Annotated in this window: 54 protein-coding genes, 1 tRNA gene, 1 other RNA gene and 1 other annotated feature (1 of these 57 running past the window's edge); of the genes, 5 read left to right on the top strand and 51 right to left on the bottom strand. The window is 38.6% G+C overall.

The window, feature by feature from the left end; translation table 11 throughout:
• The 20 genes from hpt to metG form a co-directional block, all read right to left on the bottom strand.
• On the bottom strand, nucleotides 1–236 hold the beginning of the coding sequence (hpt, locus tag C231_RS0106240; protein ID WP_018659773.1) for a hypoxanthine phosphoribosyltransferase. Its footprint begins 301 nt before the window's first position; only the first 236 of its 537 coding nucleotides appear in the window; it begins with the start codon at nucleotides 234–236; the stop codon falls past the left edge of the window.
• A 19-nt stretch (nucleotides 237–255) separates the two neighbouring features.
• The gene (tilS, locus tag C231_RS0106235; RefSeq protein WP_018659772.1) at nucleotides 256–1,650 is read right to left on the bottom strand and encodes a tRNA lysidine(34) synthetase TilS; all 1,395 of its coding nucleotides are present in this window, start codon (nucleotides 1,648–1,650) and stop codon (nucleotides 256–258) included.
• Between the two features lie 66 nt (nucleotides 1,651–1,716).
• Complete coding sequence (locus tag C231_RS0106230) at nucleotides 1,717–2,160, bottom strand: S1 domain-containing RNA-binding protein (protein ID WP_018659771.1); 444 nt, start codon at nucleotides 2,158–2,160, stop codon at nucleotides 1,717–1,719.
• Nucleotides 2,161–2,275: 115 nt separating this feature from the next.
• Nucleotides 2,276–2,713 (bottom strand): FtsB family cell division protein, encoded by a 438-nt coding sequence (locus C231_RS08305; RefSeq protein ID WP_018659770.1) that lies wholly within the window; start codon nucleotides 2,711–2,713, stop codon nucleotides 2,276–2,278.
• A gap of 73 nt (nucleotides 2,714–2,786) precedes the next feature.
• Complete coding sequence (locus tag C231_RS0106220; RefSeq protein WP_018659769.1) at nucleotides 2,787–3,050, bottom strand: RNA-binding S4 domain-containing protein; 264 nt, start codon at nucleotides 3,048–3,050, stop codon at nucleotides 2,787–2,789.
• 13 nt (nucleotides 3,051–3,063) lie between these two features.
• Nucleotides 3,064–4,110: an SAM-dependent methyltransferase gene (locus tag C231_RS0106215; protein ID WP_018659768.1), complete on the bottom strand. Its 1,047-nt coding sequence runs from the start codon at nucleotides 4,108–4,110 to the stop codon at nucleotides 3,064–3,066.
• 15 nt (nucleotides 4,111–4,125) lie between these two features.
• Nucleotides 4,126–7,617, bottom strand: coding sequence for a transcription-repair coupling factor (mfd, locus tag C231_RS0106210; protein ID WP_018659767.1), 3,492 nt, complete (start codon nucleotides 7,615–7,617; stop codon nucleotides 4,126–4,128).
• Between the two features lie 27 nt (nucleotides 7,618–7,644).
• Complete coding sequence (gene pth, locus C231_RS0106205) at nucleotides 7,645–8,208, bottom strand: aminoacyl-tRNA hydrolase (protein ID WP_018659766.1); 564 nt, start codon at nucleotides 8,206–8,208, stop codon at nucleotides 7,645–7,647.
• Nucleotides 8,209–8,339: 131 nt separating this feature from the next.
• Nucleotides 8,340–8,810, bottom strand: coding sequence for a hypothetical protein (locus C231_RS0106200; protein ID WP_018659765.1), 471 nt, complete (start codon nucleotides 8,808–8,810; stop codon nucleotides 8,340–8,342).
• Nucleotides 8,811–9,022: 212 nt separating this feature from the next.
• Entirely contained in the window at nucleotides 9,023–10,972 is a 1,950-nt protein-coding gene (locus C231_RS0106195) for an alpha/beta hydrolase family protein (protein WP_018659764.1), read from the bottom strand.
• 141 nt (nucleotides 10,973–11,113) lie between these two features.
• Complete coding sequence (locus C231_RS0106190) at nucleotides 11,114–12,109, bottom strand: ribose-phosphate diphosphokinase (protein ID WP_018659763.1); 996 nt, start codon at nucleotides 12,107–12,109, stop codon at nucleotides 11,114–11,116.
• A 168-nt stretch (nucleotides 12,110–12,277) separates the two neighbouring features.
• Complete coding sequence (gene glmU, locus C231_RS0106185) at nucleotides 12,278–13,654, bottom strand: bifunctional UDP-N-acetylglucosamine diphosphorylase/glucosamine-1-phosphate N-acetyltransferase GlmU (RefSeq protein WP_018659762.1); 1,377 nt, start codon at nucleotides 13,652–13,654, stop codon at nucleotides 12,278–12,280.
• A 32-nt stretch (nucleotides 13,655–13,686) separates the two neighbouring features.
• Complete coding sequence (gene purR / locus C231_RS0106180; protein ID WP_026314388.1) at nucleotides 13,687–14,520, bottom strand: pur operon repressor; 834 nt, start codon at nucleotides 14,518–14,520, stop codon at nucleotides 13,687–13,689.
• A 118-nt stretch (nucleotides 14,521–14,638) separates the two neighbouring features.
• Nucleotides 14,639–15,469 carry a metal ABC transporter permease gene (locus C231_RS0106175; protein ID WP_018659760.1) on the bottom strand — a complete coding sequence of 277 codons (831 nt, stop codon included), beginning with the start codon at nucleotides 15,467–15,469 and terminating at the stop codon, nucleotides 14,639–14,641.
• Entirely contained in the window at nucleotides 15,415–16,122 is a 708-nt protein-coding gene (locus tag C231_RS0106170; protein ID WP_018659759.1) for a metal ABC transporter ATP-binding protein, read from the bottom strand. Before C231_RS0106170 ends, C231_RS0106175 begins: the two co-directional genes overlap by 55 nt.
• 26 nt (nucleotides 16,123–16,148) lie before the next feature.
• Nucleotides 16,149–17,228 carry a metal ABC transporter solute-binding protein, Zn/Mn family gene (locus C231_RS0106165; RefSeq protein WP_018659758.1) on the bottom strand — a complete coding sequence of 360 codons (1,080 nt, stop codon included), beginning with the start codon at nucleotides 17,226–17,228 and terminating at the stop codon, nucleotides 16,149–16,151.
• A gap of 93 nt (nucleotides 17,229–17,321) precedes the next feature.
• Nucleotides 17,322–18,191 (bottom strand): 16S rRNA (adenine(1518)-N(6)/adenine(1519)-N(6))-dimethyltransferase RsmA, encoded by an 870-nt coding sequence (gene rsmA, locus C231_RS0106160; protein ID WP_018659757.1) that lies wholly within the window; start codon nucleotides 18,189–18,191, stop codon nucleotides 17,322–17,324.
• A complete protein-coding gene (gene rnmV / locus C231_RS0106155) occupies nucleotides 18,184–18,753 on the bottom strand; it encodes a ribonuclease M5 (RefSeq protein ID WP_018659756.1) in 570 nt (189 codons plus the stop codon). The genes rsmA and rnmV overlap by 8 nt, the downstream gene beginning before the upstream one ends.
• Nucleotides 18,753–19,529: a TatD family hydrolase gene (locus C231_RS0106150; RefSeq protein ID WP_018659755.1), complete on the bottom strand. Its 777-nt coding sequence runs from the start codon at nucleotides 19,527–19,529 to the stop codon at nucleotides 18,753–18,755. Before C231_RS0106150 ends, rnmV begins: the two co-directional genes overlap by 1 nt.
• A gap of 60 nt (nucleotides 19,530–19,589) precedes the next feature.
• On the bottom strand, nucleotides 19,590–21,644 hold the full coding sequence (gene metG / locus C231_RS0106145; protein ID WP_281164023.1) for a methionine--tRNA ligase: 2,055 nt from the start codon (nucleotides 21,642–21,644) through the stop codon (nucleotides 19,590–19,592).
• Nucleotides 21,645–21,829: 185 nt separating this feature from the next.
• Nucleotides 21,830–22,023 (top strand) — a binding site (T-box leader).
• Between the two features lie 56 nt (nucleotides 22,024–22,079).
• Between metG and tyrS the strand changes: the two genes are divergently transcribed.
• Nucleotides 22,080–23,345 carry a tyrosine--tRNA ligase gene (tyrS, locus tag C231_RS0106140; protein WP_018659753.1) on the top strand — a complete coding sequence of 422 codons (1,266 nt, stop codon included), beginning with the start codon at nucleotides 22,080–22,082 and terminating at the stop codon, nucleotides 23,343–23,345.
• Between the two features lie 308 nt (nucleotides 23,346–23,653).
• Here tyrS and C231_RS0106135 read toward each other — a convergent pair whose 3' ends face one another.
• The 22 genes from C231_RS0106135 to C231_RS0106035 all read right to left on the bottom strand — a co-directional run bounded on the left by C231_RS0106135 (nucleotide 23,654) and on the right by C231_RS0106035 (nucleotide 43,657).
• Nucleotides 23,654–23,863, bottom strand: coding sequence for a hypothetical protein (locus C231_RS0106135; protein WP_018659752.1), 210 nt, complete (start codon nucleotides 23,861–23,863; stop codon nucleotides 23,654–23,656).
• 252 nt (nucleotides 23,864–24,115) lie between these two features.
• Nucleotides 24,116–24,200 (bottom strand) — tRNA-Leu (locus C231_RS0106130).
• Between the two features lie 94 nt (nucleotides 24,201–24,294).
• Nucleotides 24,295–25,641 (bottom strand): branched-chain amino acid transport system II carrier protein, encoded by a 1,347-nt coding sequence (brnQ, locus tag C231_RS0106125; protein ID WP_018659751.1) that lies wholly within the window; start codon nucleotides 25,639–25,641, stop codon nucleotides 24,295–24,297.
• 185 nt (nucleotides 25,642–25,826) lie between these two features.
• The gene (locus tag C231_RS0106120) at nucleotides 25,827–28,001 is read right to left on the bottom strand and encodes a Tex family protein (RefSeq protein ID WP_018659750.1); all 2,175 of its coding nucleotides are present in this window, start codon (nucleotides 27,999–28,001) and stop codon (nucleotides 25,827–25,829) included.
• Nucleotides 28,002–28,158: 157 nt separating this feature from the next.
• A complete protein-coding gene (locus tag C231_RS0106115) occupies nucleotides 28,159–29,919 on the bottom strand; it encodes a DUF1542 domain-containing protein (RefSeq protein WP_018659749.1) in 1,761 nt (586 codons plus the stop codon).
• 69 nt (nucleotides 29,920–29,988) lie between these two features.
• Nucleotides 29,989–30,708, bottom strand: a complete 720-nt coding sequence (locus C231_RS0106110) for a hypothetical protein (RefSeq protein WP_169333940.1) — start codon at nucleotides 30,706–30,708, stop codon at nucleotides 29,989–29,991.
• Nucleotides 30,709–30,768: 60 nt separating this feature from the next.
• Nucleotides 30,769–31,458 (bottom strand): hypothetical protein, encoded by a 690-nt coding sequence (locus tag C231_RS0106105; RefSeq protein ID WP_018659747.1) that lies wholly within the window; start codon nucleotides 31,456–31,458, stop codon nucleotides 30,769–30,771.
• 392 nt (nucleotides 31,459–31,850) lie between these two features.
• Nucleotides 31,851–33,209: a glutathione-disulfide reductase gene (gorA, locus tag C231_RS0106100; protein WP_018659746.1), complete on the bottom strand. Its 1,359-nt coding sequence runs from the start codon at nucleotides 33,207–33,209 to the stop codon at nucleotides 31,851–31,853.
• A gap of 185 nt (nucleotides 33,210–33,394) precedes the next feature.
• Nucleotides 33,395–35,197 carry an oligoendopeptidase F gene (gene pepF / locus C231_RS0106095; protein ID WP_018659745.1) on the bottom strand — a complete coding sequence of 601 codons (1,803 nt, stop codon included), beginning with the start codon at nucleotides 35,195–35,197 and terminating at the stop codon, nucleotides 33,395–33,397.
• A 113-nt stretch (nucleotides 35,198–35,310) separates the two neighbouring features.
• Nucleotides 35,311–35,736 carry a hypothetical protein gene (locus C231_RS0106090; RefSeq protein WP_018659744.1) on the bottom strand — a complete coding sequence of 142 codons (426 nt, stop codon included), beginning with the start codon at nucleotides 35,734–35,736 and terminating at the stop codon, nucleotides 35,311–35,313.
• A gap of 18 nt (nucleotides 35,737–35,754) precedes the next feature.
• Nucleotides 35,755–36,612, bottom strand: a complete 858-nt coding sequence (gene rsmI / locus C231_RS0106085; RefSeq protein ID WP_018659743.1) for a 16S rRNA (cytidine(1402)-2'-O)-methyltransferase — start codon at nucleotides 36,610–36,612, stop codon at nucleotides 35,755–35,757.
• Nucleotides 36,612–36,929, bottom strand: a complete 318-nt coding sequence (locus tag C231_RS0106080; RefSeq protein ID WP_018659742.1) for a GIY-YIG nuclease family protein — start codon at nucleotides 36,927–36,929, stop codon at nucleotides 36,612–36,614. Before C231_RS0106080 ends, rsmI begins: the two co-directional genes overlap by 1 nt.
• On the bottom strand, nucleotides 36,913–37,662 hold the full coding sequence (locus C231_RS0106075; protein ID WP_245533386.1) for a tRNA1(Val) (adenine(37)-N6)-methyltransferase: 750 nt from the start codon (nucleotides 37,660–37,662) through the stop codon (nucleotides 36,913–36,915). The genes C231_RS0106080 and C231_RS0106075 overlap by 17 nt, the downstream gene beginning before the upstream one ends.
• 13 nt (nucleotides 37,663–37,675) lie before the next feature.
• Nucleotides 37,676–38,014 (bottom strand): DNA replication initiation control protein YabA, encoded by a 339-nt coding sequence (locus tag C231_RS0106070; RefSeq protein WP_018659740.1) that lies wholly within the window; start codon nucleotides 38,012–38,014, stop codon nucleotides 37,676–37,678.
• A gap of 22 nt (nucleotides 38,015–38,036) precedes the next feature.
• Nucleotides 38,037–39,020 (bottom strand): DNA polymerase III subunit delta', encoded by a 984-nt coding sequence (holB, locus tag C231_RS0106065; protein ID WP_018659739.1) that lies wholly within the window; start codon nucleotides 39,018–39,020, stop codon nucleotides 38,037–38,039.
• A gap of 20 nt (nucleotides 39,021–39,040) precedes the next feature.
• A complete protein-coding gene (locus C231_RS0106060; protein WP_018659738.1) occupies nucleotides 39,041–39,370 on the bottom strand; it encodes a cyclic-di-AMP receptor in 330 nt (109 codons plus the stop codon).
• Nucleotides 39,371–39,385: 15 nt separating this feature from the next.
• Complete coding sequence (tmk, locus tag C231_RS0106055) at nucleotides 39,386–40,042, bottom strand: dTMP kinase (protein WP_018659737.1); 657 nt, start codon at nucleotides 40,040–40,042, stop codon at nucleotides 39,386–39,388.
• 131 nt (nucleotides 40,043–40,173) lie between these two features.
• Nucleotides 40,174–40,770 carry a recombination mediator RecR gene (gene recR / locus C231_RS0106050; protein WP_018659736.1) on the bottom strand — a complete coding sequence of 199 codons (597 nt, stop codon included), beginning with the start codon at nucleotides 40,768–40,770 and terminating at the stop codon, nucleotides 40,174–40,176.
• Between the two features lie 18 nt (nucleotides 40,771–40,788).
• Complete coding sequence (locus C231_RS0106045; RefSeq protein WP_018659735.1) at nucleotides 40,789–41,112, bottom strand: YbaB/EbfC family nucleoid-associated protein; 324 nt, start codon at nucleotides 41,110–41,112, stop codon at nucleotides 40,789–40,791.
• Nucleotides 41,109–42,893 (bottom strand): DNA polymerase III subunit gamma/tau, encoded by a 1,785-nt coding sequence (gene dnaX, locus C231_RS0106040; RefSeq protein WP_040408074.1) that lies wholly within the window; start codon nucleotides 42,891–42,893, stop codon nucleotides 41,109–41,111. Before dnaX ends, C231_RS0106045 begins: the two co-directional genes overlap by 4 nt.
• Before the next feature lie 80 nt (nucleotides 42,894–42,973).
• Nucleotides 42,974–43,068: signal recognition particle sRNA small type (ffs, locus tag C231_RS08465), an RNA gene on the bottom strand.
• Nucleotides 43,069–43,093: 25 nt separating this feature from the next.
• Nucleotides 43,094–43,657, bottom strand: coding sequence for a GNAT family N-acetyltransferase (locus C231_RS0106035; RefSeq protein ID WP_018659733.1), 564 nt, complete (start codon nucleotides 43,655–43,657; stop codon nucleotides 43,094–43,096).
• A 263-nt stretch (nucleotides 43,658–43,920) separates the two neighbouring features.
• On the opposite strand from C231_RS0106035, the gene C231_RS0106030 reads away from it, so the two are divergent.
• Nucleotides 43,921–45,117 (top strand): coenzyme F420-0:L-glutamate ligase, encoded by a 1,197-nt coding sequence (locus C231_RS0106030; RefSeq protein ID WP_018659732.1) that lies wholly within the window; start codon nucleotides 43,921–43,923, stop codon nucleotides 45,115–45,117.
• A gap of 38 nt (nucleotides 45,118–45,155) precedes the next feature.
• Here C231_RS0106030 and C231_RS07955 read toward each other — a convergent pair whose 3' ends face one another.
• From C231_RS07955 to C231_RS0105990, 8 genes are all read right to left on the bottom strand, one after another.
• Complete coding sequence (locus C231_RS07955; protein WP_169333939.1) at nucleotides 45,156–46,019, bottom strand: CPBP family intramembrane glutamic endopeptidase; 864 nt, start codon at nucleotides 46,017–46,019, stop codon at nucleotides 45,156–45,158.
• Nucleotides 46,020–46,032: 13 nt separating this feature from the next.
• Complete coding sequence (gene tadA, locus C231_RS0106020) at nucleotides 46,033–46,524, bottom strand: tRNA adenosine(34) deaminase TadA (protein ID WP_018659730.1); 492 nt, start codon at nucleotides 46,522–46,524, stop codon at nucleotides 46,033–46,035.
• Nucleotides 46,525–46,572: 48 nt separating this feature from the next.
• Complete coding sequence (locus C231_RS0106015) at nucleotides 46,573–49,062, bottom strand: ATP-dependent Clp protease ATP-binding subunit (protein WP_018659729.1); 2,490 nt, start codon at nucleotides 49,060–49,062, stop codon at nucleotides 46,573–46,575.
• Between the two features lie 12 nt (nucleotides 49,063–49,074).
• Nucleotides 49,075–49,548 carry a CtsR family transcriptional regulator gene (locus tag C231_RS0106010; protein WP_018659728.1) on the bottom strand — a complete coding sequence of 158 codons (474 nt, stop codon included), beginning with the start codon at nucleotides 49,546–49,548 and terminating at the stop codon, nucleotides 49,075–49,077.
• A gap of 175 nt (nucleotides 49,549–49,723) precedes the next feature.
• Nucleotides 49,724–51,103, bottom strand: coding sequence for an L-cystine transporter (locus C231_RS0106005; RefSeq protein ID WP_018659727.1), 1,380 nt, complete (start codon nucleotides 51,101–51,103; stop codon nucleotides 49,724–49,726).
• 86 nt (nucleotides 51,104–51,189) lie between these two features.
• Nucleotides 51,190–52,086, bottom strand: a complete 897-nt coding sequence (locus C231_RS0106000) for a DUF368 domain-containing protein (protein ID WP_018659726.1) — start codon at nucleotides 52,084–52,086, stop codon at nucleotides 51,190–51,192.
• Complete coding sequence (locus tag C231_RS0105995; RefSeq protein WP_026314382.1) at nucleotides 52,086–53,300, bottom strand: cation:proton antiporter; 1,215 nt, start codon at nucleotides 53,298–53,300, stop codon at nucleotides 52,086–52,088. The genes C231_RS0106000 and C231_RS0105995 overlap by 1 nt, the downstream gene beginning before the upstream one ends.
• Before the next feature lie 83 nt (nucleotides 53,301–53,383).
• Nucleotides 53,384–54,112, bottom strand: coding sequence for a gamma-glutamyl-gamma-aminobutyrate hydrolase family protein (locus C231_RS0105990; protein ID WP_018659724.1), 729 nt, complete (start codon nucleotides 54,110–54,112; stop codon nucleotides 53,384–53,386).
• A gap of 132 nt (nucleotides 54,113–54,244) precedes the next feature.
• Here C231_RS0105990 and C231_RS0105985 point away from each other — a divergent pair, with 132 nt between their 5' ends.
• The 3 genes from C231_RS0105985 (at nucleotide 54,245) to ahpF (ending at nucleotide 57,003) form a co-directional block, all read left to right on the top strand.
• A complete protein-coding gene (locus C231_RS0105985; protein ID WP_018659723.1) occupies nucleotides 54,245–54,736 on the top strand; it encodes a nucleoside 2-deoxyribosyltransferase in 492 nt (163 codons plus the stop codon).
• A gap of 162 nt (nucleotides 54,737–54,898) precedes the next feature.
• Nucleotides 54,899–55,468, top strand: a complete 570-nt coding sequence (ahpC, locus tag C231_RS0105980) for an alkyl hydroperoxide reductase subunit C (protein WP_018659722.1) — start codon at nucleotides 54,899–54,901, stop codon at nucleotides 55,466–55,468.
• Nucleotides 55,468–57,003, top strand: coding sequence for an alkyl hydroperoxide reductase subunit F (gene ahpF, locus C231_RS0105975; RefSeq protein WP_018659721.1), 1,536 nt, complete (start codon nucleotides 55,468–55,470; stop codon nucleotides 57,001–57,003). The genes ahpC and ahpF overlap by 1 nt, the downstream gene beginning before the upstream one ends.
• A gap of 65 nt (nucleotides 57,004–57,068) precedes the next feature.
• Here ahpF and C231_RS08660 read toward each other — a convergent pair.
• Nucleotides 57,069–57,671, bottom strand: a 603-nt coding sequence (locus tag C231_RS08660) for a carboxypeptidase-like regulatory domain-containing protein (RefSeq protein WP_040408069.1), incomplete at its 5' end; no start/stop codon positions are given.

Genomic DNA, 57,671 nt, shown 5'->3' with positions numbered 1-57,671 from the left:
ACTTCACCGCTTGAAGTAAAGCCACTTCCATAACTGGAAACATCCATTACATCATATTCAAGTATAATATCCATTGCCATCATTAGATCCGCCATGAAAGGAAGTGCTCCTTTTAAAACACCGACAAGCAGCGGATTTTTGTCACGATAATCTTCGGATAATACTCGACCCAGTTCATGTACTTTATTTTTAATTTCCTCTTCTGAAATTAATACGCGCTGAACGATTTCCTCCATTGCCATTCTCCTTTTACTTTTAGTCGTCTGCATTATTAATATAGACTAATTGCAGTTGTGCTCGGTCACAATTATTTTGTATCATGTTCAAGTCTGCTTTACGAATTCCTACTAACCATATAATTTTATCAGTTTGATCAGAAATTATCCATTTTTTATCACGCAAATGTTTTGGAACTTTATCATCAATCAATATTTTTTTTATTTTCTTCGTTCCTGCCATGCCCTTCACTTGCATCCGGTCGCCCGGTTTTCGATGGCGTGCAACAAGTGGAAAGTGAAGGCCATTTGGAATTGCTATAACTTTTGCTTCAGGTGGGATGACAAATGATCCTTCTTTAAATAGTCCTAATTTTTCATTTGGGCTTAATGTTATCCACTGTCCAATGTCCAGCGATTGTACTCGCGTATGCTGTTCAGAAAATTGCTCTAGAAAAGAAGCACCTTTACAAAAATATAAATCATTATATGTTTTATAAATATAAAGATCACGCGCTAAGTGCAATTCTGAATTGACAGATCCCTTATGAAAATGTTGCCATACCAACTGTGTATAATTATTTTTCAAATGACTAGGATCATTTTCATAACAGCTTTTGAGCACACTTTCAATAAATGTTTGCTGGATAGCTACGGGGTAGGTTTTTAATTTTTGACCCTTAATATGGATATATTCTTCTTTTTCTTCTTTCAATGTCGCCAACTGCGACAATTGGTAATCTCTCAGCGTCAGCAACTGGTGAAGTTCCTGCTTAAAGCGTTCAATATGTTCATTTAATTTTGGATTTTCATCTTTTAATGAGGGCATTACTTTTGTTCGTATCATATTTCGAAAATAAATAGGCTCAAAATTCGTTGCATCTTCAAAATATGTTAAACCATGTTGCGCAGCATAAGCGTAAATTTCTTCTTTTTTAAATGGTAAAAGTGGTCGAACAATCCGATATCCTTGGCGACTGCTCACTTCAGAAATTCCCGTCAACAACTCGATATTCTTTCCACTGAACAAACGCATTAAAATTGTTTCGACTTGATCATCTTGGTGATGTGCCGTCAGTAGTGTATCAAGGTGCTGTGTCATCATTATTTGATCAAAAAAATGATATCTCATCTCTCGTGCCGCATTTTCAATATTTGAATGCGGATGTTCTTCTTTATGCCACTCAAAAATAAATAGTGGCAATTCCAACGCCATAGCCCACTCTTTCACAAATCGCTGCTCCTCATCAGATTCTTGACGCAAATGATGATTAACATGCGCTAAATAAAGTTGTGGCCGATTTTCTAATGGAAGATGAACAAGCAAGTGAGTTAAGACAACAGAGTCTACACCCCCTGACAGTGCAACTAGGACATGTTGATCTTTTGAGAATAATTTTCGTTTCGCTATCCACTGATGAAATCTTTTTTCCATCTTCTTGCTCCTTTAAACAAAAAAGAGGCAAGAAACTCTTGCCTCTACTCATTCACTACATTTACCTTAGCCTCTACGGCCGCCTCTGCCGCCACGTTTGCCTTCGGTATTTCGGCGAAGCGAAATCAGACGATCTTCACTATCTTTCAAAAAGGAACTCATCAGTGCGTCAAAGTCTTTTGTCGCTTTCGGTTGTTCACGAGTAGGACGTGGTGATCTGACAGGTATTTCTTTTTTATATGTTTCTTTAGTATTTTTATGATTTTTAGGTTCATTACCCTCTGCTTTTTTTATTGATAGCGCTATTTTGCCATCTTCTGAGATAGATAATACTTTTACTGCTACTTTTTCGCCAACAGTCAATGCTTCATTTATATTTTCGATAAATTTATTCGAAACTTCACTTATATGGACAAGCCCTGTTTTATTATCTTCCAAATCAATAAAAGCGCCAAAATTTGCTAATCCTGAGATTGTACCTGTGACTGTTTTTCCGACTTCAATTGACATACTAAAAAAATCCCCCTAAAGTATTTGCTATATTATAGCACATACCGAGTAAAAAAGTATCTAGAACGCAAAAAATCTTGACCTTTGTCAAGATTTTTGAAAATGTTTTTTTAAATTATTCTTGTGTATCATCTGCTGCATCATCTTGTTTTTCTTCTTTATTCTGCTGCTCTACTTCAGATTCTTCTGATTTATTTGGCAATTTAAAGACCACTTCATTATCTTTAGTTAGATGATATTCACTGCGCGCCAATTTTGCTACATATTCATCATTTTCAAGGAGAGTAACTTGATATTCTAAATTATCTTTTTCTTCTTTTAATTGTGCAAGCTGCTCTTGGCTTTCTTTGTATTGTTGACGATATTCCACTGTTTTTTGATGATTTTTAACAAGTGGCCAACTCGTAAATAAAAGTGCCAAGCAACCTAAAACCATAATGGCGGTTTTTCTCATATGAATGAAACGAGCACGTTTTTGTTCGCGAATATTTGCCAATGTTTTTTCTTTAGTGTATTGTTCATGAAGTGTGGTAACTTTTGGTGTGTCTTTCATTCATTTTCCCTCCTTGATACACTTATATACTCATTATACCAAGGAATTTGGACGATGCAACCATTTTTTGTAATTAATTGTTTTCCACACTCTTTTCTGAAATGATCCGATAAAGTTCCGCAGCTTCCATTTTCTTTGTTGTCTGTCGTAAATCAGCCACCTGAACTGTCATAATTTTATTTCCAAAATAAATAGTTACATAATCGCCCACTTCAACTGGTGTACTAGCTTTTGCGATTTGATTGTTAATTTCAATGCGACCAGCATCTCCCATCGCTTTAGCGACAGGTCTTCTTTTAACAATTCTTGAAATTTTCAAAAACTTATCCACCCTCATCTTTTTCACCTTCTTATTTTTCTTGACGTTTTCGTTCCTGCCAAATGCGATCCACTTCTTCTGGTGTTCTTGCAACAAGTCCATCAAAAATATGCGGATGGCGGAAACGTACTTTTTGATTAATTTTTTCAAGGACATCTTGAATCGTATAATATTCTTCTTTTTTCAGTGCCATCATACAATGCAACAAAACCATTAAAATATCACCCAACTCTTCGACTTCATTTTCTGGATTATCATCTAAAAGCGCTTTTTCATATTCAGTCACTTCTTGCTTCAAATAACTTAGCAATTTTTTCTGTGATTGCGTCAAAATCCATGCATCCCCATGTTCTGGATGATGAATGTCTTCCATACATTCTAAAAGAGTGGTCATTTCGCGCATATTTTGATCACGTGTAAGGGGTGGCACATATAAGCTTCTTAAATTATTGACATCATCGAAATAATCTAACTCATAGAGTGCAATTTTTTCCACTTTTTCAAGCGAAGTCCCTGCATTATCAACAAAATAAACCATATGATCATCTGGATAGATTTCCATCAATTCCATTTTGACATGACTTGCGATAAAACTATGCGCCACTTGCATAATGACAACATGTTGGCGTGGCGTAATCTTACGATAATCCAATGTAAAAGCATCCACCAATTGAAAACCTTCAACTGAATCAATCTTGATCGCTTGAAATAAATCATCCAAAAAACTCTGTCCGCCGACAATATTCACCTGATTTGGAATCTTATGCAGCAGTATTGCAACCGTTCGTTCAGCTACACATGGATGACCAGGCACTGCATAATAAACATCGCCTTTTTTCAGTTGTTCAAGTAAATACTTGACAATTTTTTCATAGACTTTTTCAAAATCTTCATTCATTTCTTCATAAAAATCATCAAAGAAAGTCATGGGGATATCTTTTCCTTTTAATATTTGCACTGCTGGATGATCGGCAGTGCGCACATATACATGTGGTGCTTCTTTAATTTTTTTTAGTACCTTTAGGCTAAGTTGTGAATAATCTCCTGGACCTAGTCCCATAATATATAATGTATTCATCATGCTCTCCTAGCTTTATTTCCCATTTTTATTTTCATGGAATATTGCTATATTTTTTGTGAATTCTACTAAATATTCTAACCATGCACTGGCTGGCATATGCGATTCAATATGAAAGACTACCGTTAATTTCTCTTTCATGTCCATGGATGTCTTCAATGGAATATCTTTTAATGCTTTAAAAATCATCTCGATAGGTAAGTGTGCGCCCTCTTTTGTGAATTCAACACTTATTTGCTGATTTTTTTGGACGATGCGCTGAACAAGCGCCAATTCACCATAATTTTTTAGTAAACCTACTAAAAGCAATTGACCCACAACTTCAGGATAATCACCAAAACGATCAATCAGCTCATCTTGTAAATCAAAATATTCCTCATCATCGCGAATTGAGCGAATCCTTTGATAAATTTCGATTTTTTGACGGCTATCGCTTATATAATCTTCAGGAAGATAAGCTTCAACTTCTAAGTCAATTTCTAATTCGGAGCGTTTTTCTTTTGGTTTCCCTTGTTTTTTAGCAACTGCTTCCGCAAGCATTTGCGAATATAAATCAAAACCTACTGAATCAATGAAGCCATGTTGCTGCTTGCCTAATAAGTTCCCAGCACCGCGAATGGATAAATCACGCATCGCAATCTTAAAACCACTTCCCAATTCGGTGAAATCTTGGATGGCTTTAAGGCGCTGTTCACTTTCTTCAGTTAATACTCGATCAGGACGATACATCAGATAGGCATAAGCAATACGTGAGTTTCTACCGACACGCCCTCGCAATTGATAAAGTTGTGAGAGTCCAAGACGATCAGCATCTTCAATTAGTAGCGTATTCACATTAGGAATATCAACTCCTGTTTCGATAATAGTCGTCGTTACTAATACGTCATACTCTCCATTAATAAAATCATAAAGAACTTTTTCCAATTGATGCTCTGCCATTTGGCCATGCGCATAAGCAATTCGCGCCTCAGGAATTAACTCCTCTAAAAAGGCGACCCGCGAAGGCATGCTTTGAACACGATTATGTAAATAAAAGACTTGCCCTCCACGCGACATTTCCTTTTGAATGGCATCGCGAATAATCATAGGATCTATCGCCGTAACATAGGTTTGAACGGGATAGCGATTAGCAGGTGGGGTTTCAATTATTGATAAATCGCGAGCTCCCACAATTGACATATGTAAAGTACGCGGAATAGGTGTTGCGGTCAATGTTAGGACATCGACTTGTGCTTTTAATGCTTTCAATTTTTCTTTGTGCTTCACACCAAATCGCTGCTCTTCATCGACAACAACTAAACCTAAATCATGAAATTGAACATCTGACGATAATAGCCGGTGCGTACCAATCACAATATCTATACGCCCTTTTTTTAGATCATGCAATGTTTGTTGAGTTTCTTTCGGCGTTAAAAAGCGACTCAATAGACCGATACGAACTGGAAAGTCAATAAAGCGTTCGACAAAGGAATTATAATGTTGCTGTGCAAGTACAGTTGTTGGCACTAAAAAGGCAACTTGTTTGCCTTCTTGAACCGTACGAAATGCAGCACGCACTGCAACTTCTGTCTTGCCATAGCCGACATCACCCACAAGTAGGCGGTCCATCGGTTGGATTTTTTCTAGATCTTTGTTGACTTCTTCAATTGAACGCAGTTGGTCAGGGGTCTCTACATAAGGAAATGCTTCTTCAAATTCATGATAATAGGCATCTGTCGGAGAAAAGGCATATCCTACTTTTGCTTGTCGCTCCGCATATAAATCAATCAACTCATCCGCAATATCTTCTACTTGTTTCGATACTGATGCTTTTGTCTTTGCCCAGCGCGTTCCCCCTAATTTATGAATCTTAGGTGAGGCACCTTCTGACGACACATATTTTTGGACAAGTTGTAGCTGTGAAACAGGCACATATAACTTATCATGATTCTGATATAAAATCGTAAGATAATCTTGTTTAATTCCGCGCACTTCCATCGTTTGAATTCCTAGATATTTTCCAATGCCATGATGAATATGTACCACATAATCACCTGGATTCAACTCATTATGCGCCTTAATACGTTCCGCATGGTCGATTTGCGGTGATCGCGGAATTTTTCTTTTCATCTGATTAAATAAATCTGCTTCCGTAAGGAGCGCAAACTTTTCATCTAGCCATTCATAACCACTTTGCAATGAAGCAACAACAATTTGAAGCATTTGTGGCACAATTTCTTTCTCTTGAATTGCTACTTGCATAAACCCAATACTCTTTAGCATCTCTTGCAACTCTTGGGCTCTTTGTTTTGAATTTGCAGCAATAATCGTTGTGAACTTCATTTTTTCGAAGTTTTGCAATTCTTCTTTAATCAAAGAGAGCTGACCAAAAAAGCGGTGCATCTGTCGATAATGATAATCATGAATCTGTGTGAACTTCAGTTGGGTTAAGCCCCGTTTCATTGAAGATAGCAACAGACGCGGCATAGCTTTTTGATATAACTTCTTAAAAGAATGTATCATGTGATGATCTATTAAAAATGGCAACTCTGCTTTTACATCATCTTGCCACTGCTTCACTTCTTCTTTTAGAGCATCAACTCTTGTCATCAAATGTGTATACTCATCAAAGATAATAGGTGTATGCATCGGCAGATAATCTAAGATGCTTTCAGATTGATCATAAAATAATTCTGGCAAAGCATACATCATTTTAGTTATAATGCCCGCTTCAATATGCTCCATGAGAGATGTGATTTCTTTTTTGGATTCAATGGTTTCTTTTTCTCGTATGGCATTTAACTGTTCCAATGCATGATGTTTGGCTTTTGGAGTAATAACAAAATCCGTAGCAGGCGACAATTCCATATAATCCACGTCACGAATTGACCGCTGCGTTTGAGGATCGAATTCACGCATCGAATCGATTTCATCTCCAAAAAGTTCAAGACGAATAGGCCATTCATTAATTACTGGATAAATGTCAATAATACCCCCGCGCACGCTGAATTCTCCTGGGCGAGCAACAATTTGTTCACACTGATATCCAATCGTGGTAAGAGTTTCGATAAGTGAAGCACTATCTACTTTATCTTCCAAAGTGATACATTGCCAGCTATTCTGCATAACTGTTGCGGGAATAAGCGGCTTTAAAAAACCCGCAACTGTCGTTACAATAATTCCTGGACGATCTTCTCGTATAAAATGCAAAGCTTCTAAACGTTCTTGCAGCATTTCCGAACTTGAAGTCGCCAGTTGCGTATGAAAAATATCTTCCACCGCATAAAGATAAACCATGTCTTCTGCTAAAATTTCTTGTAACTCATTTCGATAAGCTTGAGCAGTGGTCAAATCTGCAACGACCCACACCATTTTACCCTTTAATTCTTTTTGAATTCCAGCAAGCAAAAGAGACCGAGCAGTTCGTTCTAACCCTGTAATAAGTTGCGAACTTTCTAAATCGGTCTGAAGTGGTTTTAGAATATTCTTTGTGGCTAACAGCTGACCAAAATAATCAGCAAGCGGCATATTATTTTGCCTCCTTTAATTCATCCATTAATTATAACGTGTCATCACATCTTCAATCGTATCGCCTTCAATCCAATCTTGACAAGCCTGTGCCGCTTCTTTTATGGCATCTTCGATCAGTGGAAACTGCGCTTTGCCAAAAGGGCTCAAAACGTGTTGCGTAACAGATTGTGCTGGAAAAGGGCGCCCGATGCCCACTTTCAAACGAATAAAATGATTCGTTTTTAAGTGATCAATAATATTTCGTAACCCATTATGACCACCATGTCCACCTTGTTTGCGTATGCGAATTTTTCCAACAGGTAGGTCCATATCATCATGAATGACAAAGATATTTTCTGGATTTAATTTATAAAAGTTGCACCACTGCTTGACAGACTCCCCTGACAAATTCATAAATGTTGTCGGCTCAATAAAGAGAATTGTCTCATTTTGCCACTGCATCGTACCATACATGGAGTGAAATTTGGCTCCTTGAATTTTCGCTTCGGGGTAGCGACGTGTCAATTCGTCTATTACCATAAATCCAACATTATGTTTAGTTTTATCATATTTTCTGCCAGGATTTCCTAAACCGATGATTAATTTCATCTTAATCGACTCCTAATTATTGTTTCTACTTCATTAGTATAGCATAGAAAATATAGCATATATAAACACAAAAAAGCTTAGGCAAAATAGACCCCACTCATGGTTCCATTTTGCCTAAGCACTTTTATATATTATTCAGCTTCTGGTGCTTGCTCAACTTTCTCGGTGGTAACATGTTCATAACGTCCGAATTTTTCAACGTCATCGACTTTATCACCTTCAGCACCTAGATCATCTTTGCTTACACCCACAACATATTTGTTAGTTGCGCCATCAGATGGTGCATCAACTTCGAAAGCAAACTCAGGTTCTGCTACTTTTTGTAGGATCTTTCCTTCATCATCTAAAAGATAGACTGAAAATTCACCGTCTGAGAGAACTTGACCTGTAATTTTCACTTTTTCAGGTCCACCAAAAATATAACCATCTGGTGTCCATTTGCCTCCCACTAATGTAAGGCCAGTATCTGGCGTTACTTTTTCAGCATTTTCAGCTTGATCCATTAATTTGTCTGTTGCGTCATCTTTTTTGTCATTCTTTCCACAAGCGGATAATGCAAAGATTGATACTGCAGCCAATGTCATGATCTTTTTATAATTCATAATTCCCCTCCTCATGGCAATAATAAATTAAGTAAAACTTAATCTTCGTTTCCAATCATAGCACAGTTTTTTTGTTAAAACAATTCATATAATCGTTTGATAATATCCTATCTAGTAGGCAAATAAAAAGAAGGAGCAAATATGTCTTATCGATTATTTTCTAATGTTATCTATCGATTGAGACACTTAGCTCCTGCTTTTTCATGACTATTTTATTGGTGATCTTTGAACCACTGTACAATCGCTTGCAAGCGTTCTTGTCTTAGATTTGGAATACCTTCACGTGAAAGGCCATGACTTGAACTTGGGAAAGTCATCAATTTAGTTTTGACACCTTGTTTTAAAGCAGCACGATACATTTGCTCGCCTTGCTCTAATGGGCAGCGTAAATCATTTTGACTATGAATGACTAGAAGAGGCGTTGTCATATTTTCTTGATGGGCTAAAGGCGACATTGCCCATAGCTTATCAAGACCCGTCAGATCTTCAAGCAGCTGATGTTCCACAAAATGCGGACCAACATCACTTGTACCATAGAAACTAATCCAGTTACTAATACTGCGCTGTGTAACCGCTGCTTTAAAACGGTCTGTATGTGTTACAATCCAGTTGGTCATAAAGCCACCATAACTTCCACCTGTTACATAGACATGGTCGGTATCAATTTCAGGATGTGCCTCAAGTATGGCATCTACTCCTCGCATGAGATCTTGATAATCTTCATTGCCATAATCGCCCAAAATAGCTGAAACAAAAGACTGACCATAGCTACTTCCACCGCGCGGATTAATCATAATCACGCCATAGCCTTCACTTGCCAAGGCCTGCATTTCATGGAAGAAAGTTTCCCCATAACATACTTGTGGTCCTCCATGGATATATAAAATAGCGGGATGTTGACTTACTTTTTCTATCGGCGCAACATACCATCCTTGAATTTTCCATTGACGTGCTCCTTCAAATATAAAATCTTCTGGATCGCTCAATGGCATATTTTGAAGCACTTCTTCATTTGGATCATATAAATCTGACCATTCTTTTGTGGTTAAATCATAAAATGCTAAGCGACTTGGGATAATCGGTGTAGAGTAAGTGAGATAAATTTTATTTTCATCCGCAGCGACATTCCAATCCGTAATATGAAGTCCGCAGTCTAGTACTAATTCGATATTTCCTTCTAAATCTGCCATATAGATTTTGATTGTTCCTTGCTCTGTTGTCGAAAAGAAGAAATGTTCATCATCTTGCCACTGAATAATTGGCGAGGAAAGATTTTGTTGGAAATCTCCGACAATACTATCGCCTAAATCCGCATCCAATTCTGCAGTCAAAGGAATCAATGTTTTAGAATCGGTCAGAAGATAGACTTCATTTTGCGTTACAAAATGATAAGCAAAATCATTGCCAATGACTACTTGATATTTTTCATTTGGACTTTTTGACATATCAAAAAAGATACCTTCTGGTAAATCTTCAGTTAATGGTAGCATTCCATCACTACCCATTTTGAAAATATATAATCGTGTCCCATATTCCCATTCATCTTCTAAATTTTTAGGACCTGCTAAATATAAAATATCTCCCGCAGCGCTCATTTCAATGAATTGGTAATCTTCACTTGTTTCAAGTACTACTGCTGCTTCTTCACAAGGTGCTGACAGTTTCTTAATGGAGATTGTTTGTTTTTCTTTTAAGAATGTTCCACCATCAATTTTATGCACCATTTTCTCGTTGTGCGTAGCAGTTGGCCAGTCTTTTTCTGACTCATCTTTTTCTGGTTCAGGTACAGTTGTCTGGTAAATGAGTTCATTTTCTTTCGTCCAGAAATATTGTGTCACGCCACCTTTTTCATTTGTATAAGGTGCTGCACTTCCCCCACTTAATGGTTGGGTGAATACTTGCATTTTATTTGTTTCTTCATCAAGTGCTAAAAATGAGAGTTGTTTTTGATTGGGCATTACTTTTAATGCTGCATATTTTTTGCTATCTGTTCCAAATTTAACACGTTGTTGCGTTTTTTTATCGCTTCCCCATAATGTTGTTTCATATTCATTTTTATTTTTATTCATTTGCGTTTCTAAATAAAAAATAAAATTCCCTGCTGATAAAGGTTGCGAGACATTTTTTAAGTTGTAAAGTGTTTCATTCGTCATTTTCTCCATAGCATTTCCTCGTTTCACATTTAATTTTAATTTTTATGCATAACCTAATCATATGAAACATTCTCATAAAAGTAAATGGTTATAACTTCTAAAAAAACTCCCTACCATCACATGGTAAGGAGTTGCTTATATGTTAAATGATTAATCAAATGTATAATCTGATTTATTTTTGAATTTATTGAAAAATAATGGAGAAACTGATTCATCATTATGGACACGTGTAATAGCATCACCGATTAATTCACTGACACTAATAAGTTCAATCTTATCAATTCGTTTATGCTCTGGCAAATAAATAGAGTCTGTTACGAGCATCGCTTTAATTGACGATTTTTGAATACGCTCAACTGCTTTTCCTGAAAATACCGCATGTGTTCCTGAAGCATAGACTTCTTTTGCTCCATGTTCCATCAAGGCATCTGCAGCAATTGTAATCGTTCCTGCCGTATCGATCATGTCATCAATTAGCACACAGGTTTTCCCTTTGACGCGACCGATAATATTCATGACTTCTGCTACATTAGGTTCTGGGCGTCTTTTGTCAATTATTGCAATTGACGCACCTAAGAATTCAGCTAAACGGCGAGCACGAGTTACACCACCATGATCTGGTGAGACAACGACCACTTTGTCTCCTTGAAGACCGCGATCCAAAAACCAACTCGCAAGTAGCGGCGCACCTAGCAAGTGATCGACTGGAATATCGAAAAATCCCTGAATTTGTGCAGCATGCAAGTCTAAGGCAATAATACGGTCAGCCCCAGCGACTGTTAACATATTGGCCACAAGTTTTGCCGTAATAGGTTCACGTGATTGTGCTTTGCGATCTTGGCGTGCATATCCATAATATGGCATTACAACATTAATGGATCCTGCACTTGCACGATTCAATGCATCAATCATTATGAGCAATTCCATTAAACGTTCATTCGTTGGATAGGATGTTGATTGGATGATATAGACATCATCTCCACGCACACTATCTTCAATGTTAATCGAAATCTCCCCATCTGCAAATCGTTTCACTTTTACTTTACCCAGCTCAATTCCCATCGATGCTGCAATTCGACGTGCTAATGGCAAGTTGGAGCTTAACGCCATTAATTTTAATTTCCGACATTTTGTCGATTCTGACATTTGTACGCCCTCCATTTATTTAATTGTATTCTTTCTTTATTTTATGAAAAATTTTATACTTTCTCAAGTTAATCCCATTTATTTCGCACAAAAAAATGAATGAAAATAAAAACTTTCGGATTTTAAAGCATATGAAAAAAGCTTATCGTTAACGATAAGCTTTTAAAATTAATCATGATTTAAATTCGGCAATTTAGTAGCATAACCTTCTTTATTCACTTGACGGGCACGAGCAATTGCTAATGCTTTTGAAGGGACATCTTGATAAATCGTAGAACCAGCCGCAATATAAGCTTCTGCTTCAACATTAACAGGTGCTACAATATTGGAGTTACTTCCAATAAATGTATAATCACCAATATGACTACGATGTTTATTTACTCCATCATAATTGCAGAAGATTACACCACTACCAATATTGACATGCTCGCCAACTTCAGCATCACCCACATAGGAATGGTGACCTGCTTTTGAAAATTTGCCTAATGTTGCATTTTTAATTTCTACAAAGTTGCCAACATGTGCTCCTTCCAGTAAATGGCTTTGTGGACGCAAATGAGCAAATGGACCTACCGTAACTTTCGGACCAACTGTACTTTTTTCAATGACAGACTGTTTAATTTCAGCATCATCTTCAATCTGACTGTCAATAATCTCAGTGCCTGCTCCAATGAAAACATTAGCGCCAATTTTAGTATCTCCTTTTAAAGAAACTCCTGGTTCAATTGTTGTATCTGGACCAATTTCAACAGTTGCTTCAACATAAGCATTCGCTGGATCGACAAAACTTACACCATTTTCCATATGTGCTTTATTAATCCGATCACGCATTAACTGGTTCGCTTGAGAGAGTGCTACGCGATTATTCACGCCTAGCGCTTCATCGAAATCTTTTAATGTATAAGCGGCAATTAATTCATCTTCAGATTGTAGAATTTCAATGACGTCAGGCAAATAATATTCTCCCTGAGCATTGTCATTACCTACTTGTTGCAACTTTTCAAATAACAATCGATTATCAAAGCAATATGTTCCAGTATTAATTTCTTTAATTTGCTTTTCTGCACTTGATGCATCTTTTTCTTCGACAATTTTTAGGACAGAATTATCTGCAGCACGAACAATTCGACCATAATTAGTAGGATCTGGTGCAATTGCTGTAAGAATGGTCGCTTTTGCTTGATTATTTTCATGATATTGAATTAATTTTTTTAAGGTATCCGCTTGAATCAGCGGTGTGTCGCCTGCAAGTACAACCGTTGTCCCTTCTAAGTCTCCTATAATGGATTCTGCCTGTTGCGTTGCATGTGCTGTTCCTAGTTGCTCACGTTGAAAAACAAATTGGCACTTCGCACCTAAATGTTCTTCTACAAGTTCTGCCCCCATTCCTGTAACAGTAATGACTTCATCCATCCCTGCATCTCTGGCAGCATCAACGACATAATCGACCATTGGTTTTCCTAGAACGGGATGCATTACTTTATATAATTTTGATTTCATACGTGTGCCTTGACCAGCTGCTAATACTATTGCAAATCTCTTCATCTCTTGTCTCCTTCATCTATTGATGTCTACTTTTAAAATGATAAATCCTCAGCAAAAAAATTGCCACTTTTCACTTGGATTTTTTTCGTTTCACTATTGACAGATTCTATTCTGAATAACGAATGGTAAAGAACTTTGATCGGTTCATCCAGCCGCATATTCTCAATGAATACTACAGTGTCTACAACATGACATTGAAATTCATTGGCGACCATTGTAAGCCCATTAACAGTTCCACCACCACGTAAAAAGTCATCAATAATTAATACGCTTGTTTGAGGGTGCAAGCTGCGCGTTGACAATTCCATTCGTTCCATAACGTCTGCAGAAGAATATGGCACATAATTAATGCCCACTGTCGACCCTTCCGTAACTTTTGAAGCTTTTCGAACAATTACAAATGGCACACCCAATTCTTCTGCTACACTTTGAGCAATTGGAATTCCTTTTGTTGCAATAGTCAATATTGCATCAATATCATTTCGCGAATATCGCGAAGCAATTAACTTACCAATTTTTTTCAACCACTCTGGTTGACTCAAAATATCCGAAGTATAAATATAACCGCCAGGTAATAGCCGTTCTGATTGATGCAACGCATCTTGTAACTGTCTTACATAATCTGCTACTTGACTTTTAGAAATGACCGGAATAAATTGAACGCCCCCACGTGCACCAGAATAGGTAATAATCTCTCCGAGATGTCTTCGGGCAAAGGTACCTTTTACAATATTCAAATCTTCGCTGATGCTCGATTTTGCTGCATTGAATCGATCTGTAAAATAATCTAATGGAAAAATTTTATGAGGATGTTGAATAAATTCAATGGTCATCTCCACAAGCCTTTCGCTTCTTTTCACTTTCATACTATCACTTTTTCTATTGAAATCTATTTGTCTTGTTACCATCATACCGAATTTTTCAGCATTTGTCATTTCCAGATAAAAAAATAAAAGCACCCCTAAAAAAAGAGGCACTTTTAGCTTAATCATTAGCGCGATTATGTTCAATTAGAAATTGATTTATTTTTTCACCAATCAAAACAATGGCAAACACACTAAGTAACAACAATACAATCGTTGCACCACTTGGTGTTCCAAGATCATAAGAAATATAAAGACCGCCTAGCATCCCAATAAGGGCTATTCCCATCGCAAAAAGAATAACGCCATTAAAACTTTTGGACAGTCGCATAGCAATGGCTGCTGGCAATATTAAGATAGCACTCACTAATAATGACCCTACAATGGGCATAATGATAGCTATCGTAATTCCCGTAATAATATTGAACAATATGGACATCAGACGAACAGGCAAGCCTGTTGTATGAGCAGTCTCTTCATCGAATGTCAACACATACATCGGACGCTTAAATATAATATAGCAGAGCACGATTCCAATCGTCAGCACATATAAAAATTTCACTTGTAGCGGACTAATTGTAACAATTGATCCAAAAAGAAATGTATTCAAATCAGCCGTCATGGAATCATTCATTCCCATGATAAATAGGGCAAACGCCATCCCTCCTGACATTAAGACCGCAATCGAAATTTCTGAATAAGAATGGTAAACATTTCGAATCCACTCCAATAAGAGAGAAATTAATATCACAACGAGCAAATTCGTCCATGTCGGATTCACATTCAGCATCATGCCAAGCGCCACACCCGTTAATGAAACATGAGAGAGTGTATCCGCTAGCAATGACTGACGGCGAAGGATGAGAAAAAGACCTAAAATAGGTGCCACTAGAGAAATTAAGACTGACGCTTGGATGGCGCGTTGCATAAATCCATAGAAAAACATCTCCATGGCGAGTCCTCCTTCCGTACCAGGTGAATATGTTTGTCCGCATAAGGTCTCAATTCATATGATTCATGAGTGACCATAAGTACCGCCTTATGATGGACTTCAGTGTTATGCTTGAGCAATGTATAAAATTTTTGACGACTTTCTTCATCCATTCCAGTTGTTGGTTCATCTAAAATAAATAAATCTGGATCAGTCGCAAAGACACGCGCTAATGAGATGCGTTGTTTTTGACCGCCTGAAAGTTCGCCGATTTTTTTATGACGACTTTCCCACATGCCTACTGATTTTAAGGCACGTTGGACATGTTCGTGATCTCGCTCATCAAGACGTTTGAACCAACGCCCTTTAGGATAACGTCCACTTTGAACAAGTTCTAATACTGTTGTTGGAAATCCTGCATTAAAAGCTGCAACTTGTTGTGGCACATAACCAATAGAGATTTTTTTACCTTTATAATTTTTATCAGAAATTGTTACATGACCTGTTGTCGGCGTCAAAAGTCCTAAAACATTGCGTAAAAGTGTTGTTTTGGCGGCGCCATTTTCACCTGTAAGCATTACAAACTCTCCAGGATCTATGCAAAATGAAATATCATCTAAAACGGCTTCTTCACCGTAGTGAAAGCTCAGATCATTTACTTGAATGTAATGCATGGCTAATCTCCTTTGATTGATACAATTTATTTAATACTTTTTTTGAGTTGTTCAAGATTAAAGCGCATGGCTTCTACATAACTCATATCATCTTTAGCCCCTTCAACATCTTTAGGTGCTCGCTCTAAGTCATATAAGACAGCAATTTTCGTTCCTGTCTCTGCAGAAATTGTTTCTGCAATTTTTGAATTAGCACCACTTTGATAATAAATAACTGGGACTTGCGTTTCTTTGACCACTTCATTTAATTCAGCAAGCGCTTGAGGAGTTGGTTCTGCTTCAGTGTTAACGCCACTAGCAGCAACTTGTTCCAAATGATAACGATGTGCTAAATATCCAAATGCTTTATGTTGAACAACAAATACACGTGCTTTTGCTTCATGAAATGCTTCTTCATATTCATGGTCCAATGCTTCAAGCTCTTTTTTAAAGGCCTCTGCATTTTTTTCATACACTTCTTTTCCTTCAGGATCGGCTTCAATTAATGCTTCTTTAATCACATCAACTTGACGTATAACTTCTTGAGGATCGAGCCAGTTGTGTGGATCCACTCCGCCATGGTCATGATGATGGTCATGTTCTCCATGATCATGATCATCGTGGTCATGATCTTCATCTTCATGGTCATGATGGTGTTCTTCATGGTCATCATGATCATGATCTTCATCTTCATCTTCATGGTCATGGTGATGTTCTTCATGGTCATCATGATCATGACCTTCATCTTCATGGTCATGTGTAGCTTCTGCTAACATATCTTCTTTGTCAGAAGTTTTCACAACGACTAGATGGTCATTCTCAACGGTTTCTAACATACTTCCAGCCCAGAATTCCATCTGGTCACTACTATAAATAAATATGTCCGCTTCACTTAATTGAGCAATATCTTTTGCGCTAGGCTCATAACCATGAGCTCCAGCACCTCCTGAAACGAGTACAGAGACATCGGCACGATCTCCCGCAACTTTTTGAGTAAATTCATACATTGGATAAAATGAAGTAGTGATGTGTAATTTATCACCAGATTTACTTGTAGTTCCCTTTCCACATGCGACTAAAACAATCGCAGCAAATGCTAAAAATAAATGTGTTAATCTTTTCTTCATATCGACTCTTCTTTCTATAATTTTCTTAAATCGTAACGATTACGATTTAAATCGTATCACTCACATTTTTTTTAGTCAAGCATTTTTTACATATTAATTAACTGTTGAAAGAAGATTGCTTAATTGTACGAATTCATCAATTGTTAAAGTTTCAGGTCGGCGCTTAGGATCGATAGAAGCTTGCGCTAAGGCATACGCGACTTGTTCCATTGACTTGATATCATTTTGATAAAAAGATTTTAAATTATTCCACAATGTCTTTCTTCGATGCACAAAACAGGCTCGAACCAATCGACTAAAAAAGGCTTCATCTGAGACTTCAGGATATACTTCTTTTCGCTTGAAGCCGATAACTGCGGAATATACATTAGGTTGCGGAATAAAAACAGTCGGCGGAACTTCAAACAATATATCAACCGACATCTTTCTTTGAACAGCAATCGTTAATGAACCATATTCTTTTGTATGCGGTTTTGCTTGTAAGCGTGCAGCCACTTCTTTTTGCATCATGACGACAATTTCAGAAAAAGGTAATGAACTTTTAAATAAATTCATCAAAATAGGGGTCGTAATATAATAAGGGAGATTCGCCATTACGACAACTTTTTCATTTGCTATTAAATATTTTTCTTGAAATGCTTCCCAATCCACTTGCAAAATATCTTGATGAAAAACTTGTACATTATCAAATGATTTCAATGTTGTATCTAAAACATCTAGCATGCGCTGATCAATTTCAAAAGCAAAGACACGTTTTGCAACTTTTGCAAGCTGTTCCGTCAATGTACCAATCCCTGGCCCCACTTCAATAACTGTCGTCTGACGATCAATTGCTGCAGAGTGGACCATTTGCAACAAGATATTGCGATCAATAATAAAATTCTGTCCAAGACTTTTTTTAGCCGTCAAATTAAATTGTTTTAAAATTTCTTTAGTGCGAGCAGGTGTTACAATATCATTCATCTTTTTCCCCTTGCTTTATTTGCGTCATAATTTCTTCTACTTGTTCTTCACTAATATCAAACATTTCCAATCTTTTTTTTAGTTGCTTGGCATTCACATGACCAATATGCAGGCTTTCAGATAGTCGGTCGCGATTTTTTTGGGCATGTGGATGATCCATTAAGTGCATCTTTCTTAAAAATGACAGACTAATCTTATTATCTTTGACCCATTCTGGCTGATACTTATGATGTAAAGCATGCATAATGGCATCTTCTCCAGCATGTTCTACTCCAACGCTTCCTTTATTCTGAGGAAGTGCATCACTTTGTGGAATAAAAGCATGCATCGCGTCAGGAACATGATGCATGATAATTTTTCTAATGCTTTCACCAGGAAAATCTGGGTCAGTTAGTACAATTACTCCACGATATTGTTGTGCCTTTTTAATTAATGCAATTGTTTCTTTACTGATAGCTGAACCATTTGTTTCGATCGTATCTACATCTAAAAAGTGTTTTAGATTTTTGGTATCATTGACACCTTCTACAACGATAATTTCTTTTATTCTTCTTTTTTTCACTATTTTCTTCCTATTTTCATAATTTTTTTAGCCGTTTGCGTTGTTGCTTGGGCAAACTCTTCCAACGACATACCTTTTAACTTGGCAATCTCTTCCGCCACATAATATGTATAAGAAGGTTCATTTCGTCGCCCACGATATGGTTCTGGACTAAGGTAAGGTGCATCTGTTTCTACTAATAATCGTTCAAGCGGCGTTGCTTTGGCAGAAGCTTTGACTTCAGGTGCATTTTTAAAAGTAACGACACCACTATAAGAAATATGCATCCCCAGCTCCAAAAATTTCTCCAACCATTCACGATCTAAGTTGAACGAATGCATAATACCTCCTGCCGCTCCGACCCCTTCGGATTGAATAATACGATACACATCTTCTGTACTCTCGCGATTATGCACTGTAAAAGGCAAATTCAATTGTTTTGCTATTTGAATATGACGACGAAAAACTTCCTCTTGTCTTTCTTTTGTTTCGGGCGTCCAATGGTAATCCAACCCCGTCTCACCGACTGCTACCACTTTTTCATGCTGTAACCATTTTAGTAATTTCTCTTCAATTGCCGCATTATAATCATGTGCTTCTGTTGGATGCCAACCTAGTGCCAAATAGATATTATCAAAGCGGTTAGCAAGTTCGATAGCTTTTTCGATTGTCGGTTCATCAAAGCCTACGACAACCAATTCTTTTACACCCAATTGATAGGCTCTGTCAACCATCTCTTCTTCTTTTCCAAAAAATTCTTCCACATTCAAATGCGTATGTGTATCAATAAGATGCATAGCGCCCCTCCTCTAAAAATAATCACAAGAAAAGGGCAAGGTGTCTTGCCCTTTTCACATTTATGAAATCAATGCGCCATTTGGCATATCTTTCGGTGCTTTAATAACTTTTAAGCACCCTTTATCATCTTCTGCCGATAAAATCATCCCTTGGCTAATTTCGCCACGCATTTTCATCGATTTTAAATTCGACACGATGACGACTTTTTCACCCACTAGTGTTTCAGGATCTGGATAAAATTCCGCAATCCCTGAAACAATTTGACGGTGTCCGCCTTCATCTCCTGCATCTACGCGGAATTTCAATAGACGATCGGCTTTTTTTAATTTTTCGCATGTGATAATTTCTGCCACTTTAAGTTCTAATTGATCAAATACTTCATAAGAGATCTCAGGTTTTTCAAGTAAGAGTTTAACCTTTTCTGGATTCCATTCTTGCTCTTCTTCAGGTCCTTGATTCATGCTATGATTCATCATTTCTTTAATGCGAGCAATCTCTACTGCAGCATCCAATCGTGGGAAAATAGGTTCACCCCTTGCCACAACATGTTGTCCAGAAATAAATTGACCAAAATGGCGGCCTTCCCACGCGAGCGCTTGCTGATCAAGTCCTAATTGCTGAATTATTTCAAATGGTGCATGCAATAAAATAGGTTGAATCAGCACCGCCACGACACGCAAGCTTTCGACTAAATACGCCATCACATCGCCTAATTCTTCGCGCTTACTTGCATCTTTTGCTAAGGTCCATGGTGTCGTCTCATCAATAAATTTATTCGTCAGTCCTACAAAATGCCAAATCGCCTGCAAAGCTTTACTGAAATTCATTCGATTCATTTCTTTTTCATAAGTTGCAATTGCTTCTGTTGCCGCTTTTTGATGTGCTATTTCGATTGGACGATCGGCTTTTGAATAGGCTGGCACCTCACCATCAAAATATTTATTAATCATTGCAACTGTACGATTTAGCAAGTTCCCTAAATCATTAGCTAGGTCTGAATTCATGCGACCCACATAATCTTCTGGCGTAAAGACACCATCATTTCCAAAATTTATTTCACGTAAAAAGTAATAGCGATAAGCATCAATGCCATAAGCATCAATTAGATCTGTTGGATAGACTACGTTGCCTTTTGATTTGGACATTTTGCCATCTTTCATTACTAACCATCCATGCCCGAATACCGTCTTTGGCAAAGGCAAATCAAGTGCCATCAATAAGATTGGCCAATAAATAGAATGGAAACGCACGATTTCTTTTGCCAACATATGAACATTTGCTGGCCAAAATTTTTGGAATAGTTCAGGCTGATGCTCAAAATCGCCCAGATCTGGATCATAACCTAAAGCTGTAATATAGTTTGTTAGTGCATCAATCCACACATAAATAACATGCTTCGGATCATTTGGCACTTTAACGCCCCAATCAAAAGTCGTGCGTGTTACTGCTAAATCTTCCAGTCCTGGTTTGATAAAGTTATTGATCATTTCAGTTTTGCGATGTTCTGGTAGCAAAAAGTCCGGATGCGTTTCATAATATTCAACGAGACGATCCGCATACTTACTCATTTTAAAAAAGTATGACTCTTCTTTAACCCATTCCACATGATGACCACTTGGAGCAATTCCGCCTATAACTTTTCCTTGTGCATCGCGGAACACTTCCGTCAATTGCGATTCAGTAAAAAATTCTTCATCTGAAATGGAATACCATCCCGCATATTCGCCAAGGTAGATATCTCCTTGATCGAGCAACTTTTGAAAAATTTTGGCAACCATTTTTTCATGCTGCTGATCAGTTGTTCGAATAAAATAATCATAAGAAATATCTAGAACGTCCCACAGCGCTTTAATTTCTTTTGCCATATGGTCGACATATTCTTGTGGCTCAAGACCTAATTCTTGTGCTTTGTCTTGAATTTTCTGACCATGCTCATCTGTACCTGTTAAATAAAATACATCTTCACCTAACAAGCGATGATAGCGTGCCAACACATCACACACAACGGTTGTATATGCATTCCCAATATGTAATTTTCCACTTGGATAATAAATGGGGGTCGTAATATAAAATGTCTTTTTATTTGTCATTGATCTCTTCCTTATTCTCTTCATATATACTTTTATAGTATAGCATAATTTTAGTTGTCTGTATGATTCCGCAGATTTTTCATTATATTTTTTATAAAACCCTCTAAAAACTTCCACCATCTGCACGCTACATTTGCATTGACACAACCACATGAATAGTTTACACTGAAAACAACAATTTAGTGTAATAATAAATATTTAACAATTTCATATCTTTCGCAAGAAAGCACAGTAGAAGGTAACCCGCTATTTTAGAGAGCTGACGGGCGGTGCAAGTCAGTATAAGGTTACCGTTGAATTACACTTTCTAACAGATGCGAACGTTACTCACGTTACGAGTACAGAGTGCAGCGGTCAATGATCGTCTGAATCTGGGTGGTACCACGATATGATCGTCCCGGCAGAAATTTTTCTGGCGGTTTTTTTATTGATATTTTTTATTCAAATGGAGGGAATATAATGGGAATTATTGAAGAATTGAAATGGCGCGGCGCTATTAATCAACAGACAGATGAAGAAGGATTACGCCAATTACTAGAAGAAAAAAGCGTTGGACTTTATTGCGGCATTGACCCTACAGGCGACAGTATGCACATTGGACACTTGATTCCTTTCATTATCTTAAAAAGATTCCAAATGGCAGGACATCGCCCATATGTCGTAATCGGCGGAGGAACGGGTTCAATCGGCGACCCGAGCGGACGAAATAGCGAACGTGAATTACAAACAATGGAAAAAGTAGATGCTAATGCTGAAAAATTAAGCTTGCAAATGAAAAAACTATTTAAAGCAGGACAAGCACAAAGTGGCATTCATCTCGCCAACAATAAAGACTGGCTAATGCCAATGACACTGCTTGAATTCTTACGTGATTTTGGAAAAGAATTCAGCGTAAATGTTATGCTCTCTAAAGATGTCGTAGCTAGCCGATTAGATACCGGCATTTCTTTTACAGAATTCAGCTATCAGATCATTCAATCCATTGATTTCTTACATTTGTTCAAACATGAAGATGTTCAGCTACAAATTGGTGGAGCCGATCAATGGGGAAATATCACAGCCGGCCTTGATCTCATCCGCCGTAAAGAAGGCGTTGAAGCAGAAGCTTATGGCCTAACCATTCCCCTTCTTTTAAAAGCGGACGGTACAAAATTCGGTAAAACAGCAGGCGGTGCAGTCTGGTTAGATCCCCAAAAAACAACCCCTTATGAATTCTATCAATTCTGGTTCAACCAAGATGACCGCGATGTAGTAAAATATTTAAAATATTTCACTTTCTTAACGGAAGAAGAAATTGACCGTTTAGCAGAAGTAGTCCAGAATGAACCTCATAAACGTCTTGCACAAAAGGTCCTTGCTGAAGAAATGACACGCTTCGTACATGGCCAAGAAGCACTAGATGAGGCCATTACTATTAGTGAAGCACTCTTTTCAGGCAATGTCCAACAATTAAAAGCAGATCAAATTGAAGCAAGCTTCAAAGATGTTCCAAACACGAATGTGAAAAAAGGCAGTTATCCTATCATTGACTTCCTAGTCGATGAAGCAAAAGTCGTTCCGTCCCGTCGTCAGGCACGCGAAGATATCCAAAATGGTGCCATTTATATCAAGGGCGAACGTATTACAGACCTTGATTATGAAGTAAATGATAAGGACAGCTATGATCAGCGTTTTGTGCTCATTCGCCGCGGCAAACGCCGTTACTTCCTTGTTCATCTTGTATAATCACTCCAATATGAATGAAGCGATGTTGCATCACTTACCAATCATTGCAAGCGCAAGCTTGTATTAAAAAGTATGCGACAACATTTATTAACAAATGACATATATGAAAACAAGGTTTCTTTAAAGGAGCCTTGTTTTTTGATGAATAATGATATTTTTTCTCTTTTTCTCACTACAGCAAGCATAGGTAACTGCAGAGCCAGTCCGTTTATAATTTCTTATTTGTGAAAGTATATTATATGGCCTTTCTTTATTTTGTATATTAAAAAAACACCTACAAGTTTCCTTGAAGGTGTCATCTTTTTTAATTAATCTAAGACTTCAATACTTTTTACTTCTGATTCATTAAAATAGACATTTCTTCCTCTTAATTTCCCAGAGTCGGGGGTTAACGTTAATTCATCGAGCCCACTTTCAGTATTCGCTGAATACTCAAATGTAAAAACTTCTCCTTGAAGGATTATTCCATCTATAAATTCAACTTTCAAATAAGTTCCTAGATAATATTCAATATTCATAGATAGCACTCCTTTAATATTTAGGAAAGGTTGGAGTTATATGCATTCTTTTCCTAAAATAGTGTGAAAGTCAAGCATTAAAAAAAGCGTGTCAAAGAGCAACTGTATCTCTAATTCCACTCATGCTCTCCAACACACTTACGCTAATATTTTATTGTCTAAAGTGTTATTCTTGCTTATATTTCAAAATGGCTGGGTCATAAATATATTTCAATGACTTCAGATATTTATGCTCATATACCATATAAAAAATGCCCACAAAAAGATTTGAACTTTCACGAGGATTCCCCTCACTACCCCCTCAAGGTAGCGCGTCTACCGATTCCGCCATGTGGGCTTAATATCACAACAGATATCATAGCAAGATTATCGATATCTGTCAAATGATTTTTTGAAAAAAGCGGCAACCTAAATGGCTGTCGCTTTTATTTTTATGATTTCTTTTTGCTGATAAATGAATAGGTCAATCCTACTGTTAAACCAATGACTGCTGGTAAAATCCAACTCAATCCTAATTTCATTAATGGTAAGTTGTCAGCGGACCATTCCAAAACTTTTGAAACGCTGGCATGTGATTTGATAATGGTCGGCATCGCTGCAAGGGCATCAATGAGGGCGACAAGCATGGTAAAACTTAATGTTACTTTATAAACTGTCTGATCTAAAGGATAGATCGCATTCAAATAACTTAGCAAAATTAACACAATGGCTAAAGGATAGATAAACATCAAAACTGGTGTGGTCGCTTCCAATACAAATGACAAGCCCGCCATTGAAATGATAGCTGAAACTGTAACAGATCCCACTGCATATTGTGCATATGAGAACTTCGGAAACATCGTCGCAAATGTTTCAGAAAATGCCGTAATCAAACCAACAGCTGTCGTCATACATGCACTCGTAACGATAATGGACAATAAGATACTTCCATATGTTCCCAGATAGTGACTAGACACTTGTGCCAACAATTCACCACCATTTTTGCTGCGTGGAATGACATGGACACTTGTTGCACCAAGCCAAGATAATAAAGTATAAATAAATGCCATAAAAACTAATGTCAATATTCCCGATTTAATGGTGGATGTCGCAACCCCTTTTGGATCTGTGACACCTAATTTACGTATGCTGGACGTTACAATAATTCCAAATGCAAGTCCTGCAAGAGCATCCAGTGTATTATAACCGCCTAAAAAACCTGTTACAAATGGCTTAGTTTGATAGACACCTTGTGCTGGTAGATCTTGGACACTTCCCATCGGATGAACAATGGATAATGTCAGTAAGATACCGAGTGCAACTAAACAGAGCGGATTGAGAAATTTTGCAACATAATGGAGTGCCGATGAGCTCGTTCGCGAGAAAAACCAAGCAATAACAAAAAATGCAATACAAAAACTTGCCAAGACGATTTCTTGATTTGCATCACTAATATAAGGGGCCAATGCGACCTCATAAGATGTCGTAGCTAGGCGTGGAATGGCAAAAAGTGGTCCAATAACCAAATAAAGTGCAATAGTAAAGGCATACCCAAATGTATCACCTGATTTACGTGCCAAATCTAAGACGCTATCACTACTTGAAATGCCCATCGCCGCCACTGCAAGTAGTGGCAACCCAATGGCTGTCACCAAAAAGCCTAAATTCGCAATAAATACCATATTCCCCGCTTCTTGCCCCAAAAATACCGGGAAAATTAAGTTGCCCGCCCCAAAAAACATTCCAAATAATAGCGAGGCAATAAAAAGATAATCTTTTAATTTTAGTTTTGCCATCATATGTTCCACCACCTTCTATAATAAAAATTAGTATACTACATATTTTATAAAAAATGTAGACATATTCTCATCATTTTCTAATTTTCTTGTGAGCGATATCTCTAGGCAACGACTATCACTCATTGCCCATACTCACCAAAGAAAAAGCGAGAGGCCATTTTCGCATCTCGCTTCATCTTATATTTTTATTTTTTTAACATAGATAAGCCAATACGCTGACGCGTTAAGTCCACATCTTCTACCCAGACTTTAACAATGTCGCCAACTGAAACAACATCACGCGGATGACTAACATAATGATCGGTCATCTTCGAAATGTGAACAAGACCATCTTGTCCCACACCAATATCGACAAATGCGCCAAAGTCTACCACATTGCGAACTGTTCCTTCCATGGCCATGCCAGGTTTTAGATCTGCAAGGGTTACAATGTCTTCTCTTAATAAAGGAGCGGGCATATCATCACGAATATCGCGGTCCGGTGCCATAAGTGCTTTCATTGTATCTTCATATGTTTCTTTTCCAAGTCCAGTCAGCTCCCGAAGCTGTGCATGGTTAGCACTTCTTACTTTTTCATATAATTGCTCCGTTCCTAGATCTTTTTTGGTTAATGCTAATGCATGCAAGATTTTTTCAGCAGCTTGATAACTTTCAGGGTGAATGGCGGTCGCATCAAGAGGTTCTCCGCCTCCCAGAATACGCAAAAAACCAGCAGCTTGTTCAAACGCTTTGGGTCCCAGTCTTTTTACTTCTTTTAATTGATTCCGATTAGTAAAAGTACCGACTGCTTCACGGTAGTCAATCACATTTTGGGCGGTGGCGGTCGTCAATCCCGAAATATGCATAAGAAGCGATGGACTTGCAGTATTTAGATCAACACCTACTTGGTTCACTGCTGTTTCGACAACGAAGTCCAGCTGATCGGTCAAGCGTTTTTGTGAGACATCATGTTGATATTGCCCAACACCAATAGATTTCGGATCGATCTTCACAAGTTCTGCTAATGGGTCTTGCAAGCGGCGTGCAATGCTAACGGCACTCCGCTCTTCCACTTGTAAATCAGGAAATTCTCGGCGTGCTTCTTTGCTCGCAGAATAGACACTTGCGCCCGATTCATTCACAATCACAAAAGCCACATGATGCTCTAATTTCTTCAAAGCGGACGCCACAAATTGCTCTGATTCACGACTCGCCGTTCCATTTCCAATCGCCACCGTATCAATATGATAGTCCTTTACAATCTTCAAAAACTCCGCTTCAGCTTGTGCTCTTTTCTCTTTTCCAGCAGGTGGATGAGGGAAGATGACGGCAATGCCTAGCACTTTTCCAGTAGGGTCGACAGCTGCCAATTTGCAACCTGTACGATATGCTGGATCAAATCCTAAAACATATTGCCCTTTAATCGGGGCTTGAAGAAGTAAGTGCCGTAAATTATCACCAAATACTTCAATCGCTTGTTCTTCCGCTTTTTCGGTCAATGTATTTCGAATTTCTCTTTCGATTGCTGGCCCAATGAAGCGCTTATAGGCATCTTCTGCTGCCACCTCTACCAATTCTACAGCGGGAGAGTTAACGGCTTGAGGAATTAATTTATTTTTTAAATATTGCAAAATCTGCTGTTCCACTACGTCAATCGTTACTTTCAAGACTTCTTCTTTTTCGCCGCGATTTATTGCGAGAATGCGGTGAGAAACAATCGTACGTAGTGGCTCTTCATAATCATAATACATTTCATACACTTGTTGATCGTCTGCTGCACTTGCTTTCTTGTGCGTTATAATTTTTCCAGCAAACCATGTATTTTTACGAATCCATCGTCGAAACTCTGCATCATCGCCTATTCTTTCAGCTAAAATCTCATGAACGCCTTGATAAACTGCTTCAAGCGTTGGTAAGTCTCGGCCCTCACTTATATATTTTTCGGCTTCCACATCTAGATGAGTCGCTGGATAAGTGAGTATCCATTCCGCTAGTGGCTCGAGCCCCCGCTCTTTTGCAATGCTAGCAAGCGTTTTGCGTTTTTGTTTGTATGGGCGATATAAATCTTCCACACGTTGCAATTGATCAGCTGCCAAAATCGCTGCTTCAAGTTCAGGTGTTAACTTATCCTGCTCTTTGATTAAATTAAGAATTTCGTTCTTTCTCTTTTCTAGATGCGTGATATATTGACGGCGTTCCATAATTTCTTGGATTTGCACTTCATTCAGTGAACCTGTCTGTTCTTTGCGATAGCGTGCAATAAATGGAACAGTATTCCCCTCATCTAATAAGGCAAGCACGCCCTGAATTTGTTTTGCAGAATAGTTTGGAAATTCATTTCCCAAAAAATCAAGTATCTGTCGTGTTTCTTTTATTTTCAATTGATTCACACCTCTATTGCTTTATCTTTCGCATACTCTTTTATCGTACCATTTTTTTAGCCCTTTAGTAAATAATACTTATTGCTTTCTATCTTCCCCTATAGAAAAACAGTGACGGAATTACTCCGCCACTGTTAGAAGGTAGGTATTTATTTTGTTAACTTTCTTTTTTCTTCGAGAAGATGAGATGTCCCAGACCTGTTAAGGCAATACCTATCATCGCAAACAATCCATTCGGTTGGAGTGTTGCGCCTGTTTTTGGCAATTTGTCTTTCATCACTTTGCCCGTTGTCATATCATCTTTTGATGTATCGTCAACTTTTTTACCTTTATCTTTATCTGTTACTGCGCCGATACTATTGATTTTTGTGATGGCATCCCCTTTGGCATCGTCCACTGCTGGTATATCGGTCGCATCATCCACTGCTTTTTTGCCTTTGTCTGCGGCATCATCAATGGCTTGTTCTTTTTCAGCTTTGTTTGGATCACTTGAGTCAAGCGCATTTTTCGCGTCTGTTGCGGCATTATCGATGGCTTTTTTCGCGTCATCTTTGGCGGCATCCAGATATTTTTTATCGACTGCGGCACCGACCCCATTAATTTTCGCAATGGCGTCATCTTTCGCGTCATTGACAGCTGGAATGCTTGTCGCGTCTTCCACTGCTTGTTTGCCTTCTTGAACAATCTTGTCAATGGCTTGTTCTTTTTCACCTTTAAATGGGTCGCTTGGATCAATGGCGGCTTTCGCATTGGTTGCGGCGTCATCAATCGCTTGTTTAGCGGCATCTTTCGCTTGTTTTAATTGTTCCGCTTGATCATGTGCGTCTTGTACTTTATCAGCTGCTTCACCAATTTCTGTGATGGCTTTATTTTTTGCGTCGGCGACATCTGGTTCTGTCGTGGCATCGTCCACGGCTTTTTTACCGTCTTGAACAATTTTGTCAATCGCTTGTTCTTTTTCACCTTTGAATGGGTCGCTTGGATCAATGGCAGCTTTCGCATTGGTTGCCGCATCATCAATCGCAGCTTTTGCATCATCTTTGGCGGCATCCAGATGTTTTTGGTCGACGGCATCGGCAGCACCATTGATTTTCGCAATCGCATCATTTTTTGCATCCGTCACTTTAGGTTCTGTTGGTGCATCTTCGACCGCTTGTTTGCCTTCTTGGGCTATCTTGTCAATCGCATGTTCTTTTTCGACTTTATATTTGTCATTGCCTTTAATGGCAGCTTTCGCATCTTTTACGGCATCATCAATCGCTTTTTTGGCAGCGTCTTTGGCCGCATCGAGATGTTTTTTGTCAACAGCAGCTGACGCGCCATTGATTTTTGTGATGGCGTCATCTTTAGCGGTATTAACGGCTGGGATGCTGGTCGCATCATCGACAGCTTTCTTACCTTCTTGAACAATTTTATCAATCGCTTGTTCTTTTTCGGCTTTATACGGATCCGCTGGATCAATCGCAGCTTTTGCATCTTTGGCTGCTTGATCAATGGCTTGGATCGCCGCATCTTTGGCGGCACTGACCCATTTCGCATAAAGTGTAAGATCGCCCGTTACCGCTTGGTCAAAGTCATAAGGGATGGTACATTCACGTTCTTGATACCATCCCGCAAGTCTCCAACTTGTTACATTCTGAGCGCCCGGCGCTGAGGCCTTCATATTCTCTTCTACTCTCTGTGCTTGTGGAGCAGTCCCATGCCCATTCGCATCAAAAGTTACCGTATAATATTTAACGCGAGTATAATTGATATCATAATTATTTAGTAGCGAGTCATTTTTCAAGAGCGGTTGTGTCGGATGTTCTGGATCCATGACTCCTGTTAAAGAAGTCGATTCAAACTGCAGGTCTGTAAATTCTGCAAAGTTACTTGGTGATTGGGAAAGATATTTTGCCCGGTTATTTCTAAATACCATTCCACTCTCAATTGTTAAATTATCGTATTTTCCTGCTGCTACGTCTACTGGATCTAAATATTCATAGTCTTATGTATAAATTGCACCGCCTTGTGAGCTTGCCACATTACCTATAAGTTTACTGTTACTAAGTCCAAAAAATATTTTTTCTTCTACATAAACGGCACCACCGCAATTGGCTTTATTTCCCAAAAAAGAACTGTTTCCACTTACACTTAAAAGATTCCCGCCACGTGGGAGTCCAACATATAATGCGCCACCATTACGACTACTGTGATTATTGATAAATTCAGTCGCTTGAAAGCCTCCTGATGCCCTACTATAAACAGCACCGCCACACCCATCTTCTTCTGATTGTGGTGTGCCTGTAATCAAAGCAGTATTACCATTAAATTGTATGTTCTTAAGATATAAGGTACTTCCATCATTAGGCTTAGCAATGAAAATTGCGCCTCCAGCGCGTGCGTGATTACTAATGAATTTTGTTAGCTGAGGATTCGAGAGATTGTCAATATTTCCTTCAATGTAAAAAGCACCACCATAGCCAGAGCCTTCTGTTTCACGACCACTATTATCGGCGACACAATTTTCAAAGTGACAACCACTCATCTTAGTAACAGTAGCATTGCATAGATAAAAAGCACCACCATCCACACCTTTACAATTTTTAGCGGTTACATTTTGTAGATCTAAAATTAATTTGCCCAATTTACCCAAATATGCCATGCCTTGGAAGTGTAGGGTCTCTCCTGTGCCATTTAAGCTACCATCAATTGTTAGATTTTTCAAAGTGACATACACTTGCATATTTGAATCATACTGAGGGTTGCTGTATACAAATATTGGACGTTAACCGCCTTTTTTATAGATGCGATGATTTTGACCATCTAATTTCCAATTATGCCATAGCGCGTCAATACTCTCATCCTCTTCAAGAACCCAATCTTTATGAAGTGTCATGATAATTGAGTCCCTGCTCGAATGTAATTTGTCATTTAATTTAGTAAAACCTACTGTATCTTTTACATAAAGTACAGTAAAATTCATATCATTATAACGAGAATCCAATGCTCCAGTCGTCAGTGACCCACTTTCTGATTCAATCGTCATCAATGAATCTTGGGCCACTTGGTTATACTCTTCTTCTATGATCTCCATCAGAGTAAGCTGAGGATCATTTTTTATGATTTTATAATATTTGCCATCTCTTGCTTTTGCCACACCATAGGTAACTTCTGCTGGAATCGTGGCTTCTGTGCTTTCTGCTTCATGTAAAGTGGTCGGCAGAACTGCTTCGACTTCTTCAACTGCTTCACTATGGTCCGTTGAAGGGGTCTCTTCGCTTGCTTCAGCAGGTGATGCAACATCTTCTTCGCTATGACCTAATGTACTCTCTTGATTTACTTCGCCTTGTAAGGCAGCATCTTCATCGTCAGACTGCGTTTCTTCTGTTGCCAATGCATTGACTGGCAGAATAGATAGGCACATCACAAGTGCTGACAGTCCAGAGAACCAACGCTCTCTTGTCTTTTTCTTCATAATAAAAAACCTCCCTTTAATGATGGTCTCTCTAAAGGGAAGTTTTATTTTGGTCGTATTATTTTCCCTCTGAGAGCATAGTTTCCCTCAGAGGTGGTGGCCTCAGAGGTGGTGGCCTCAGAGGTGGTGGCCTCAGAGGTGGTGGCCTCAGAGGTGGTGGCCTCAGAGGTGGTGGCCTCAGAGTGCCATTTATATATTGTTAATAATAAATCGCTTCCAAATTATTTTCAAGCACTTTTTAACTTTTTTATTCACTTTTTATAAAAATATTTTTCTTCCTTATCTTTTTTATCATCATTCTAAATTATTGTTCTTTTTTAGCTTATCTTTTTCTTAGAATTTGCCAAAATAAAAAAGCTGAGAATGTCTCAGCTTTTTGGCGCTATATTCAATTAGCGCATCGTAACAAATTCTTCAGCAACGGTCGGGTGGATGGCAATCGTTCGATCGAAATCATCTTTTGTTGCGCCCATTGTGATAGCGACTGTGAATCCTTCGAGCAATTCATCCATCCCTTGACCGATGCCATGAAGGCCGATAATTTTTTCAAAGGGGCCTTGTGTTATTAATTTTAGGTAGGCTTTTTGACGATTTTCGGTAATGGCGCTATGCATTGCAGTGAAGGTGCTGGTGTAGACTTTTATTGTGTCGCCATATATTTCACGTGCTTGCTTTTCGGTCAGACCGATTGTGCCAATTGGCGGTTCGGCAAATATGACCGTTGGCACGAGTCGTTCATCTAGATACCAATCGACTTTATGATTGAAGAGTCGCTCAGATAAGTAACGTCCTGCTTTAATTGCAACAGGGGTCAGTGCAGCTGCACCAGTAACATCGCCTACTGCATAGATGCCTTTTGTACTTGTTTGTTGCCATTTATCTACTATTATAAAGCCGTGTTCATCGACTTGTACGCCAGCAGACTCTAAATTCAAGGAATGCGTATTCGGTTTGCGGCCTGCTGCCCATAATACCATGTCAGTCTCTAATATGGCGCCACTACTTAAATGAACGCGGTAGCCTGATGCGACTTTTTCAATTGCGGTAGCATGGACTCCTGTATGAATGCTACCCTCAAATCCTTCACGTTGTGCAATATCCATGTAGCTATCAATGATAAATTCTTCAAAACCTTTTAAAAGTGTCTCATTATATTCTACGACTTCGACTTCGACCCCTAGATTGCGGAAGGCACCACTCATTTCAACACCGATATAGCCCCCTCCGAGAATGACCATTTTCTGTGGCAATTCTTTTATCGAAAAGATATCGTCCGATGTCAGACCATATGCAGCACCAGGAATATGTGGTCGCGCGGGACGGCCTCCTGTCGCAATTAAGATATGCTTAGCTTGGAGCATTCTTCCATTGACTTCTACTGTGTGAGCATCGATAAATTTTGCAGTGCCATTGATTAAAGTTACTTGGTTATTTTTTAGATTATTTCGGTAGATACCATTCAAGCGTTCAATATATTGGGCACGCCGGGCGACAAAGGACTCATAATCTAATGCAATCTGATCGAGATTACGCAGGCCATAATCTGGGCCATATGCTTTTAATTCATGCATAAGTTTTGCAAGATACCACATGACTTTTTTAGGGACACAGCCGACATTAACACATGTGCCACCTAATTTTCCCGTTTCTATAAGTGCAACTTTTGCTCCTCGTTCAGCTGCGCGGTTGGCACTGGCAATCCCTCCGCTGCCGCCACCGATAACGAGATAATCCCATGACTTTTCGCTCATCTTAACGCCTCCTTAAAATTTCAATCTATTCTTATTATACTTGTTATTTGATGAATGACTATTTTTCTGATTGAAGGGAGTAAACGTTATTTTTGCTAGAGGTACTATAGATGTGTCAATCATTCTTACATTGTCAATTCATTCCTTTATTCAAAATAAAAGGAGGCGCTTCGCCTCCTTTTTTATTATTTCATTTCATTTGTAAGTGCAATGATGCGGTCCACTGAGCGGTCAAGATAAGCAATCGTCTGCTTCAATGCTTCATCTGTTGCAATATCTACGCCAGCAACTTTAGCGGCTGCAATCGGTTCTTTTGTTCCACCAAGTTTCAAGAAGTTCAGCCACTGCTCTGCATCCATTTCGCCTGATTTCAGCTTGAGGTAGGCTTGGGTGGCAATTGTCAGACCAGCAGAATAAGTATAAGGGTATAGTCCCATATAGTAGTGCGGCTGACGCATCCAAGTGAGTTCACTTCCTGGTTCTAATTCTACTGCATCTCCCCAGAAGTCGCTTAGTACTTGATGTTTGATTTCATTTAATTTATTTGCGCCGAAACTATCTCCTTTATCAATCAGGCGATAGACTTCACGTTGATATGCCGCTTCCAATAAATGGGTAACAAAGTTGTGAAAATATGTTTTTGAAATCATCTTACTTATGACAGAGCGTTCAGCACGTGGGCTATCCGCAACTGTACGCAAATGGTCGCTTAGCAATAATTCGTGGAAAGTAGAAGGGGCTTCAATCAAATAAAGCGACGGTCTTGAACTAAGTAGCGTTTGATTTTCGGCGGATAAGATGCCTTGACCTGCATGTCCTAGCTCATGAATAAGCGTATATGCATCGCTTTGTAGTCCAGACCAGCTCATCATAATATAAGGATGCACATCATAAGCACCCGAGCAAAAAGCACCCGAACGTTTGCCAATATTTCGTGCAAAGTCAACCCAGCGCTCTTCAAATGCCGGCATGATTTTTTGGACATAATCTGTACCAAGTGTGGCAACTGATGCTTCTACCATGTTGGCAGCTTCTTCAATTGTAATGGACGGTGTATATTCAGGGTCCAAGTCGATTTTCAAGTCGGCATAATGCATTGCATCGAGTCCGCGTTCTTCTTTAATATGCGTAATATATTTACGCATAACAGGCGCAAAATCTTTCATTAATCTATCAATTTGGCGATGATAAAGTTCTTGATCTACTTCTTGGCCTTGCAATAAGAAATCAAAAACAGAATCAAAGCCGCGCATGGTAGCTTCTGCTTTTTCTTTTAGCACATGATGATAATATGCTGATGCTAGCGTATTTTGATATTGTGCAAGTACTTCATTGAATTTCTTATAAGCGGCTCGGCGAACAGCGGTGTCTTCATGATACATATAATATTCTTCATAAAGCACGAAACTTAATGGATACTCTTTGCCATTTGCTTCAAATGTACCAAAATCAGCATCGGCACTTGTAATCTGTTCATACATATCATAATAGCCATCAAAGACTGGATTCATTTTTTTGAGTGCTTCTTCTAGTTGAGGTGAAAGTGCTGAAGCTTTTTCTTTTTTCATCATTCGGATAAGTGCAATATGTTCTGGATATTTGGCAAGTACTTCATCCAAGATATCAGTTGACAACTGCTGGACTTGCGATGGGAAAAAGCTTAAAGTCGCCGCTTGCTGTGCATTAAATGCCGTCATTTGGCGCATGAATTTCACGATTTCTGTATCTGTGATATCGACACTTACAGGCAAGAATGAATATTGGTCCATTCTTGTCATAATCGTTAAAATCTCTTCATAGTCAGCAATTGCAGCTACAATATCTTCTGCATCTGTTAAATGGTCTTTATAGTGCATTACAAATTGTTGAATTAATGTTTCAACTTTTTGTTTGTCTGCATCGAAATCTTCCATACTTTGATATAAATCTGCTAAGTTCCATGTAAGCTCTACAGGAACATCTGATCGTTTCGGTAATTGTTCAGACATGATATCATCCTTCCCATTGATATAACATGAATTTTAACACACACTTGAAAAATGTGAAAGACATTAGAATTTAAAAATGCCCCAGCAGTTGTAACTGCTGGGGCATTTTCATTTTATTCTACGACATCATATGTGTCATTGGTTGAGTTATACACTTCTAGACGATCTTCATCGGCAAAGTAGCGATACATTCCCAATAAGTTTGTTACACTTGGGTCATCAGCATTTTGCATACGCACTTCATAAATTTTATAATTTTCTTGCTCACTAAGCAAAATAGTCATATGATCTTGATCCACTGCTTGTGCTTGTTGAATGTGCTTGACAATGCGATCGATAACTTTGGCATCTGCATCTTCTTCTTTTTCTGTTGGAGTCGATTCTTCTTTGTCTTTTTCTTCTTGTGTGTCTTGTTCGGTTGTCGACTGTTGCTCTGTTGGTTGTTCTTCCTGTTTTTGAGTGGTTGAATTATTGTCATGACTACATGCCATCATTAAAATAGCACAGAAGGCTACCCATACATGTATCCATTTTTTCATCATTATAATCTCCTCAGCCTAAGATAGTCCATGATAAATGGCATAGACTTCATTAGTTTTTATATTCCGCAACTTTGCGACTTGTTTGATTGCTTCTTTGCTGCGAATATTTTGTTCTTTCATAATATACTGGATATGTTCCTTAATTGTCCAATATTTCCATTCCTCATCCGCTACTATGGGCATCTCATTCCCTGCAATAATAATAACAAATTCTCCTCTTATGTCCGTCATCTCTGCCCAAGAGACTATCTCTTGGAAGCTTCCCCGAATAAATTCTTCATAGCGCTTGGTTACTTCACGTGCTAGAACAATCTGCCGATTTGGTGTAAAGTAATGCATCGCTTCTTTCAAAAAATTTTTGAGGGCATGAGGAGATTCATATAAAATGATCGTTTCTTCTTTATTGGCCAATGCTTTTAATGTTTCTTTTCGGTCTTTATTTTTACTAGGCAAAAATCCATAAAATATAAAAGGCTGTGGTGCAATCCCTGAAGCAATAAGTGCAGTGAGTGCTGCATTTGCTCCTGGCAGTGGTATCACTTGAATATGATGCTCAATCGCCAATTGTACAAGCACGACCCCTGGATCACTGATTGAAGGCATTCCAGCATCACTTACTTGAGCAATGGTCATCCCATTCAGCAACTTTTGGATAATTTCTTCGCTACGCATTTTTTCATTGTGTTGATGGTAGCTGATTTGAGGGGTTTTTATCTCGAAATGATTCAATAATTTTTGCGTATTTCGCGTGTCTTCTGACGCAATAAGGTCGACCTCTTTCAAGATACGCAGCGCGCGAAGTGTGATATCTTCAAGATTTCCAATCGGTGTCGGCACGAGATATAAGATGCCTTTTTTCTGATATTCGCTCATTATGTCCCTCTTTTCTTTCGCCAATGCAGTGTTCCTTCTGGTGAGTGTATGCCATATGCCTTTAAATATTTTATCTTCTGCGCACGCGTCAGTTTTTTAAAGGCGGCTTCTGCTCGCATCGCGGCACTGCGGGTGTTGAAGCGTTCATGGTGGACCATTTGCACTGGACGTTTGGCATGTGGTTTTGTGTATTTTGCACCTTGACCACTATTATGTTCTGCCAGTCTACGCATCAAGTTAGTTGTATAGCCTGCATAAAAGGTATTATCTTTGCACCATAATACATAAAAATAATGGGCATTATTTTCTTTTTCCATGGACAATTGCTTTCACATCCGGTAAATAATTTCCTTCATCATCATAAACAAAAAGTGGGGGCAACCATTTCAAGCCAATCTCTGAACCATTCTTAATAGCTTCAATTAGGACAACATTTGCAGGTTTATTCATTTTAGGGTGCACAAATTGAACTCGTTTTGGCACAAGATGATAGCGTCTTAATTCATCAATAATTTCTAGTAGGCGGTCGGGACGATGCACTAGATAGAATTTCCCTTTCATTTTCAAAAAGCGACTCGCTTGTTGAACTAAATGCGTAAGAGGCAGATGAATTTCGTGTCGGGCAATCGCTAAATATTCATTGTCATTCACTTTACCCGTTGCATCTCCCAAAAAATAAGGCGGATTGCACGTGAGATAATCAACTGAATCATAAGGAATCTCTTGTGAAAGTTGTGTAATATCAGCTTCGATAAATCGCACACGGTCTTGCATATGATTCAATTGCACACTTCTGCGTGCCATATCGACAAGACGTGGCTGAATTTCAACGCCAATAACTGGACTTGCCGTTTGGCGAGCTAATAACATCGTTACAGCGCCATTTCCTGCACAGAAATCGACAATGACTTTATCATCGCGTCTGGATACATTAGCAAAATGCGCTAAGAGCAGTGCATCCAATGAATAGCAAAAAGCTGTCGGACTTTGAATAATCGCCAAGCCAGCAGATACAAGCTGGTCGATTCGTTCATCATCATTTAACTTCATATTCAAATCCTCGCTAATTTCTCTGGCCATAAATAACTTCTAGACAAAAAGCACAGGGTTCATCTTCTTCACGACGTTTGCCAAACATCACATTGCAAACATGAAAGCCATCTTCATAGATATTTTCCAAATTAAGGCGTGATTGTGTTAGACCACTCTCTTTTTTGACAGGACTTCCCGCAACTTCTAGACGATCTCTTAGATGCTTATTCTCAAATTGTAACGCTTGATTTTCCTCAATCAAAGCAGCAATCTGTTGACGCATGCCTTTAATCGTTTCCAATGTCTTTTCCGATTGCATTTCTAAGTCTGAAAAAAGGTCATATATTTCTTTCTTTTTCAATTGAGTCACCCTTTCTCGAGCTCCTCTCATTTTAACATGTTTTGATATTTTTTATAGCAATTTTTTCGAGTGTGCTTTGAATTGCAACATTTGCTTGGAGCATTTTTTCAGCTTCAAAAATAGAAGCAATATGCTGGGATATTTCTAAAGCAGTCAAATGCTTGGCGTAATGCTTTAATTGTTGCTCATATGGTATAAAGGCAATCATTTTTTGTTGATGATATTTAATAGTTAAAAGATCTTCATAAATGATTAAAAGCATTCGTAAAAATAGCTGGGCATGACTGCGATCGGTGAATATATTCTTTAGATCGGTTTGAATATATAAAAGGGCATGGCTATTCTTATCTAGCATTAATGTTATAAAACGCCAGGCACATGCTACCCACTGTTGCCATTCATCTGATGCTGCATACTGTTTGGCTGCCGCAGTATCTTGTGTTAATTTTGCGATAATATGTGCTTTTTCAGATGCAATTCCTTGTTGAATATAGTGCTGAACTAATGCATCATCAGGCTGCTTTTGAAAATGAATGGTCTGTACTCGGGATACAATCGTTGGTAGCAATTGTTTTTCATTTTCTGTCAGCAAGATAATCGTAACGCCAGGAACAGGTTCTTCTAAGAATTTTAACAAGCTATTTGCGCCACTTATCGTCATCGCTTCGATGGGATCAATGATAAGTAATTTTTCTGATGTCTCCATACCTGTACGGGCAAATTCTTGACGAATTGTTCGTACTTGTTCGACTTTTATCGATAGACCGTCTGGCTTTAGATGCCACACATCGGGATGCATTTCTGCTTCAACGCGTTTACAAATCGAACATTGCTCACAAGGTAGTGCATTCTCATCTTTGTTGGGACATAGCTTAGCTTGTGCTAACCACTTCGCGACTTCTAATCGGCCCGAACCTGGTGCACCTTCAAAAAGATAAGCATGTTGTAATCGTTTATTTTTTATTAATGTAGAAAACAGCCGAAAAATATTCGGCTGTTTTGATTGAATGTTCACAGAATGTCCACCCAAACTTTCTAAAATTTCTTAAAGGCATCCACTGGAAGAATAAAGACGGTCGCCCCACCTACTTCAACGTCAATTGGATAATCGAAGCCCGCATCCAAGTTGAAATCATAAGTTGGAGAGCTGATCATCGTCTGCGTACGGGTCTTACAATATTTTGCAATTAAATTTAAAACATCTTCGACTTTATCATCATCAATCCCGATCATAAAGGTCGTATTGCCTGAACGTAAGAAACCGCCAGTCGTTGCAAGTTTTGTTGCACGAATACCTTCTTTGTTAAAAACTTCTTGTAATTTCTTACTATCTTCATTTTGAATGACTGCAATTAATAATTTCATTTTATTCCCTCTTTTCTACTGCATATAGTGGCGCGCAGTTAATTCATGTGTTAATTTATTCCAGCTCTCTTCTAATACTTTTTCAATTGACTGATTAGCATCAATCATAATAAAACGTTTAGGATCTTTCTTTATTAAAGTAAAATAACCTTCACGAACGCGGCGATGAAAATCAATCGTCTCCAATTCCAAACGGTCAAGAGAACGCTTCGAGTCAACATGTGCGATACGGCGCAATCCCCTTTCTACATCGACATCTAGAAAAAGAGTGATGTCTGGCAACAATCCTTCCGTTGCAAATAAATTAATTGCACGCACTTCATCCATCCCAATTTTGCGACCTGCTCCTTGATAAGCAATGGAACTGTCAACAAAGCGATCGCATAAGATAATAGCATCGCGTGCTAATGCAGGGCGGATCAATTCCATAACATGTTGGCGCCGACCTGCCGCAAATAGTAGCGCTTCTGTCCGATCGTCCATAGAATGATTTTCAGTTGTCAAAAGAGTGTGTCTAATTTTTTCGGCAAGTGGACTACCCCCAGGTTCACGTGTCACAATAATTTCGCGGCTATCATTGAATGCTTGCGAAAGTTTTTCACGAAGCGACTTAATCACTGTCGACTTCCCTGAACCATCTGGGCCTTCCACACTGATGAATAAACCTTTCAAAATATCCCTCTTTTACTCCAATATACTTTCTTACTTAGTATACTAAAAATGATAGCAAAACTCATTAAAAAAACGCTAAAGTTGCTTTTAATATTGCAACTTTAGCGTTTTTTTATGCATGGCAAATCATTTTAGATTTCAGTACGCCCTTCAATGGCTTTCATCAAAGTCACTTCATTAGCATATTCAATATCGCTTCCAACTGAAAGGCCATGTGCTAGACGTGTTACTTTAATTCCGGCAGGTTTAATGAGCCGCGAAAGATAAGTCGCCGTTGCCTCACCTTCCACATTGGCATTCATTGCTAAAATAACTTCCGTGACTTCTTCATTTTGCAGTCGTTTTAAAAGGGACGGCACATTAATATCTTCAGGGCCTGTGCCTTCAACGGGCGATAATACACCGCCTAAAACGTGGTAAAACCCATGGTACTCTTGGATTTTTTCCATGGCAATCACATCTTTTGGATGTTCGACCACCAAAATAAGCGAACGATCGCGCGAAGTGTCTGAACATACTGAGCAAATTTCTTGTGCGGTTAAATTTCCGCAAATTTTACAATAATTCAGATCACGCTTTGCACTTATTAAATGGCGCGCAAAATGTGTAACATCTTCTTCACGCATAGACACTACATAAAATGCTAAACGTGCTGCCGTTTTTTCGCCAATGCCTGGCAATTTCATAAAGCTGTCCATCAATTTCGATAGCGGTTCCGGATAATACATGTCGCATCTGTCCTTTTATTAAAATCCTGGAATATTAAATCCTTGTGTATATTTGCCCATGGTCTGTTCAGTGGCTTCATCTACTTTAGCGAGTGCTTCATTCGTTGCAATCATTATCAAATCACCAATCATTTCAGCATCTTCAGGATCTAAAATGTCTGGGTCAACTTTTACTTGCAAGACTTCTTTTTCACCTGAAATTTTGACTGTCACTAGATCGTTGCTTGCACTTCCTTCAAATGTCATTTCTTGTAATTGTGCCTGAGCTGCTTGCATTTCTTTTTGCATTTTTTTCATTTTGTTCATCATGCCTTGCATATTATTCATTCCACCGCGCATCATTTGTTATCATCCTCCATTATTTTTACGGTATCTTCGCCAAAAAAGGCGACTGCCTGATTAATGATTTCTTTTGTTTTTTCTTCTTCTTGAATTCGTTGTTCATATTCTTTCTTTTCTTCTTCTGAGAAGTCCACAGGAATGCCTTGTTTTAATTTTTTTCGCTCTAAGATATAATTTTCTCGAACATTTTTCCACTGTTCATTTGTCAAAGCAATAATTTTAATTTGGGATTGGTGAATCGTTTCTAAAAATTGTTGCAAGCTCTTGCTAATTAATTCATCTGTTTCAAAACGTTCTACCAAAATCTTATATTCAAATGTAATGACCCAAGTATTCGGGCTAGCAGCAACAGGTGTGCCATTATTCATAATGGCGCTTTGCCCCACTTCTAATTGACTAATAAAATCTGGCCATAAATCAAATAAAAAAGCACGATCTTGGTGTGTCGCTTCATCTAGCACCGCAAAAACTTCCGACTGATTTGGGACAACACTTGCATCTTCTTGATTATTTTTGCTTATTAAAGTCTGTTTTGGTTCGACAATTTTTGGTTCAGATGCCACTTTATCTATTGCTTGTAATTGTTCTAATTGTTTTTGCATATCTTGCAATTGGTGGACAATCTCTTCATAAGCAGCAGTGTCAACGACTTCATAATCTCCCGCTGGTGTAGCAGTTGCACTATTTTTATCCGAAATTTCACATAATTGAATAGTGGCTACTTCCAAGTAAATTTCCTTATGTGTCGTTTGTTTTAGATTTTTTTGAGTCTGGCTTAGCACACCTACCGCCTGATAAAGGAAATTCGTCGGCAATTGCTGGACGATTGCATCAAATGCTGGGGTATGGTGTGCATATTTGAATGTGACCGCCACATCTGACTTGACCGCCTTAGCAAGAAGAATATCACGGCACAACATCAAGGCATCTTCAATAAAGCGATAAGCTTCTTTTCCTTCAGCTAATAATTGGTTCAATGCTTGTAACGCTTCAGATGTGTCATGATGATAAAGTAGTTGCAAATATTCGATTAATAGCTCTTGCGTAATACTACCCGTAATATCGCGCACTGCAACTTGTGTGACAGAGCCATTAGCATAAGAGATAACTTGATCCAAGATGCTCAAAGCATCGCGCAGTCCTCCCTCCGCCGTTTGTGCAATAAGTTGCAATGCTTCTTTTTCAAATGTAATATTTTCTTCATTTAAGATAAGCACCATGCGCTGAATAATCGTCTCTTGCGAAATTCTTCGAAAATCAAAACGCTGCGTTCGAGAAATAATGGTGGCAGGAATCTTGTGCGGATCAGTTGTCGCCAAGATAAAAATCACTTTTTCAGGTGGTTCTTCTAATGTTTTAAGTAATGCATTAAATGCTCCCATCGAAAGCATATGCACTTCGTCAATAATATATACTTTATATTCAGCACGTGTTGGGGCATAATTCGCTTTTTCCCGAATTTCCCGAATTTCCTCCACGCCATTATTACTTGCTGCATCAATTTCTATCACATCACCTAGACTGCCAGACGTGATTTCTTGACAAATCTCGCATTCATTACATGGTTCTCCGTCCACACTATGCGGACAGTTAATCGCTTTAGCAAAAATTTTTGCAACAGAGGTCTTTCCCGTTCCACGCGGTCCTGTTAATAAGTAAGCGTGCGCTGGGTTATGGTTGGCAATTGCATTTTTTAGGGTTTGGGTAATCATCTGCTGTCCTGCAACATCATCGAATCTTTGCGGACGCCACACACGATATAATGCCTGGTAGCTACTCATCATTGATCGCTTCCTTTTTTTTAGTCATCTTTCATTATAATGAAAATAAACACGAATTCCTATTATAAAAGAAAATGTACATAAAAAAACACACCACACATGATGAACAATACTTAGTGCTGCTTCCTTCCAGACCTGACACGGTTCATACGTTCATCATTGTGATGTGCCTATTTAGTATAGCATATCTCATTTGTATTTCAACTAATATTTTTATTTTTATATTCATCAGACAACAGACTATACACATCCATATCATAAAAGTAGTTACCTTTTTTGAGTTGTCCGCGCAGTGTGCCTTCTTGTGTCATGCCAATTTTTTTCATGACACCGCTTGATGCAATATTGCTAGTAAGGCATGTCGCAAAAACGCGTTTCATCTTCAACTTCTCAAATGACAGCTGCACGATTTTCCCAGCTGCTTCAGTCATAATCCCTTGACGATGAAATTTCTCATTTAATTGATAACCAATTTCGGCAACATTCTGCGATTTAATCATTAAATCAATGGTCCCCACGAGTCGCTGATTTTTCTTTAAAATGATGCCATACTTTCCTAAAGGATGACGCATAAAATGATTCGCAATACTGCGTCGCGTATCTTCCAAATCTTGGTGTATAGCGTAGCTAACATATTTGATAATGTTAGGGTTGCTGCCAATCTCATATATGTCGGGTGCATCTGCTAAAGTGACTGGGCGCAAAATTAAATGTTCCGTCTCCAATCTGTTATTTTCTGCAAGTAATAGATAAATGTCTTGCATCTTGTCCCCTCCTCAATCACCATTAATCTTTGAAATTGAAATTATTTTAGCATGAATTCATATTTTCTAACAAGAAACATCCCTTCAAAATAAGGGATAATGGTTGCTAAGTTTTCTTATTCAGTGCATATTGAAAGTGATGGGGCTTCTGTTGGACTCTCATTCATTTTTTTCAAAAAAAGATGACATTCGCTTGTACATTTTTTCGATTTTAGTATAATTTAACAGTAATAAAATTTAATTAAATAAAGGATGTGGCACTTATGGCAAGAGCTGTAGGTACTGTAGTTCGTGGTTTGCGAGCTCCAATTATCAAAAAAGGTGACGATATTGTTGAAATTGTAACAAAAACACTAATTGATGCTGCACAAAGTGAGCAGTATCCGATCAAAGATCGCGACATTATCGCACTTACAGAGTCTATTGTAGCGCGAGCTGCTGGTTCATATGTTGCAATTGATGATATCGCAATGGACGCTCACAACAAATTCGATCAAGAAAAACCTTTAGGTATTTTATTCCCTATTTTCAGCCGCAACCGTTTTATGAACCTACTCAAAGGTTTCGCTCGCGGTTCAAAAAAAATTGTTCTTCAATTGAGTTATCCTACTGATGAAGTAGGGAATGCACTCGTTACAGAACAAGAATTATTAACAAGCGGCGTTAACCCATGGTCTGATGTTCTAACCGAAAGTGATTTTTATAAAATATTTGGAAGCACATCACACCGCTTTACTGGAGTCGATTATATTGCACTTTATCGCAAGATTGTAACTGAACAAGATTGCGAGTGCGAGATTATTTTCTCAAACAATCCAACCTCTATTCTAGAATATACAGACCAAGTACTCACATGTGATATTCATAGTCGCGAACATACAAAAGCTACCTTAAAAGAAGCTGGAGCCAAAACAGTTCTAGACTTAAGTGATATGATGAATCAACCAGTCAACGGAAGTGCTTATAATGAGGAATTTGGACTCTTAGGTGCAAATAATGCATCAACTGAAAGCATTAAACTATTCCCTTCTAACTCACAAGAAGTTGTCGAGGCCATCCAAAAACGTGTCTTTGAATTAACAGGCAAGAAAATTGAAGCAATGGTCTATGGGGATGGTGCTTTCAAAGATCCTGTAGGTGAGATCTGGGAACTCGCCGATCCAATCGTCTCTCCGGGCTATACAGACGGTCTTAAAGGAACACCAAATGAAGTAAAACTAAAATATTTAGCAGATAATGAATTTTCAAATCTGAGCGGTGATGCACTAAAAGAAGCAATTGCAGACAAAATTCACGGTAAAGAAAATCAAGAAGCAGATGCAGAAGCTGCCTTAGGTACAACACCGCGACAATTAACCGACTTACTCGGCTCTCTTGCAGATCTGACAAGCGGTAGTGGCGATAAAGGAACACCATTTGTTTATATTCAAGGCTATTTTGACGATTATACATCAGAATAATAAAAAAGAGAGTGAAGCATTTTGCTTCACTCTCTTTTTTAATCATGTTCATCTTCTAAATCATTCATTGAATAGAAGGACTCATCATGTAAGTCATCATTAGCAGGGCAATGCATCAATGTAGCATAACATTTCAATAAATATCGCAGCATCAATAAGCTATTGATCGCCAAAACAACTGCACTTCCTTCTATTTTGACTGCTCCACCTGTCAACCAGTCAGGACCAGGTAGGAGCACATCATAAATATGCGGATAATCTTCCGCTAAATTTACAACACCTAAAATGATACCACCCACTGCATTCCAAGCAAAATGCAACATTACTGGAAATAACCATGAATGAGTGGCTTCATAAGCAAATGACATAAAAAGACTCATTGTTATAACATTCAATATTGGCAGTATCCCTGCTTCAACTGCTCCTCCATGGAGTAAAACAAATAAAAGCGTGGTCATAATAATCGCAACAATTGGCGAATAATGATAACGAATTAATTGATACATATAACCACGAGTAAGTAATTCTTGCATACATACATTGAGAAAGCATGCCAGCAGCCAGTGGCCGATATTAAAAATTATGTTGCTACCCAAAAATTCTACATAACCGCTCCACCATAAACCTACAATTGGCACGCCTATCCACATAACACCTTTGAAGAGTCCTTTAATACTATTTTGAATTGGCGATTTGAAAAATAATAATGAAAAACGGTGCCTTTCGGGCAACCAGAAGACAATCGACATAATAAAAATAGTAGCAAATGGAACCGCTTCTGCATATAATCGCCACAATATTGGATCATGCACTTGATCATTAGCAAATAACACTGACACAAGCCCTATAAAAATCGTGAAAAACACGAGACATTTCAAGGCTATTTTTAAGAATTTATTCATGATATTCTCCATATTATGTATAATCTCTTTTTTCTTGTTTGCGTTTTTCTCGCAGGCACTTAAAAAAGTGTGTCAACAACGCTGCACATTCTTCTTCTAAAATGCCACTTTCTACAAAAGACTGATGATTAAATCGCTCTTCTTGCAATAAATTCATTAATGTCCCAGCCGTGCCTCCTTTAGGATCACTAGCACCAAAATATACTTCAGGAATTCTACTCATAATAATGGCACCAGAACACATTGGGCATGGCTCCAATGTAACATATAGTTGGCAATTTTCAAGACGCCAATTGCCCAAATGGCGATTAGCTTCTTGAATCGCTTGTATCTCAGCATGGCTCGTCGCTTGATGCTGCGTTTCTCGTTGATTGAAGCCGCGTCCGATAATGGTGCCATCTTTGACGATGACGGCACCAATCGGAACTTCACCAATATCTCTTGCTTTTTTTGCTTCTTTAATGGCTTCTCTCATGAAGATTTCTTTTGTTTCTTGATTGATCATATGCGCTCCTTTTGAGCATCGAAAACATTTTATCTAACGTCTCAGCACTTAACTTTTCGACGCTTTTTGACTCATACGGTGGCGAAGAATAATTTTGCCACCTGTCGCTCCAATTGTAATAGCATCTCCTGGAATAATTGTTCCTGACAATATCGCTTCACTCAGCAAATCTTCAAATTCTTGTTGAATTGTACGTTGCAGTGGGCGTGCACCATATTCTGGTTGGTAGCCTTTTGTTGCGATAACATCCATGGCGGCATTTGTAATTCTTAAGTCGATTCCTAACTCTTCCGCACGCTTGATGACGTCTGCACTTAACAATTTTACGATTTCACGTAAGTTTTCTTTATTTAATGAATGGAATACGACTGTTTCATCAATACGATTCAAAAATTCAGGACGGAAATATTGTTTTAATTCTTCGCGTATTCTTTTTTCCATCGCGTCATGATCTTGATGAACATCCCTAGCTTGGAAGCCCACTGATTTCTCATCGCATAAAGCCGTTGCGCCTAAGTTCGAGCTCATTATAATAATTGTATTCTTAAAATCAACGCGGCGTCCTTTACCATCTGTTAATTGACCATCATCCAGTACTTGCAGCAACATATTAAAGACATCAGGATGTGCTTTTTCAACTTCATCTAGCAAAATAACAGAATAAGGTTTTTGACGAATTTGTTCCGTCAACTGACCACCCTCATCATAACCAACATATCCTGGAGGACTGCCTACAAGACGGCTAGTTGTGAACTTGTCCATATATTCCGACATATCGATGCGAACCAATGCATCTTCAGAACGGAAAAGCACTTCGGCAATTGTCTTAGCAAGTTCTGTTTTCCCTACCCCAGTAGGCCCTAGGAATAGGAATGAGCCGATTGGTTTTTTTGGATCTTTCAGGCCACTTCTTGCTCTACGAATGGCGCGTGACACAACTTGCACTGCTTCATCCTGTCCAATGACACGCTCATGTAAAATAGACTCCAAGCGCATTAAGCGTTCGCTCTCTTCTTCTTTTAATTGCTGCGTAGGAATTCCCGTCAATTGACCGACAACTTCCGCCACATCGCGGTCGGTAACTTTTGGTCGAGCTTTTGCTTCGCGTTTTTCTTCTAAGGCTTGGATATCTGCTTTTGTTTCAATTTCTAAATGGCGCAATTGGCTCGCTTTTTCAAAATTCTGACTGCGAATGGCTTTTTCTTTATCCATTTCGATTGTTGCTAATTTTTGTTTCAAGCCAACAAGTGGATGATGACGTTGAAGTGAGTCAATCGCTACTTTTGCTGCAGACTCATCCATTAAGTCGATCGCTTTATCAGGTTGCATACGGTCCGACATATAACGTGTCGATAGTTTGACAGCAGTGGAGAGTGCCTCATCCGTTAAAGTAACTTGATGGTGCTGTTCATATTTTTCGCGCAATCCTTTTAAAATCGCAAGTGTTTCTTCTTCAGTTGGTGGATCGACAATCACCGCTCCAAATCGACGTTCTAAAGCTGCATCTTTTTCGATATATTTTTGGTATTCATCGAAAGTCGTTGCCCCAATAGTCTGCAATTCGCCACGTGCCAGTGCTGGTTTCAAAATATTTGAAGCATCAATAGCCCCTTCTGCTCCTCCCGCACCGATAAGTGTATGTAATTCATCAATGAATAAAATGACTTCACCATCTTCATAAATTTCGTCAATGATGTCTTTCATCCGCTGCTCAAATTCGCCGCGATATTTCGTACCTGCTACTAAAGTTGCCATGTCCAGTGCCATTAAACGCTTTCCGACAATCGTCTCTGGAACACCGCCACTTACAATTAATTGGGCAAGTCCTTCAGCAATTGCTGTCTTTCCTACTCCAGGTTCACCGACAAGGACGGGGTTATTTTTAGTACGGCGGCTTAAAATTTGAATGATTCTGCGCGTTTCTTTTTCACGCCCAATAATCGGATCCAGCTTACCTTCACGTGCAAGCTCCGTTAGATCGCGTCCCATTTGGTCGAGTGTCGGCGTTGCACTTTCAGAGGACTGCTGAGCTGTCGGTCGCGATGCAGTAGCTCGAGCATTTTTTTTGCGCACTTTTCTCTCTGATTTTTGTAAATCCATTCCTAATTTCTCTGCAATCAACTGACGCACGCGCGAGATGGCAACACCTAAATTTCGTAAAATTCTCGAAGAAATAATTAAATCGTCCCGCAAAAGACCGAGGAGTAAATGTTCCGTCCCAATCTCATCAACATTCATTCGCTTCGCTTCATCTGCCGCAAAAACCAATACTTGGCGCGCACGTGGTGTATAAGGCAGATCATTTACGACATACTCGCTATTTGGTCGTATACCAGTCATCATCACTTCAATTTCTTCGCGAACTTGATAAATATTAATTCCAAGTTGTGTAAGCACTTGATGTGCAATACCTTCTGGCTCATTCAAAAGTCCGAGCAAAATATGTTCAGTACCCACTGCTCGCACACCAAAACGCTTCGTTTCTTCTTGGGCAAATCGTAAGGCGCTTTGAGCGCGCGGTGTAAATGAAAATGGCATAGTTGCCCTCCTTTATTGATTCTCTTCTTTAATTAATAGTTGAGAAAGCATTGAACGTAAAATGTTGGCGCGAATCTGATTATTCACACTTTCTCTAGTCGTTAAATGGTGATCATCCATTGCCGAAAGCATTAACTTCCCTTCAAGGAAAGTAATAATTTCATTTTGGTATAATGTTTCGATCATCGACTCGGCTGCTGCTTGCGAAAGCGGATGATGCGTAAGTTCTAAGAATTTTTCGATTTGATCAATTTCATCGCGCACTTGAATTTCATAGATGCGAATATACCCTCCGCCCCCACGCTTGCTTTCGACTTGGTAACCATGATGAATCGTAAATCGTGTATTAATGACATAGTTAATTTGTGATGGTACGCAATCAAAAAGACTTGCGATTTCACTTCTTTGAATTTCGACATTTCCCTGTGCTTCAAGTAAATCTTTTAGATATTCTTCAATTGAATCAGACATATTTTTATGTTTCATATGCGGTCTCCTCCTAGGGAAACTTCCACCTCCTGTTTTTGACCTTGTTTGACTATGTCTAGTATACCAAATATCTTAACAAATTAAAATAACGTATCACCTCTTTAAAGCTAAAAATCATCAACTAAAAATGGTCGCTAATGCTATTTCTTTAAAAAGTCGATACGTTTTTTTATTATTCAACTGTTACGGTTGCTTGGTCATCATGGAGAACTTTTTCATCCAAAAAGCCTAGACGTTTTGATGTTACAAGTCCTGCAATCATACTATCACTAACATTAAGTGCAGTCCGTCCCATGTCAATAATTGGTTCAACGGATACAAGAAGACCTATCATCTCTACTGGAAGCCCTAATGTTCCAAAGGCAATCAAAGCCGCAAAGGTAGCCCCTCCACCTACGCCAGCAACACCAAATGATGAAATCGCAATAGTACCTATAACGGTTAATCCATATATTGGGTTAGTAATATCGATGCCAGCAGTTGGTGTCACCATTGCAATAAGCATCGCTGGATAAATTCCGGCACAGCCATTTTGACCAATCGAAAGTCCAAATGTTGCCGAAAAGTTCGCAGTCGGTGCATCTACTCCTAATACATCCACTTGTGTTCTAATATTAAAAGGCAAGGCACCTGCACTAGAACGAGATGTAAAGGCAAAACTTAAAATGGGAGCAGCTTTTTTAATATATTGAATAGGAGAGATACCAAATAATAATAGCACTAGCAAATGAATACCGAACATCACTGCCAGTGCAACATAAAGAGCCACTACAAATGTTCCCAAATTGATCATTGCTGATCCGCTGGAAGTCGCCATCATCTTGGTCATCAACGCAAAAATGCCATAAGGAGCCAAGCGCAAAACAAGTGTTACAATGCGCATGACAATTGCATGAAAGCTATCAATCATTTTCTCAAAAATCAACGCATGTTCTGGTTGTTTTCGCCGAACGCCTCGATAGGCTGTTCCAACAAAAATCGAAAAAATTACGACAGAAATAGTACTCGTTGGCCGCAAGCCCGCAAAATCTTCAAAGACATTTTTAGGAATAAATTGAAGAATTTGTTGTGGCAAAGTCAAATTGACCACTTGCGCTTGTTGATCATATAATCCCTCAATACGCGCAGACTCTGCCACGCCTTGAGTGAATGTTGCACCATCTAAATGAAATAAAAGCACACTTGCCATTCCAACAATTGCTGCAATCATGACGGTTCCAACTAAAAGTGCCAGAACATGTGCGCCAATCTTGCCAATAGCACTATCTTCTTCCATTGTAGTAAAAGCACGCACCATAGAAATAAAAACAAGTGGGATAACTAACATCTGTAAAAATAAGACATAGCCTTCTCCCACAAGATTAGTCCAAGCGATAATTTTCGAAATTGTTTCAGATGTTGCACCGAAAAACCATTGAAGGGCTAGTCCAAAAATGACCCCTAACCCTAATCCCGTAAATACACGGGTCGCATAAGGGATATGTCGGCGTGCCATAACATTCAAAACAATTAAAATCACACCGAAAATAAGCAGCGATAAAATTATATTCATCTGCATTTCTCCTTTTTTATGAGATTACTACTGTAAATATAATTTTTTTGTGCCACCATTTCCAATGGTTTGATTAAGAGAATGATTTATTTTTCGCTGGATCGTCCTAAATAGTAAGTCATATACCCTAATGCCCCAGCAATCACTAATCCAATAAGTAAAGGAATACTGTCTGTTGATCCATTAAAATTAGCAAGCGCTTGAGTATTTTTAAGTACTGCAATCGGAGAAGCAGCAACCAGTCCCAGAATGCCACTATATGTAAAAGATGGATAATATTCAAAAAGATATTCCATTAATTTGCTCATAAGAAATATCCCAAGCAAAACCCCTACCCCAAATGAAAAGAGAAATTTTGCCGAGTGAATGAGTACATTAATATCCAATGACTTAAGACCAGAAAAGAAACGGTTCAACGTTTGAATAATGACATAATAATAACCAAAAATCATAAAAACTAAAGAACCACTCACTCCTGGAATAACCATTGCAGCAGCACCTGTCATTCCAACTAAAATCAAACTGATGATTTCTTGGGAATTGAATACTAAGTGATGACTGTCCAAGTCGCTACTATTCACATAACTCATCCAAACAATGACCCCAAAAAACAATGCAAAAATAAGCAGATGCCCAATATTAAGTGTTCTTTTTTTATTTTGAAGGCTTTTTTGGAAAGATTGAATCAGCAGTGGCAATCCACCAAAAATCAATCCAATAAAGGCTAATGCTGTTGGAAGCGGAAAATTTTTCAACAAAAATTCTACTGAATAAGAGAAGAAAATCAACCCTAACACCGCCCCTAAAAATAAAGGAGCTAAAAAGCGCAAGCTTTTTTCCCAATCTCTCTTCAGATTCGAAATACTGCGAATTAACTCATCATAAAATCCTAAAGAGGCAGCCATCGTTCCGCCGCTGACCCCCGGAATAATATTTGCAATTCCAAAAAGCATGCCATAAATTACTAATCGTAAACTATTCATCATATACTCTCCATTTTATCTTTTCTTTTTTTCAAAAAAATAGGCGCCAATCGATCAATTGACCATGCTCCAAGCGGCGCTGTCAACAAAATTCCCCATATTGAAGTCGTGAGTATCATTTGCCCACTCAAGAGTCCTTCTGCTAAAGGGATTCCGCCAATTGCTGCTTGAACTGTAGCTTTCGGTAAATATGCAATACAAACAAAAAAGCGCTCTTTAAATGTAAGCGGAGTGCCCATAAGGGATAATATTACAGCACCTACACGAAAGATTAATGTCAATCCAATCAGAAGTAAAACTTGTGGACCAGCAATCATCGCATAAGGAATATTAACCAAAGCACCCACTAATCCGAACAAAACCATCTCACCTAAGCCCCACATTTTCTGATAATGCTGCGATAATTTTTCTACGGTTTGAGAGGTTAATCTTCGATTCATGATAATAAATAAGGTCATAACAGCCAATAGTCCTGAATAAGGAAGCCAGTGTGAAAGATATGTTTCTCCTTGATAAACAATAAAAGCCACACCAAAAGTTCCAACCGTTAAAACCACTTGCGGCCAACTAAAATGCGCTACAATCTTATGGTAGATGATGCTAACAATCCAACCAACACATACACCAACGGCAATACCGAGTACAATATTCAGTGGAATCTTCAAAAGATCCCAACCATTAAATTGCCCCGCTTTAACAAAACGTAGAGCAGAACTAAAGACAACTAATACGGCAATATCATCAAGGGAAGCACCTGCCAAGACAAGAGATGGAATTCCCTTATCAACGCCTAATCCTTTTTGCTCTAAGTCAATCATGCGTGGCACGATAACGGCAGGAGATACAGCGGCTAGTACTGTTCCCATAAGTAGTGCCTCCGCATAATTAATTCCGAGAATAAAGGGTGCAAGCATAACATAACCGATCATCTCAAACAACGCTGGCACAAATGACAGCAAAATCATAGGACGCTTTAAAGTATTCAATTGTGATAAATCTAGCGACAACCCTGCACGCACTAAAATAATAATTAAAGCAATCGTCCGTAATAATGCAGATGACTCCTGCAAGCTGACACTTATAATATTCAAACCATATGGTCCAATGAGCATACCTACTAATAGATAACTAATAAGCCGCGGCAAATGTAAAAAACGGAGCAAGCGTTCCATCCCCATACAAAGACCACATAATATAACTAATGATACTAACACCTTAACACTTCCCTACTTCAACTCAATACGTGCTATCATACAATAGATGACACCAAACTTCAAAATTTTAGAAAAGATCTTAATCAATCTCCTGCCGCTAAAATCAACCAGCGAAAAATCGCTTGTCCATGATGGCACGTTTTGAATAATAATTCAGGATGCCACTGCACTGCTAAAATATGATGTCCTTCTTTAGATTCAATCGCTTCGATAATATGATCGCGACTTCTGCTTGTAACTTTGAACTTCGAACTCAATGATTTAATGGCTTGATGATGCACAGAATTCACCCAAATTTCATCTGTGCCTACAGCCGCATAGAGCATACTATCCTTGCTGACATTCACTGCATGAATTGGTTCCGATACGGGCGTTTTTTGATCGTGCTGGATTTCCCAGCTACCACATTGTGCCAAATCTTGATATAACGTTCCTCCGAAGGCTACATTCAGTAGCTGCAATCCTCGACAAATTCCAAGTATCGGTAATTTTAATTCGTCCGCCACTTGAATATATGCCAAGTCGCTCTTGTCACGTTTGTAATCGATATGACCTATTTCTTTGTGAGCATCTTCATGATATAGCCCGGGATCCACATCTGGACCACCAATAATGATAAGGCCGTCAATTTTAGTGCAAAGCATTTTTGCTTGATCAACATGCTCTACCTCAGGTAAAAATATAGGAATGCCTCCTACTTGCCAGACGGCTTCTTCAAAAGCTTTCTCCGCTGATACTCTTGGCAACGTATCATAACTTCGCCCATCGCCATCAATTTTTTGGTAAGTTGTAATCCCGATAAAAGGTGCCATGCTGTCGCCTCCTATTTGTTTCATTTAATATACTTAAAATAATGGCATGAATCAACGAAACAGCTATTGATTTTATTTCTAATTTTATGCGACTAATGATATGATAATTTCGATTAGAAATGGAGGAATATTATGAATAAGAAAATGATTTATTTTGGCGGTCCACTTTTTTCTGAGAGTGAATTACGCTATAACGCCTATTTAGTAGACCAAATCCGCTCACGCTTTGGTGAATATGTTGATGTCTATCTTCCACAAGAAAATGATGCAATTAATGATAAAAGCCAATATGCGAACTCCATTGACATTTTTGACGGGGACAATGAATATTTAAAGCGTGCCGACTTACTCGTTGCCATCATGGACGGAGCCATTGTTGACCCTGGATTGGCAGCAGAAATTGGATATTATTATCACTTAAACCGCCCAATGATCGGCTTATATAGTGATATACGACAAGGTCATTTTAATAATCAACAAAAAATTGATGCCTTACAAGAAGTGGCTGAATCGCAATTCAGCTATATTAATCTATATGTCGTAGGCGCCGTTAAAAAACGCGGTACTATCGTTGCACAATCTGAACAATTATTGAATGAAATTGAAAAGTGGCTGGAAAAATAATTACATCCATCACTCCCTATCCCACTGCCCTTAACAAAAAATGAACTTGTGGCAGTTGGAATATTTTGAATTGAGCAAAAAAAGTGCTACACTACATTAGAATGGTTCTATATTAAAGCATGTCTAAAAATATAGCACCAAATAAAATAGGAGGTTGTAAAAATGTCACTTATTGGAAAAGAAATTATAGAATTTAAAGCAGATGCCTATTGCGGAGGATGCAATGAGTTCGTAGAACTCACTCATGAAGATTTCAAAGGACACTGGAGCGTACTCTTATTCTATCCTGCTGATTTTTCATTTGTCTGCCCGACAGAATTAGAGGACTTACAAGAACAAGTAGAAGCACTTGAAGCACTTGATTGTCGCGCCTACTCTTGCTCAACAGATACGCATTTCGTCCATAAAGCATGGCATGACCATTCCGATGCTATCGGAAAAATCACATTCGAAATGATTGCCGACCCTAGTGGACATCTTGCACGCTTCTTTGAAGTCTATGATGAACAATCCGGCCTTGCACAACGTGGAACCTTTATCATTGATCCTGATGGTATCGTTCAAGCCGTAGAGATCAATGCTGACGGAATCGGCCGCGATGCTTCTGTTCTGATCGACAAAATCAAAGCCGCACGCTACGTTCGTACGCATCCTGGAGAAGTCTGCCCCGCTAAATGGAAAGAAAATGGCGAAACATTGACCCCCGGACTAGATCTTGTAGGAAAAATCTAATGATGATTCTATCTCAGTCATTAAAAGAGCAGCTAAAAGAATATTTAAAATTACTGAAATATCCCGTCATTCTCAGATTATCCAGCGATGAGTCGGAATCATCACAAAAAGTGACGGCGCTCGTTAACGAAATCGCTACTCTCTCCGACAAAATATCAGTCGTTTCAGCAGATTTGGCACTCACACCTTCTTTTGCCATTGATCGGCAAGACTACGAAACAGGGATTGTCTTTGCAGGGTTGCCATTAGGCCATGAATTTGAATCATTAGTATTGGCACTTTTACAAGTAGGTGGACATGCACCAAAAATTACCGACCAGCAGCGAGAGCGTATTGCAGCCATTCACACAAAACAAGCATTTACTACTTTTGTATCATTGAGCTGTCACAATTGCCCTGATGTTGTCCAAGCATTCAACATTATAAGCCTTTTAAATGATAATGTATCTCATACAATGGTTGAAGGGAGCATGTTCCAAGATTTAACGGACAAATTGGGCATTATGGCGGTCCCAACGGTGATGAAAGATGGCAAAGAATTTATATCTGGTCGGCAGACATTAGATAATATCTTGGATCTTATCTTAGGACAGTCTGAGCTTGCACGTTATAATGAACTTGATGTCTTTGATCAATTCATTATTGGCGGCGGACCAGCTGGTATTACTGCAGCAATCTATTCTGCTCGCAAAGGATTAAAGACAGGCATTATCGCAAAAGATTTCGGCGGTCAAGTGATGGAAACAAGTGAAATTGCCAACATTACAGGTACACCATTAACGACTGGCGAAACTTATATGGCTAACTGTCGCAACCATATGATGGACTATGATGTCACACTTTTGGAAAATGTAGCCGCTACTCATGTAGAAAGTGCACAATCTGTCTTCCAAATCACCCTCAGCGACCATTCCATTATTGAAAGCAAAACGCTGATCGTTGCAACGGGGGCACGCTGGAAATCCATTCACGTCCCTGGTGAACAGGAATTCAAAAATAAAGGAATTGCCTATTGCGTTCACTGTGATGGTCCACTATTCAAAGACAAATCCGTTGCCATTATCGGAGGTGGAAACTCTGGTATCGAAGCCGCCATTGATTTATCCCACATTGTACAAGAAGTTACCATTCTGGAATTTGGAGATCATTTGAACGCTGACCGAATACTTCAAGATAAATTAGCTACACTGGATAATGTCAATGTTATTTTGAATGCGAACACAAAAGAAATTTTGGGAGATCAAAAAGTCAATGGACTAACCTATGAAGATCGTCAAACTGGAAAATGCCACCACTTATCGGTTGAAGGGGTCTTTATACTAGTTGGGCTTGATCCTAATACTGAATTCTTAAATGATACACTACAATTAAATGATTATGGCGAGATTGTCATTGATGCCCAAGGCAGAACTAGTGTCGACGGAATCTTTGCAGCAGGTGACTGTACTGATGTGCCTTTTAAACAAATTATTATTGCTGAAGGGGCTGGTGCTACTGCTTCACTCTCTGCATTCGATTATCTTATTCGTCATTAATTCAAGCCAAATAAAAAGGACGCTTTTAAAAGCGTCCTTTTTTTAGATTGTCTTAAGCTTTAATCTTATTGTTCTTCTTTACGATGTGCTACACCATATAAACCGATTCCAGAAAATAGATAGGCAACAGCTGCACCTAGACCAACGGCTGCACCTGCTTTAGGCAATTTGTTTTTGTTATCTTTTTCTTTGCCTTCTTTAGTGTCGCCCTTTTCGTTTTCTTTATTTTTATTTCCTTTACCTTCATCTTTTTTGTTGTCTTTTTCATTGTCTGTTTCTTTTTCTTCTGCTGGCACAAGAGGTGTCATCGGTTCACTATGAAGTCGGAATGTAACACTTGAGATATAGTTTTCATTAATAGTTACTGTTTTTTCTTCTTTGACTTGACCGCCAAGCATTAATTTAAAGGTATAATCTTTGCCAACAAGTAGATTGTGAACATATCCTAGTCCACGTTCATCTGTTGTAATCGTTCCAACATGAGTGCCGTCGGCATCATAAACTTCTACAGTCTGACCTTTTAGTCCGGTACCATCTTGGTCAATAACTGTTGCAGTGGCAGATTGTAGTTTAACAATTGGTGCCATTGGATCACTATGAAGTCGGAATGTAACACCAGAGATGTAGTTTTCATTAATGGTTACTGTTTGTTCTTCTTTGACTCGACC

The sequence above is a fragment of the Allofustis seminis DSM 15817 genome, assembly GCF_000374325.1.
Classification (GTDB): domain Bacteria; phylum Bacillota; class Bacilli; order Lactobacillales; family Carnobacteriaceae_A; genus Allofustis; species Allofustis seminis.
The sequence above is the reverse complement of the archived record's forward strand: the minus strand, read 5'-3'. Positions and strand labels throughout refer to the sequence as shown.

What these genes read in the sequence shown, in the direction of transcription:
- rsmA (WP_018659757.1), bottom strand. Translation starts at nt 18,191, where the DNA reads ATGAATGATATTGTAACACCTGCTCGCACTAAAGAAATTTTAAAACAA.
- C231_RS0106230 (WP_018659771.1), bottom strand. Translation starts at nt 2,160, where the DNA reads ATGTCAATTGAAGTCGGAAAAACAGTCACAGGTACAATCTCAGGATTA.
- tilS (WP_018659772.1), bottom strand. Translation starts at nt 1,650, where the DNA reads ATGGAAAAAAGATTTCATCAGTGGATAGCGAAACGAAAATTATTCTCA.
- mfd (WP_018659767.1), bottom strand. Translation starts at nt 7,617, where the DNA reads ATGCCGCTTGCTGATTATTTTGGTCAGCTGTTAGCCACAAAGAATATT.
- recR (WP_018659736.1), bottom strand. Translation starts at nt 40,770, where the DNA reads ATGTATTATCCGGAACCGCTATCGAAATTGATGGACAGCTTTATGAAA.
- pepF (WP_018659745.1), bottom strand. Translation starts at nt 35,197, where the DNA reads ATGTCTGAACAATTACCGAAACGATCAGATGTTCCTGTAGAGCTTACA.
- C231_RS0106015 (WP_018659729.1), bottom strand. Translation starts at nt 49,062, where the DNA reads ATGCCATTTTCATTTACACCGCGCGCTCAAAGCGCCTTACGATTTGCC.
- C231_RS0106030 (WP_018659732.1), top strand. Translation starts at nt 43,921, where the DNA reads ATGGCAAGAGCTGTAGGTACTGTAGTTCGTGGTTTGCGAGCTCCAATT.
- C231_RS0106215 (WP_018659768.1), bottom strand. Translation starts at nt 4,110, where the DNA reads ATGAATACATTATATATTATGGGACTAGGTCCAGGAGATTATTCACAA.
- purR (WP_026314388.1), bottom strand. Translation starts at nt 14,520, where the DNA reads ATGAAAGTGAAAAGAAGCGAAAGGCTTGTGGAGATGACCATTGAATTT.
- C231_RS0106200 (WP_018659765.1), bottom strand. Translation starts at nt 8,810, where the DNA reads ATGAATTATAAAAAGATCATGACATTGGCTGCAGTATCAATCTTTGCA.
- C231_RS0106035 (WP_018659733.1), bottom strand. Translation starts at nt 43,657, where the DNA reads ATGCAAGACATTTATCTATTACTTGCAGAAAATAACAGATTGGAGACG.
- tyrS (WP_018659753.1), top strand. Translation starts at nt 22,080, where the DNA reads ATGGGAATTATTGAAGAATTGAAATGGCGCGGCGCTATTAATCAACAG.
- C231_RS0106115 (WP_018659749.1), bottom strand. Translation starts at nt 29,919, where the DNA reads ATGGTATTTAGAAATAACCGGGCAAAATATCTTTCCCAATCACCAAGT.
- rsmI (WP_018659743.1), bottom strand. Translation starts at nt 36,612, where the DNA reads ATGAGCGAATATCAGAAAAAAGGCATCTTATATCTCGTGCCGACACCG.
- C231_RS0106190 (WP_018659763.1), bottom strand. Translation starts at nt 12,109, where the DNA reads ATGTCAGAATCGACAAAATGTCGGAAATTAAAATTAATGGCGTTAAGC.
- glmU (WP_018659762.1), bottom strand. Translation starts at nt 13,654, where the DNA reads ATGAAGAGATTTGCAATAGTATTAGCAGCTGGTCAAGGCACACGTATG.
- C231_RS0106090 (WP_018659744.1), bottom strand. Translation starts at nt 35,736, where the DNA reads ATGAAAAAATGGATACATGTATGGGTAGCCTTCTGTGCTATTTTAATG.
- brnQ (WP_018659751.1), bottom strand. Translation starts at nt 25,641, where the DNA reads ATGATGGCAAAACTAAAATTAAAAGATTATCTTTTTATTGCCTCGCTA.
- C231_RS0106075 (WP_245533386.1), bottom strand. Translation starts at nt 37,662, where the DNA reads ATGAAGTTAAATGATGATGAACGAATCGACCAGCTTGTATCTGCTGGC.
- C231_RS0106045 (WP_018659735.1), bottom strand. Translation starts at nt 41,112, where the DNA reads ATGATGCGCGGTGGAATGAATAATATGCAAGGCATGATGAACAAAATG.
- C231_RS0105985 (WP_018659723.1), top strand. Translation starts at nt 54,245, where the DNA reads ATGAATAAGAAAATGATTTATTTTGGCGGTCCACTTTTTTCTGAGAGT.
- C231_RS0106060 (WP_018659738.1), bottom strand. Translation starts at nt 39,370, where the DNA reads ATGAAATTATTAATTGCAGTCATTCAAAATGAAGATAGTAAGAAATTA.
- tadA (WP_018659730.1), bottom strand. Translation starts at nt 46,524, where the DNA reads ATGATCAATCAAGAAACAAAAGAAATCTTCATGAGAGAAGCCATTAAA.
- gorA (WP_018659746.1), bottom strand. Translation starts at nt 33,209, where the DNA reads ATGAGCGAAAAGTCATGGGATTATCTCGTTATCGGTGGCGGCAGCGGA.
- C231_RS0106170 (WP_018659759.1), bottom strand. Translation starts at nt 16,122, where the DNA reads ATGCATTACATTCAAGTAAATGATCTGAGCTTTCACTACGGTGAAGAA.
- ahpF (WP_018659721.1), top strand. Translation starts at nt 55,468, where the DNA reads ATGATGATTCTATCTCAGTCATTAAAAGAGCAGCTAAAAGAATATTTA.
- C231_RS0105990 (WP_018659724.1), bottom strand. Translation starts at nt 54,112, where the DNA reads ATGGCACCTTTTATCGGGATTACAACTTACCAAAAAATTGATGGCGAT.
- C231_RS0106010 (WP_018659728.1), bottom strand. Translation starts at nt 49,548, where the DNA reads ATGAAACATAAAAATATGTCTGATTCAATTGAAGAATATCTAAAAGAT.
- pth (WP_018659766.1), bottom strand. Translation starts at nt 8,208, where the DNA reads ATGAAATTAATCATCGGTTTAGGAAATCCTGGCAGAAAATATGATAAA.
- C231_RS0106005 (WP_018659727.1), bottom strand. Translation starts at nt 51,103, where the DNA reads ATGAATATAATTTTATCGCTGCTTATTTTCGGTGTGATTTTAATTGTT.
- C231_RS0106150 (WP_018659755.1), bottom strand. Translation starts at nt 19,529, where the DNA reads ATGCATCTTATTGATACACATACGCATTTGAATGTGGAAGAATTTTTT.
- C231_RS0106080 (WP_018659742.1), bottom strand. Translation starts at nt 36,929, where the DNA reads ATGGAAAAAGAAAATAATGCCCATTATTTTTATGTATTATGGTGCAAA.
- dnaX (WP_040408074.1), bottom strand. Translation starts at nt 42,893, where the DNA reads ATGAGTAGCTACCAGGCATTATATCGTGTGTGGCGTCCGCAAAGATTC.
- C231_RS0106175 (WP_018659760.1), bottom strand. Translation starts at nt 15,469, where the DNA reads ATGGAGATGTTTTTCTATGGATTTATGCAACGCGCCATCCAAGCGTCA.
- C231_RS0106220 (WP_018659769.1), bottom strand. Translation starts at nt 3,050, where the DNA reads ATGAGGGTGGATAAGTTTTTGAAAATTTCAAGAATTGTTAAAAGAAGA.
- ahpC (WP_018659722.1), top strand. Translation starts at nt 54,899, where the DNA reads ATGTCACTTATTGGAAAAGAAATTATAGAATTTAAAGCAGATGCCTAT.
- metG (WP_281164023.1), bottom strand. Translation starts at nt 21,644, where the DNA reads ATGAAGAGAATAAGGAAGAGATCAATGACAAATAAAAAGACATTTTAT.
- C231_RS07955 (WP_169333939.1), bottom strand. Translation starts at nt 46,019, where the DNA reads ATGAATAAATTCTTAAAAATAGCCTTGAAATGTCTCGTGTTTTTCACG.
- C231_RS0106135 (WP_018659752.1), bottom strand. Translation starts at nt 23,863, where the DNA reads ATGAATATTGAATATTATCTAGGAACTTATTTGAAAGTTGAATTTATA.
- C231_RS0106105 (WP_018659747.1), bottom strand. Translation starts at nt 31,458, where the DNA reads ATGAAGAAAAAGACAAGAGAGCGTTGGTTCTCTGGACTGTCAGCACTT.
- C231_RS0106165 (WP_018659758.1), bottom strand. Translation starts at nt 17,228, where the DNA reads ATGAAGAAAAGATTAACACATTTATTTTTAGCATTTGCTGCGATTGTT.
- C231_RS0106000 (WP_018659726.1), bottom strand. Translation starts at nt 52,086, where the DNA reads ATGAATAGTTTACGATTAGTAATTTATGGCATGCTTTTTGGAATTGCA.
- C231_RS08305 (WP_018659770.1), bottom strand. Translation starts at nt 2,713, where the DNA reads ATGAAAGACACACCAAAAGTTACCACACTTCATGAACAATACACTAAA.
- C231_RS0106195 (WP_018659764.1), bottom strand. Translation starts at nt 10,972, where the DNA reads ATGGAGAAAATGACGAATGAAACACTTTACAACTTAAAAAATGTCTCG.